The 57,671-nt window shown below is 64.7% G+C and carries 43 protein-coding genes, 1 tRNA gene, 6 rRNA genes and 2 pseudogenes (1 of these 52 running past the window's edge); 40 read left to right on the plus strand and 12 right to left on the minus strand.

Annotation, left to right across the window (positions count from 1 at the left end; genetic code table 11):
- Positions 1–2: 2 nt before the first annotated feature.
- The 5 genes and pseudogenes from LDO22_RS00005 to LDO22_RS00025 all read left to right on the plus strand — a co-directional run.
- Positions 3–848, plus strand: a pseudogene (locus LDO22_RS00005) (iron chelate uptake ABC transporter family permease subunit); the annotation flags it as partial.
- Positions 849–904: 56 nt separating this feature from the next.
- Positions 905–1,942: an iron ABC transporter permease gene (locus LDO22_RS00010; protein ID WP_224027234.1), complete on the plus strand. Its 1,038-nt coding sequence runs from the start codon at positions 905–907 to the stop codon at positions 1,940–1,942.
- Position 1,943: 1 nt separating this feature from the next.
- Positions 1,944–2,764 (plus strand): annotated as a pseudogene (locus LDO22_RS00015) (ABC transporter ATP-binding protein).
- Positions 2,761–3,813 carry a siderophore-interacting protein gene (locus LDO22_RS00020; RefSeq protein ID WP_224023639.1) on the plus strand — a complete coding sequence of 351 codons (1,053 nt, stop codon included), beginning with the start codon at positions 2,761–2,763 and terminating at the stop codon, positions 3,811–3,813. Before LDO22_RS00015 ends, LDO22_RS00020 begins: the two are co-directional and overlap by 4 nt.
- Positions 3,814–3,949: 136 nt before the next feature.
- Entirely contained in the window at positions 3,950–4,813 is an 864-nt protein-coding gene (locus LDO22_RS00025; RefSeq protein WP_224023638.1) for an SGNH/GDSL hydrolase family protein, read from the plus strand.
- Here the strand turns inward: LDO22_RS00025 and LDO22_RS00030 are convergent.
- A complete protein-coding gene (locus LDO22_RS00030; protein ID WP_159629763.1) occupies positions 4,810–5,115 on the minus strand; it encodes a YciI family protein in 306 nt (101 codons plus the stop codon). The genes LDO22_RS00025 and LDO22_RS00030 overlap by 4 nt on opposite strands.
- Before the next feature lie 59 nt (positions 5,116–5,174).
- On the opposite strand from LDO22_RS00030, the gene LDO22_RS00035 reads away from it, so the two are divergent.
- Both LDO22_RS00035 and LDO22_RS00040 read left to right on the plus strand, forming a co-directional pair.
- Positions 5,175–5,660 carry a MarR family transcriptional regulator gene (locus LDO22_RS00035; protein WP_159629765.1) on the plus strand — a complete coding sequence of 162 codons (486 nt, stop codon included), beginning with the start codon at positions 5,175–5,177 and terminating at the stop codon, positions 5,658–5,660.
- 56 nt (positions 5,661–5,716) lie between these two features.
- Positions 5,717–6,478 carry an SGNH/GDSL hydrolase family protein gene (locus tag LDO22_RS00040; RefSeq protein ID WP_224023636.1) on the plus strand — a complete coding sequence of 254 codons (762 nt, stop codon included), beginning with the start codon at positions 5,717–5,719 and terminating at the stop codon, positions 6,476–6,478.
- A 23-nt stretch (positions 6,479–6,501) separates the two neighbouring features.
- On the opposite strand, the gene LDO22_RS00045 is transcribed toward LDO22_RS00040, so the two are convergent.
- From LDO22_RS00045 to LDO22_RS00055, 3 genes are read right to left on the minus strand one after another with little or no spacing between them, the layout of a single operon-like run.
- A complete protein-coding gene (locus LDO22_RS00045; RefSeq protein WP_224023635.1) occupies positions 6,502–7,329 on the minus strand; it encodes an FAD:protein FMN transferase in 828 nt (275 codons plus the stop codon).
- The gene (locus LDO22_RS00050; RefSeq protein ID WP_224023633.1) at positions 7,313–7,858 is read right to left on the minus strand and encodes an FMN-binding protein; all 546 of its coding nucleotides are present in this window, start codon (positions 7,856–7,858) and stop codon (positions 7,313–7,315) included. The genes LDO22_RS00045 and LDO22_RS00050 overlap by 17 nt, the downstream gene beginning before the upstream one ends.
- Positions 7,855–9,321 carry a ferredoxin reductase family protein gene (locus LDO22_RS00055; RefSeq protein ID WP_224023631.1) on the minus strand — a complete coding sequence of 489 codons (1,467 nt, stop codon included), beginning with the start codon at positions 9,319–9,321 and terminating at the stop codon, positions 7,855–7,857. The genes LDO22_RS00050 and LDO22_RS00055 overlap by 4 nt, the downstream gene beginning before the upstream one ends.
- A gap of 314 nt (positions 9,322–9,635) precedes the next feature.
- On the opposite strand from LDO22_RS00055, the gene rpmB reads away from it, so the two are divergent.
- The 21 genes from rpmB (at position 9,636) to xerD (ending at position 37,590) form a co-directional block, all read left to right on the plus strand.
- On the plus strand, positions 9,636–9,872 hold the full coding sequence (gene rpmB / locus LDO22_RS00060) for a 50S ribosomal protein L28 (protein WP_018763944.1): 237 nt from the start codon (positions 9,636–9,638) through the stop codon (positions 9,870–9,872).
- A complete protein-coding gene (gene rpmG, locus LDO22_RS00065; protein WP_013602737.1) occupies positions 9,872–10,039 on the plus strand; it encodes a 50S ribosomal protein L33 in 168 nt (55 codons plus the stop codon). The genes rpmB and rpmG overlap by 1 nt, the downstream gene beginning before the upstream one ends.
- Positions 10,040–10,041: 2 nt before the next feature.
- Positions 10,042–10,347 (plus strand): 30S ribosomal protein S14, encoded by a 306-nt coding sequence (gene rpsN, locus LDO22_RS00070; protein WP_015938870.1) that lies wholly within the window; start codon positions 10,042–10,044, stop codon positions 10,345–10,347.
- A gap of 658 nt (positions 10,348–11,005) precedes the next feature.
- A 16S ribosomal RNA gene (locus LDO22_RS00075) occupies positions 11,006–12,527 on the plus strand.
- Positions 12,528–13,030: 503 nt separating this feature from the next.
- Positions 13,031–16,159 (plus strand): 23S ribosomal RNA (locus LDO22_RS00080).
- 157 nt (positions 16,160–16,316) lie between these two features.
- Positions 16,317–16,433: ribosomal RNA gene (gene rrf / locus LDO22_RS00085) — 5S ribosomal RNA — on the plus strand.
- Together the 16S, 23S and 5S rRNA genes form the textbook arrangement of a ribosomal RNA operon.
- Positions 16,434–16,592: 159 nt before the next feature.
- A complete protein-coding gene (locus LDO22_RS00090; protein WP_224023629.1) occupies positions 16,593–17,600 on the plus strand; it encodes a LacI family DNA-binding transcriptional regulator in 1,008 nt (335 codons plus the stop codon).
- Positions 17,601–17,690: 90 nt separating this feature from the next.
- Positions 17,691–20,741, plus strand: a complete 3,051-nt coding sequence (locus LDO22_RS00095) for a glycoside hydrolase family 2 TIM barrel-domain containing protein (RefSeq protein WP_224023627.1) — start codon at positions 17,691–17,693, stop codon at positions 20,739–20,741.
- Between the two features lie 536 nt (positions 20,742–21,277).
- Positions 21,278–22,799: ribosomal RNA gene (locus LDO22_RS00100) — 16S ribosomal RNA — on the plus strand.
- Between the two features lie 503 nt (positions 22,800–23,302).
- Positions 23,303–26,462: ribosomal RNA gene (locus LDO22_RS00105) — 23S ribosomal RNA — on the plus strand.
- 157 nt (positions 26,463–26,619) lie between these two features.
- Positions 26,620–26,736, plus strand: a 5S ribosomal RNA gene (rrf, locus tag LDO22_RS00110).
- Positions 26,737–27,066: 330 nt separating this feature from the next.
- Positions 27,067–28,206: a hypothetical protein gene (locus LDO22_RS00115; RefSeq protein WP_224025654.1), complete on the plus strand. Its 1,140-nt coding sequence runs from the start codon at positions 27,067–27,069 to the stop codon at positions 28,204–28,206.
- Positions 28,206–29,099: a hypothetical protein gene (locus tag LDO22_RS00120; protein WP_224027121.1), complete on the plus strand. Its 894-nt coding sequence runs from the start codon at positions 28,206–28,208 to the stop codon at positions 29,097–29,099. Before LDO22_RS00115 ends, LDO22_RS00120 begins: the two co-directional genes overlap by 1 nt.
- Positions 29,100–29,105: 6 nt before the next feature.
- On the plus strand, positions 29,106–30,095 hold the full coding sequence (locus LDO22_RS00125) for an HAD-IIA family hydrolase (RefSeq protein WP_159632287.1): 990 nt from the start codon (positions 29,106–29,108) through the stop codon (positions 30,093–30,095).
- Positions 30,096–30,104: 9 nt separating this feature from the next.
- The gene (locus tag LDO22_RS00130; protein WP_159632286.1) at positions 30,105–30,356 is read left to right on the plus strand and encodes a hypothetical protein; all 252 of its coding nucleotides are present in this window, start codon (positions 30,105–30,107) and stop codon (positions 30,354–30,356) included.
- On the plus strand, positions 30,356–31,171 hold the full coding sequence (locus LDO22_RS00135) for a TlyA family RNA methyltransferase (protein ID WP_224025643.1): 816 nt from the start codon (positions 30,356–30,358) through the stop codon (positions 31,169–31,171). Before LDO22_RS00130 ends, LDO22_RS00135 begins: the two co-directional genes overlap by 1 nt.
- 13 nt (positions 31,172–31,184) lie before the next feature.
- The gene (locus LDO22_RS00140; protein ID WP_159632284.1) at positions 31,185–32,210 is read left to right on the plus strand and encodes an NAD kinase; all 1,026 of its coding nucleotides are present in this window, start codon (positions 31,185–31,187) and stop codon (positions 32,208–32,210) included.
- 4 nt (positions 32,211–32,214) lie between these two features.
- Complete coding sequence (recN, locus tag LDO22_RS00145) at positions 32,215–33,954, plus strand: DNA repair protein RecN (RefSeq protein ID WP_224025644.1); 1,740 nt, start codon at positions 32,215–32,217, stop codon at positions 33,952–33,954.
- Between the two features lie 135 nt (positions 33,955–34,089).
- On the plus strand, positions 34,090–35,865 hold the full coding sequence (locus tag LDO22_RS00150; RefSeq protein WP_275182028.1) for a CTP synthase: 1,776 nt from the start codon (positions 34,090–34,092) through the stop codon (positions 35,863–35,865).
- Between the two features lie 25 nt (positions 35,866–35,890).
- A complete protein-coding gene (locus tag LDO22_RS00155; RefSeq protein ID WP_159632281.1) occupies positions 35,891–36,550 on the plus strand; it encodes an NUDIX hydrolase in 660 nt (219 codons plus the stop codon).
- Entirely contained in the window at positions 36,550–37,590 is a 1,041-nt protein-coding gene (gene xerD / locus LDO22_RS00160) for a site-specific tyrosine recombinase XerD (RefSeq protein WP_224025645.1), read from the plus strand. Before LDO22_RS00155 ends, xerD begins: the two co-directional genes overlap by 1 nt.
- Before the next feature lie 23 nt (positions 37,591–37,613).
- Here the strand turns inward: xerD and LDO22_RS00165 are convergent, their stop codons facing one another.
- Positions 37,614–38,315 carry a hypothetical protein gene (locus LDO22_RS00165; RefSeq protein WP_224025646.1) on the minus strand — a complete coding sequence of 234 codons (702 nt, stop codon included), beginning with the start codon at positions 38,313–38,315 and terminating at the stop codon, positions 37,614–37,616.
- 78 nt (positions 38,316–38,393) lie between these two features.
- On the opposite strand from LDO22_RS00165, the gene LDO22_RS00170 reads away from it, so the two are divergent.
- Positions 38,394–38,876: an NUDIX domain-containing protein gene (locus LDO22_RS00170; RefSeq protein WP_224025647.1), complete on the plus strand. Its 483-nt coding sequence runs from the start codon at positions 38,394–38,396 to the stop codon at positions 38,874–38,876.
- An 83-nt stretch (positions 38,877–38,959) separates the two neighbouring features.
- On the opposite strand, the gene LDO22_RS00175 is transcribed toward LDO22_RS00170, so the two are convergent.
- From LDO22_RS00175 to LDO22_RS00190, 4 genes are all read right to left on the minus strand, one after another.
- On the minus strand, positions 38,960–40,099 hold the full coding sequence (locus tag LDO22_RS00175) for a bifunctional 2-methylcitrate synthase/citrate synthase (protein ID WP_224025648.1): 1,140 nt from the start codon (positions 40,097–40,099) through the stop codon (positions 38,960–38,962).
- 61 nt (positions 40,100–40,160) lie between these two features.
- Positions 40,161–41,063, minus strand: a complete 903-nt coding sequence (gene prpB, locus LDO22_RS00180; protein ID WP_159632278.1) for a methylisocitrate lyase — start codon at positions 41,061–41,063, stop codon at positions 40,161–40,163.
- The gene (locus LDO22_RS00185; protein ID WP_224025649.1) at positions 41,063–42,583 is read right to left on the minus strand and encodes an MmgE/PrpD family protein; all 1,521 of its coding nucleotides are present in this window, start codon (positions 42,581–42,583) and stop codon (positions 41,063–41,065) included. The genes prpB and LDO22_RS00185 overlap by 1 nt, the downstream gene beginning before the upstream one ends.
- The gene (locus LDO22_RS00190) at positions 42,576–43,232 is read right to left on the minus strand and encodes a GntR family transcriptional regulator (protein ID WP_159632276.1); all 657 of its coding nucleotides are present in this window, start codon (positions 43,230–43,232) and stop codon (positions 42,576–42,578) included. The genes LDO22_RS00185 and LDO22_RS00190 overlap by 8 nt, the downstream gene beginning before the upstream one ends.
- 173 nt (positions 43,233–43,405) lie before the next feature.
- Between LDO22_RS00190 and LDO22_RS00195 the strand changes: the two genes are divergently transcribed.
- Positions 43,406–45,310, plus strand: coding sequence for a propionyl-CoA synthetase (locus LDO22_RS00195; protein WP_224027123.1), 1,905 nt, complete (start codon positions 43,406–43,408; stop codon positions 45,308–45,310).
- A gap of 60 nt (positions 45,311–45,370) precedes the next feature.
- On the opposite strand, the gene LDO22_RS00200 is transcribed toward LDO22_RS00195, so the two are convergent.
- Positions 45,371–46,084 (minus strand): response regulator, encoded by a 714-nt coding sequence (locus LDO22_RS00200; RefSeq protein ID WP_159632274.1) that lies wholly within the window; start codon positions 46,082–46,084, stop codon positions 45,371–45,373.
- The gene (locus LDO22_RS00205) at positions 46,081–47,715 is read right to left on the minus strand and encodes a sensor histidine kinase (protein ID WP_224025650.1); all 1,635 of its coding nucleotides are present in this window, start codon (positions 47,713–47,715) and stop codon (positions 46,081–46,083) included. The genes LDO22_RS00200 and LDO22_RS00205 overlap by 4 nt, the downstream gene beginning before the upstream one ends.
- 159 nt (positions 47,716–47,874) lie before the next feature.
- Here LDO22_RS00205 and LDO22_RS00210 point away from each other — a divergent pair, with 159 nt between their 5' ends.
- The 10 genes from LDO22_RS00210 (at position 47,875) to LDO22_RS00255 (ending at position 57,499) form a co-directional block, all read left to right on the plus strand.
- Entirely contained in the window at positions 47,875–49,218 is a 1,344-nt protein-coding gene (locus LDO22_RS00210; protein WP_159632272.1) for a cation:dicarboxylase symporter family transporter, read from the plus strand.
- A gap of 231 nt (positions 49,219–49,449) precedes the next feature.
- Complete coding sequence (locus LDO22_RS00215; RefSeq protein WP_079597205.1) at positions 49,450–50,349, plus strand: AAA family ATPase; 900 nt, start codon at positions 49,450–49,452, stop codon at positions 50,347–50,349.
- Positions 50,350–50,356: 7 nt separating this feature from the next.
- Positions 50,357–51,172 carry a ScpA family protein gene (locus LDO22_RS00220; protein ID WP_159632271.1) on the plus strand — a complete coding sequence of 272 codons (816 nt, stop codon included), beginning with the start codon at positions 50,357–50,359 and terminating at the stop codon, positions 51,170–51,172.
- Positions 51,169–51,855: an SMC-Scp complex subunit ScpB gene (locus tag LDO22_RS00225; protein ID WP_224025651.1), complete on the plus strand. Its 687-nt coding sequence runs from the start codon at positions 51,169–51,171 to the stop codon at positions 51,853–51,855. The genes LDO22_RS00220 and LDO22_RS00225 overlap by 4 nt, the downstream gene beginning before the upstream one ends.
- Positions 51,856–51,982: 127 nt before the next feature.
- Positions 51,983–53,191, plus strand: a complete 1,209-nt coding sequence (locus LDO22_RS00230; protein ID WP_159632269.1) for a pseudouridine synthase — start codon at positions 51,983–51,985, stop codon at positions 53,189–53,191.
- Positions 53,192–53,194: 3 nt separating this feature from the next.
- Positions 53,195–54,304, plus strand: a complete 1,110-nt coding sequence (locus tag LDO22_RS00235; protein ID WP_224025652.1) for a prephenate dehydrogenase — start codon at positions 53,195–53,197, stop codon at positions 54,302–54,304.
- Entirely contained in the window at positions 54,304–55,017 is a 714-nt protein-coding gene (gene cmk / locus LDO22_RS00240) for a (d)CMP kinase (protein WP_159632267.1), read from the plus strand. Before LDO22_RS00235 ends, cmk begins: the two co-directional genes overlap by 1 nt.
- 49 nt (positions 55,018–55,066) lie before the next feature.
- The gene (locus tag LDO22_RS00245; protein ID WP_159635576.1) at positions 55,067–55,720 is read left to right on the plus strand and encodes a lysophospholipid acyltransferase family protein; all 654 of its coding nucleotides are present in this window, start codon (positions 55,067–55,069) and stop codon (positions 55,718–55,720) included.
- Positions 55,721–55,737: 17 nt separating this feature from the next.
- Entirely contained in the window at positions 55,738–57,285 is a 1,548-nt protein-coding gene (der, locus tag LDO22_RS00250) for a ribosome biogenesis GTPase Der (RefSeq protein ID WP_159632266.1), read from the plus strand.
- Positions 57,286–57,422: 137 nt separating this feature from the next.
- Positions 57,423–57,499: transfer RNA gene (locus LDO22_RS00255), tRNA-Pro, on the plus strand.
- Positions 57,500–57,659: 160 nt separating this feature from the next.
- On the opposite strand, the gene LDO22_RS00260 is transcribed toward LDO22_RS00255, so the two are convergent.
- A protein-coding gene (locus LDO22_RS00260) for a polysaccharide deacetylase family protein (protein ID WP_224025655.1) crosses the window boundary here: on the minus strand, positions 57,660–57,671 show its end. The gene runs 1,758 nt beyond the window's last position; the window shows 12 of its 1,770 coding nt (coding positions 1,759–1,770); the start codon falls outside the window, past its right edge — the gene reads right to left on this strand; its stop codon occupies positions 57,660–57,662.

Here is a 57,671-nt window from a genome sequence, read left to right on the forward strand (position 1 = left end):
ACGCCGTGGTGCACGCCCGTATCCCGCGGACCGTCCTGGGCCTGCTGGCCGGCGGTGCGCTGGGCCTGGCCGGTGCGGCGATGCAGGGTGTTGCCCGCAATCCGCTGGCCGATCCCGGCATCATCGGTGTCAACGCCGGAGCTGCCCTGGGGGTGGTCACGGGAATCTACCTCTTCGGCGTCACCACCTTCACCGGCTACATCTGGTTCGCGTTCACCGGGGCCGCCGCGGCCGCCGTCGTGGTGTACCTCATCGCCTCGCTGGGCCGGGACGGCGCAACGCCGGTGAAGCTCGCGCTGGCGGGAGCAGCATTGAGCGCCGGGCTGTCATCGCTCATGAACGTCATCCTGGTCTCCAGCCAGGACACCCTCGACCGGTTCCGCTTCTGGCAGGTGGGCGGCATCGCGGGCCGTGACTGGCCGGTACTCCTGCCGGGTTTGCCGTTCCTGGCGGCGGGTGCGCTGGTCGTGCTGCTGGCCGGGCGGACCCTCAACAGCCTTGCCCTGGGGGACGACGTTGCCCGCGGGCTGGGCCAACGGGTGGGCCTGGCCCGCGCCGTGGTGGCCCTGGGGGTGGTCCTGCTGTGCGGCACGGCCACCGCGCTGGCGGGGCCCATCGGCTTCGTTGGCCTGGTGATCCCGCATGCTGTGCGCTTCCTCACCGGCCCGGACTACCGCTGGATCCTGCCGTTGTCCCTGGTGGCCGCCCCGGCGCTGCTGCTGGGCGCGGACATCGTTGGCCGGGTGGTGCTGCTTCCCGGTGAAATCCCGGCGGGCATCATGACCGCCCTGGTCGGCGCCCCCGTGTTCGTGTGGCTGGTCCGCCGCGGGAAAGGGGCAGGCCTGTGACCGGCGTTGCGCTATCAGATATGGCTGCCAAAACCGGTCCCAAGGGGCCAGAAGTGATGGAGCAGCGCGGGGGACGGGGGCGACTGCACCGGACCGCGATGCTGGCTGCCGCCGTCGTGATCCTGTTCTTCGCGTCCGTCCTGCTGGGCAGCTACACGGTGACCATTTCGGATTTCTTCACCATCGTCATCAACCACCTCACCGGCGGCGCGAAGATTCCGGGAGCCAGCTTCATCGTGATGGAGAACAAACTTCCCCGCGCGGTCATCGGCACCCTGATCGGGATCGCGTTCGGCCTGGCCGGCGCCCTGTTCCAGACCATGCTGCGGAACCCCCTCGCCAGCCCCGACGTTATTGGCATCAGCTCGGGGGCCAGTGCGGCGGCGGTTGTTGCGATCGTTGTTTTCGGCGTATCCGGTGCCGCTGTGTCCGCGGCGGCGCTGGCGGGTGCCCTGGCCGTGGCGGCCCTGATTTACGCGATCTCCCGAGGCGCCCGCCGAACCGGCAGGGGAACCGCTGCCGGAAACAGGCTGGTCCTGGCCGGTGTGGGGACCGCGGCAGCCCTCCAGGCCGTGGTCAGCTTCCTCATGACCCGGGCCGACATCCGCACCGCCGCCGACGCCCTGGTCTGGCTGAACGGATCCCTGAACTCCGCCAACTGGGACCGCGCCGGGATCCTCTTCCTTGCGCTCGCCGCCCTGCTTCCCGCCACCGGGCTTATCGCCGGGCCGCTGCGAATCCTGGAACTGGGGGATGACGCAGCGGCCGGGCTGGGCGTCCGGGTCAACACCGCGCGCCTGGCACTGGTGGTCGTCGCGGTATCGCTGGCAGCAGTGGCGACGGCGGCTGCCGGACCGGTCTCGTTCGTCGCCTTCCTGGCCGGTCCCATCGCCCGCCGCTTCACAGGCAAAGCCAGCCTGCCGGCGTCGGCCATGGTGGGCGCCCTGATTGTCCTGGCGGCCGACTACTTCGCCGCCAACCTGGCCCCCTTGTTTTTGGGCGGCACAGTGCTCCCGGTGGGCGTGGTCACCGGCGCGCTCGGCGCCCCGTTCCTGCTGTGGCTCCTGGTCACGGCCAACCGAAAGGATGCCTGACGTGGCAGTTCTCCAAGCCAAGGACCTGACCCTCAGCTACCACCAGCGCTGCGTGGTGGACGGGCTCAGCGTCCGGCTCCCCGAAGGCAGGGTGACCATGATCGTGGGCGCCAACGCCTGCGGAAAGTCGACCCTGCTGCGCGGCCTGTCCCGGCTCCTGAAACCCGCCAGCGGCGCCGTGACCCTGGACGGCAAGGACATCCATTCCCGCCCGGCACGCGAACTGGCCCGCACCCTGGGCCTGCTACCCCAGCACCCCAGCGCCCCGGACGGGATCACCGTCCGCGACCTGGTGGGGCGGGGACGCTACCCGCACCAGGGCTTCTTCCGCAACTGGAGTGTCAAGGACGACGCCGCGGTGCAGCGCGCGCTGGAAGCCACCGGAACGCTGGAGCTCGCCGGGCGGGACGTGGACGAACTGTCCGGCGGCCAGCGGCAGCGGGCCTGGATCGCCATGGCCCTTGCCCAGGAAACCGACGTCCTGCTGCTGGACGAACCCACCACCTACCTGGACCTGGCCCACCAGGTGGAGGTCCTGGACCTGGTGACGGACCTGAACCGCACGCGCGGCACCACCGTGGCCATCGTCCTGCACGACCTCAACCTGGCCGCCCGCTACGCTGACCACGTCATCGCCATGAAGGACGGCGCCGTGGCGGCCTTGGGGTCCCCGCACGACGTGGTGACGGAGGACCTGGTCAAAAACGTCTTCGGCCTGGAGAGCCGCGTCATCCCGGACCCCGTCTCCGGTACCCTGATCCGCTGATCCTTCCCATTGGTCGCCACCACGCCACAACCACCGAACTGGAGCTCGTTTCATGAAGACCCGGGAAAGCGCCGCCACCCAGCCGGCAACCCAGCCGATGAGCCTTGCCTTCGAGGTGACCGTCTCAGCTGTCCAGCAACTGAGCCCCACGTTCCGCAGGATCACCTTCGGCGGCTACTCCTTGCGTGACTTCGGCGTCCACGGCCACACCCTGGACCTGCGGGTGAAGCTCGTCATTCCATCGCAGGCCCCCGACGGGTCGGTCCTGCCGGTCCCCGCCTTCGACACCGCCCACGCCGGCTGGTACCGGGACTGGTTGGCCATGGACCCGGCCGTGCGCGGCTCCATGCGCACCTATACGGTCCGGGAGGCGCGGCTGGATGCGGTGTACCCCGAGATCGACGTCGACTTCGTGATGCACGCCGACGAGGATGGGCACGCCGGGCCGGCAGCGGACTGGGCATCCAAGGCCAAACCCGGCGACCCGCTCACCCTCATCGGCCCGAACAACCGCGCCGCGCACTGCGTCACCGCCGAAACCTATTCCGGTATCGAGTGGCGCCCCGGCATGGCCCAGCGCGTCCTGCTCGCCGGCGACGAAACCGCCGTCCCCGCCATCTCCGCGATCCTGGAAACGCTCCCGCCATACATGAGTGGCCACGCCCTCCTGGAAGTCCCGCAGGCAGGCGACTTCCTCGAACTCAGCTCCCCGGCGGACATCGAAATCACCTGGCTCGCCCGCGGCGCCGCCATCGGGCGGTCCCGGCCACACGGGCAGCTGCTGCATGAGGCCGTGCGCAAAGCCGTCCCCGTGCCGGGCTGGGTGGGCATCAAAGCCTCCGACGCCGGCGCAGGTCCCGAGCCCGAAGACGTCAACGTGGACGAGGACATCCTTTGGGAGACACCGTCCCGGATGGAAACCGCCGCCATCAGCGCCACCAAGAACCCGGACATGCCCGCCGGTGCCATGCCGTTCTACGCCTGGATCGCAGGTGAAGCAGCCGTCATCAAGGACATGCGCCGCTACCTGGTGCGGGACGTGGGCATCGACCGGAAACAGGTGGCGTTCATGGGGTACTGGCGGCAGGGCAAAGCCGAAGGCTAGCCAAACGCCCCATCAGATCCTGCCGGTATTTCTGGGACGCCCCATCAGATCCTGCCAGCATTTCCGGGACGCCCCATCACTTACTGTTCATCCCGGCGTCGTGATTCCTTTGACTTGTCCCGGTACTTTCGTGGCTGTGTCCTCTGATCCCTTGCTTCCTGACTCCGGGCGGCGGGTGTTTGTTGCCCTTGGGGATTCCTTTACCGAAGGGGTGGGGGATCGGGATGAGCGGCTGCCCAACGGGGTGCGGGGGTGGGCCGACCGGGTGGCCGAGAAACTCGCCAAGGCGCAGCCAGGGTGGAAATATGCCAACCTGGCCATCAGGAGCAAGCGGCTGCGGCACATCGTCGACGAGCAGCTGGAACCGGCGCTGCGGATGCGGCCAACGCTTGTCACGCTCTACGCCGGCGGCAACGACATCCTGGACCTGAAGACCGACATGCCGGCGCTCATGGCGGACTACGAACAGCTGGTGGCCCGGCTGGCCGGTACCGGGGCCACGCTGGTCCTCTTCACGGGGTTCGACGTCAAGGTGTCCGCCCTGCTGGAGCCACTGAAGAAGCGCAACACTTATTACAACCAGCGGGTCCGGGACATCGCGGATAAATACGGGGCCGTGCTGGTGGACTACTGGTGCCTGGACGCCTTCCACGACCGGCGGATGTGGGACTCGGACCGGCTTCACATGTCCAAAGCCGGGCACAAATACCTTGCCGGGCAGGTGCTGGACCAGCTGGGCGTGCCGCACAAGATCAAACCCAGGGACTGGGAACCACCCGCCCGGCCCGGCCTGCGCGAGTGGGAGCGGCGCCAGCGCCGCTGGGTCCACGACTGGGTCCTGCCGCTCTTCGGCCGCAAGCTCCGTGGGGTCACGCTGGGGGACACCCTCACCCCGCGCTGGCCCCAGCCGGTGAAGGTTCCGCGGAACGGCGGGTTGAAGAAGCTCGCCGCCGGAACGTCCGACGCCGGCAGCATACCTTCGGGAAGCAGCCCGCCTTAGGGTGCGGGCTGGGGAGGGGTGTCCAGCAGGATTTCGTAGCCCGGGGCCACCCGGCCTGCATGGAATTCCATGACTTCGAAGTCGGCAACCCCGTTGGTGTAGAACGGATCCTGCGCCAGGCTCGCGTCCAGGGTTTCCCGTTCGGCCTGCGACAGCAGCAACCCGCCGGTGCGCGGAATCTTGCGTCCGGCGGCGATGAACACGCCGTCGTCGAACGCCTTTTGCAGCCAGGCGATGTGGGCGTCGTTGTGGAAGTCGACGATCTCCTGGGGCACGCGGTAGGTGAGGGAGACAACATACATGGGGCAAGCCTACCGGCGCCGCACCAGCTACTTGAAGGATCAATCGTAGAATAGGGAACATGACCGAACCCCGCTGGCTCAACGCTGACGAACGCCGCGCCTGGCTGGCGCTGGTAAGCATCAATACGCTGCTGCCTGCCGCCCTGGACACCAAGCTGCACGCCGCGGGAAAACTGTCCCTGTTCGATTACACCGTCCTGGCCATGCTGTCCGAAGCCGAGGACCGGTTCCTGCCCATGAGCGAGCTCGCAGCCCGCACCAGCGCCTCCCTCTCCCGCCTCTCACACGTGGTGACCAAGCTGCAGAAGCGCGGCTGGGTGGAACGCCGCCCGCACCCCCACGACGCCAGGGTGACCACGGCCCACCTCACCGAGGAAGGCATGGCCACGATTGTCGGCCTGGCCCCGGCGCATGTTGAGGACGTCCGTGACCTGTTCCTCGATGCCCTGACTGAACAGGACGTGCTGGACCTGGCGCGGATCGGTGAAAAAGTGGTGGGACGCCTGGACTCGGACCACTGGATCCTGCGCGAAACCCAGGCCTGACCCGAGAGCATCCCGGGCGATTGGTTGCTTCCGGCAACGGGTGGCAAACTAACCGCATGGATTTCACTTCCCGGTTTGTGGCACTCGGCGACTCTTTCACCGAAGGCGTCGGTGACGACGACCCGGCACGTCCCAACGGTGTCCGCGGATGGGCCGACCGTGTGGCGGAACAGCTCTGCGCCGCGGACCCGGACTTCGGCTACGCCAACCTGGCCATCCGTGGCAGGAAGCTCCGCCAAATCCTGGCTGAACAGGTGGACGCCGCCGTCGAACTCAACCCCACCCTGGTGAGCATCTACGCCGGCGCCAATGACATCCTCCGCCCGCGCGTGGACATCGATGATCTCCTCGTGGAATACAACGACGCCGTGGCGAAGCTCGCTGCCACCGGCGCCACCGTGGTGATGTTCACGGGTTTCGACGCCCGGGGTTCGAAGGTATTCGGCACCATGCGGGGCCGCACTGCCATTTACAACGAACTGGTCCGCGGGATCGCCGGGGACCACGGCGCCCTGCTGGTGGACTACTGGCGCTTCAGCGAGTACTACGACTGGGGCATGTGGGCCCACGACCGGATGCACATGTCCGCCGCCGGCCACGCGAACATGGCCAAGCGCGTGCTTGAGGTCCTCAAATGTGACCACTCCATCGACGTCCCGCCCATGACTCCGGTGCCGGAACTGAGCGGGGCCGACGCCATCCGTGCCAACGCCCAGTGGTTCCGCGAATACGCGGCGCCGTGGGTGGTCCGCCGCGTCACCGGGAAATCCTCCGGGGACAACCTGCAGGCCAAGTACCCCCAGCTCACGCGGCTGTAGCGCGGGTCCTGGCTGCGCCTCTCCTACCCCGGCTGGAACGCCGGAGTCGCCAGGATCGAGCCGTCCGCGCGGATGGCCAGCACGGCAACGTCCCAGTTGTCCGCGGCACGGTCCAGCATCCGTGTCCCGCCGGCAACGATCGCCGTGGCCAGAACGTCGGCGGTGACAATATCCCCGGCGGCAACGGTGACCTGGACAAACCCGTCGTCACCGGCCCTGCTTCCCACCCGCCAGATGTGCTCGCCGCGTTCAGCGGAGCCGGAGGTGGCCATCGCGCTGTGCCGGCTGTTGCCGCCCAGCGGATATCCCGTGATGAGGGTCAGTCGGTCGGCAGGGTCCACCACGCCGGCTTTCCAGGGTTCGGCGCTGCCGGGGTGCGGCGAACCGCTGACCAGGACGTCGCCGCCGGCGTTCAAACACCAGTCCCGGCGGCCCAGGGCCACGAGCGACGTCCCGGCCGCGCGGATGGCATGGCCCTTGATGATCCCGGACAGATCCAGCACCCCGTCTGGCCTTTCAGGGGTGAAGGCCCCTTCCGTGCGCAGCCGCCACTCGTGGGCTTCGGCATAACGCTCGCGCATCTGCGCCGAGGCGCGGGGCAGCGTCAGTTCACCGCGCGCCAGCCTGCTGGCTTCCGAATCGGGGCGGTACAGGCTGAACGTTTCGTCCAGGTCCCGGAACAGGCGTTCGACGACGGCGGTGGCGGCTGCGAGCTCGTCGAGCCCCGGCTGCCCTTCCGCGGGGGAGTCCACCGGCAGTGTCAGGCCGATGACCGTTCCCATGCAGTCAAAGGTGCGGGCCTTCAGGGTGGTGCCTGCCGTGGCGGGCAGGGGGTTAGAGGTTTGCTGCATCGAGGGCTGCCTGGAGTGAGGTGAGGTAGGCGTCGCTGGTGATGGTGGCGCCGCTGACGGTCTGGACATTGGCAGACTGCGCCGCCAGGACCTTGCTGCGGAGCAGGGGTGCCGCGCGGTTGCTGATCTGGATGGATTTGCCGTCCGTATTGGTCAGCTGCAGCGCCGTGACATCGGTGATCTTCCCGTTCGCCACCGTGATCTGGACCTGCACGGGGCCAAACCGGGTCTGGACGGTGTTGCCCTTGTAGGTGCCGGACGCGGAGGAATTGGACGAACTGGACGAACCGGAGGACCCGGAGGAGCTTGCTGACCCGGAAGACCCTGCGGTGCCCGATGAGCTGGAGGACCCGGCCGACCCGGACGAACCCGTCCCCGTGGACCCGGTGCCTGTTGCACCCGTGGTGCCGGTCGCCGTCGTACTTGATGCGACGGTGCTGATGCCGCCGGCCTGCGTGCCTGTCTGCCAGCCCGCCAGGAGGATCCCGGCGGAGGCCAAAGCTGCTGCGACTGTTCCGCGAATTTTCACCAGTCAAACCTTTCGTGATGGATCTGTTCCTCGGGGACGCCGGCCTTCCCGGCGTCCGCAATGACATTGGCCGCCCACGCCGCCGGGCCGCAGACGTAGACGTCCGCATCCCTGATGTCCGGCACATAGGAGGTAAGGCTGTAGCCGTTGCGCACCGAGTCCTCGGGAAGCCAGGTGGACCGGCCAGGGCCCCGCGGCCCGGTGAGGTGGAAGAGCCGGGCCCCGCGCGCCTGGCAGAGGTCAAGGATTTCGGTGCCCAGGTAAAGCTCCTTGTCAGTGTGGCCGCGGAGCAGGACCGTGGCCTCGCCTGGAGCGAACGGGGTGGTCTCCAACAGCGCGCGCAGGGGAGTGATGCCGATGCCGGCGCCGATCATCACCACCTTGTTCTTCGTCCGGGCTGCCGTGCTGAGCAATCCGTAGGGACCCTCCAGGGCCACCTTGGTGCCCTTCCGCAGCCGGAGCAGCTGGGCGGAGCCGTCGCCGAGGTTCCGGACGGTGACCCGCAGCGTCCCCTGGCCGTCCCGGCCGTTGACCACGGGCTCCGCGGACAGGCTGAACGGGTGGGGGTGCCACCACATGCCCGGCGCCAGGAAGCGCCAGATGAAGAAGCGTCCGCCCGTCCCCGCCAGCTGGTCCAGCTTCCGTCCCCGCATGACGATGTTCACCACGCCCGGAGCCACGGCCTCCACGCGGGCCACCGTCAGTTGGTGGCGCGCGGTGGCCAGAACCGGCTCAAGGATGCGGAAGTACACCAGGGCACTGCCGGTGTAGATGCAGATGGCGAGCCAGTACCACCGCTGCCAGGTGCCGGCCGCAAAGAGGCCGCCCACGCTGAACTGGTGCGGGATTGACGTTGCCACCGCCGCGTAGGTCAGCAGGTGGACCACGTACCAGAACTCGTACGGGAAGCGCCGGCGCACAGCCACCAGGGAGGTCACCACGACGGCGATGAACAGGGCCATGGAGACGAACGCCAGCCACATGTCGGGGACCTGCACCCACAGGTTGATGGATTCGCTGACCGGGTCCAGTCCCTCGGCCATGCCGTACCCGATGACCAGCAGGAGGCCGTGTGCCAACAGGAGGTAGAGGGAGGGCTTGCCCAGTTTGCCGTGGAATTCCAGGGCCCGGTCGTGGCCGATGGTGCGGTCGATGAACGGGATCCTCGCGGCCAGGAGCAGCATCAGCAGGACCAGGTCCATACCCGCCAGGCCGGCCACGATTCCCGCCGCCGTGAACAGCGAGGCGGGCGAGGTGATGCTGGTGGCCCCGCCGTCTGCCAGCCATAAGGCGATGGCGGCAGCCACGGATGCCCAGGCAATGACGGTCAGGAAGTCCGTCCGCAGCAGGCGCCGGCGGTACTGGCGGGCGAACCAGCCGCGGGCGGGTATCTTCGGTGGTGAGAGCTCCGGGCGGCCGGAGCTGCTTGCGGCCGGTGATGCCGGCAGGAGCTGTGTGTTCATGCATCAAACATGCTTGGGGAAGCTATGTCCCTGCTGTGAAAAGGGGCCAGCGGCTGCTGTGACCTTTCAACAGGGGCAAGCCCTTATACACCCGATTGGTCTTTAATTGCGTCAACTCGTAGACTTGGTAGGCGCTAAGTGCGCGGAGCGTGCGCAATTGCTCCGGTTGCCCGGTAATTTTCTCCAGGGTGGCCGGTAGTTAGGGGCTCAAGTTGCGTAACTAACCGTTGCCCGTACATTCTGTGGGTCGCACTTGGCAGCATGGTCCAGCAGCAGATATGCGGATCATTACTTTCAATTCTTGAGGAGAAGTCATGGCAGCACACTGCCAAGTGACCGGGGCCGAGCCGGGCTTTGGGCACAGCATTTCGCACTCGCACCGCCGCAACAAGCGTCGGTTCGATCCGAACATCCAGAAGAAGCGCTACTGGGTTCCGTCCCTGCGCCGTAACGTCACGCTGCAGGTTTCTGCACGTGGCATCAAGACCATCGACGTGCGCGGTATCGACGCAGTCGTCGCCGACATTCTGGCTCGTGGGGTGAAGCTCTAGTGGCTAAGGACAAGGACGTACGTCCGATCATCAAGCTCAAGTCGACCGCGGGCACGGGTTACACCTACGTGACCCGCAAGAACCGTCGTAACGACCCGGACCGCATGGTCCTGAAGAAGTACGACCCCAAGATCCGCCAGCACGTCGAATTCCGAGAGGAGCGCTAAACATGGCTAAGAAGTCCAAGATTGCTCGCAACGAGCAGCGCAAGGTCATCGTTGAGCGTTACGCTGCCAAGCGCCTCGAACTGAAGAAGACCCTGGTTGACGAAAACGCAACCGACGAAGCACGCGAAGCAGCCCGCCTGGGCCTGCAGAAGCTGCCCCGCAACGCGTCCCCGATCCGTCTGCGCAACCGCGACATCATCGACGGCCGCCCCCGTGGCACCTTCCAGAAGTTCGGTATCTCCCGTGTTCGCTTCCGCGACATGGCTCACCGCGGTGAGCTCCCGGGCATCACCAAGTCTTCTTGGTAATCCAGCACCGCTGATTCCAGCTGCTTGAGAAGGGCCGGCAACCTTAGGGTTGCCGGCCCTTCTGCGTTTAACCCATTGCTTGTTCAGCGGCCGGCCCTGCCAGGAAACACCTGTGCGGCAGCACACAGCGGCAGAATGACGACGACGGCAGGTTGCGCAGGCGCTCCACCCCGGGTTTCGCGCGGAATACCGGGGATTTCCGGCCTCCGAAGGGCCGGTTTGCGATGGGACCGGTGTGCGTGTATTGTTTTCTAAGTCGCCGCGGGGGAGACAGTGAAGAACTGTTCACCGGGTGGCCAAAACCCCAAATCAAGGCCAGAATCTGGTTGCTCTTTAGGGCGCTGGAAATCGGTGTGGGGCGGTCTTCAATTCGATGTGAATCCTGAAAGATGGATTTGCTTCGGAGGTGGGGATCGGGTAACTTTGAAAAGTTGCTCCGGAGCGATCCTGAACGTTGGTTTGGGTGGTGCCGGGTGTGTCTGTTGTTTGAGAACTCAATAGTGTGCCAAGTTTGTTGATACCGATTATGTATGTAATTGGTTGAATTTGCCGAATCGTGCCGCCCCTGTGGTGTGGTTTGGTGTTTTTAGCTGGTTTCAAATTTTGTGCAGCCATTATGACCGTTATTTCCGGTGGTTTTGGTTGTGTCTGTTTGTTTTCAACGGAGAGTTTGATCCTGGCTCAGGATGAACGCTGGCGGCGTGCTTAACACATGCAAGTCGAACGATGATGCCCACTTGTGGGTGGATTAGTGGCGAACGGGTGAGTAACACGTGAGTAACCTGCCCTTGACTCTGGGATAAGCCTGGGAAACTGGGTCTAATACCGGATATGACCGACTATCGCATGGTGGTTGGTGGAAAGCTTTTGTGGTTTTGGATGGACTCGCGGCCTATCAGCTTGTTGGTGGGGTAATGGCCTACCAAGGCGACGACGGGTAGCCGGCCTGAGAGGGTGACCGGCCACACTGGGACTGAGACACGGCCCAGACTCCTACGGGAGGCAGCAGTGGGGAATATTGCACAATGGGCGCAAGCCTGATGCAGCGACGCCGCGTGAGGGATGACGGCCTTCGGGTTGTAAACCTCTTTCAGTAGGGAAGAAGCGTAAGTGACGGTACCTGCAGAAGAAGCGCCGGCTAACTACGTGCCAGCAGCCGCGGTAATACGTAGGGCGCAAGCGTTATCCGGAATTATTGGGCGTAAAGAGCTCGTAGGCGGTTTGTCGCGTCTGCCGTGAAAGTCCGGGGCTCAACTCCGGATCTGCGGTGGGTACGGGCAGACTAGAGTGATGTAGGGGAGACTGGAATTCCTGGTGTAGCGGTGAAATGCGCAGATATCAGGAGGAACACCGATGGCGAAGGCAGGTCTCTGGGCATTAACTGACGCTGAGGAGCGAAAGCATGGGGAGCGAACAGGATTAGATACCCTGGTAGTCCATGCCGTAAACGTTGGGCACTAGGTGTGGGGGACATTCCACGTTTTCCGCGCCGTAGCTAACGCATTAAGTGCCCCGCCTGGGGAGTACGGCCGCAAGGCTAAAACTCAAAGGAATTGACGGGGGCCCGCACAAGCGGCGGAGCATGCGGATTAATTCGATGCAACGCGAAGAACCTTACCAAGGCTTGACATGAACCGGAAAGACCTGGAAACAGGTCCCCCACTTGTGGTCGGTTTACAGGTGGTGCATGGTTGTCGTCAGCTCGTGTCGTGAGATGTTGGGTTAAGTCCCGCAACGAGCGCAACCCTCGTTCTATGTTGCCAGCACGTGATGGTGGGGACTCATAGGAGACTGCCGGGGTCAACTCGGAGGAAGGTGGGGACGACGTCAAATCATCATGCCCCTTATGTCTTGGGCTTCACGCATGCTACAATGGCCGGTACAAAGGGTTGCGATACTGTGAGGTGGAGCTAATCCCAAAAAGCCGGTCTCAGTTCGGATTGGGGTCTGCAACTCGACCCCATGAAGTCGGAGTCGCTAGTAATCGCAGATCAGCAACGCTGCGGTGAATACGTTCCCGGGCCTTGTACACACCGCCCGTCAAGTCACGAAAGTTGGTAACACCCGAAGCCGGTGGCCTAACCCCTTGTGGGAGGGAGCTGTCGAAGGTGGGACTGGCGATTGGGACTAAGTCGTAACAAGGTAGCCGTACCGGAAGGTGCGGCTGGATCACCTCCTTTCTAAGGAGCACCTACAACAACCGGCCTGGATGTATGTCCGGGTGTGGGGGTTGTCAGGAAGCAAGCCCGTTGCGCAGGCGATTGTCCTGCGGCGGGTGCTCATGGGTGGAATATCAACAAATAGCGGCCGTTGTGTTGTCGTGTCTTTTCCTAGTACGAACCCTGGTGGTTCTGGAACGGTGGGCGTGGTGATGTGGTGGTTTTCGTGTTTGGCACACTGTTGGGTCCTGAGGCAACAGGACCACGGGTTCGCTGTCTTCGCCTTTCGGGGTGTGGGTGGTGTTCTGGTGGGTTTGTTTGTTTCTGGTTTCCCTGCCATGACGGTCCACGCACGTGTGTGTGGGGTGTGTGGTGTGGGGTTGTTGTTTGAGAACTACATAGTGGACGCGAGCATCTTGTATAAGAAGCAATTTCCAAGATAAATGAACCTGGATCTGGTTCGTGTGCCTTTGGGTGCGCGGGACAGTTTTCGTGGTTCTCTCGAAAATGTTTTTGATCTTTGTGGTCAAGTTTTTAAGAGCACACGGTGGATGCCTTGGCATTAGGAGCCGAAGAAGGACGTAGGAATCTGCGATAAGCCTGGGGGAGTCGATAACCGGACTGTGATCCCAGGGTGTCCGAATGGGGAAACCCCGCCAAGCGCGCGAGTGACTTGGTGACCCGTACCTGAACACATAGGGTGCGTGGGGGGAACGCGGGGAAGTGAAACATCTCAGTACCCGCAGGAAGAGAAAACAATAGTGATTCCGTTAGTAGTGGCGAGCGAACGCGGATCAGGCTAAACCGTTCCATGTGTGATAGCCGGCGGGCGTTGCATGGTCGGGGTTGTGGGACTTTCCATACCAGTTCTGCCGGGCTGGTGGGGTGTGATGTGCGCGCATAGGTGAACGGTTTTGAAAGGCCGGCCAGAGAGGGTGTTAGTCCCGTAACCGTAATGTGTTTGTACCGCCTGTGAGAGTATCCCAAGTAGTACGGGGCCCGAGAAATCCCGTGCGAATCTGTCAGGACCACCTGATAAGCCTAAATACTCCCTAATGACCGATAGCGGACCAGTACCGTGAGGGAAAGGTGAAAAGTACCCCGGGAGGGGAGTGAAACAGTACCTGAAACCGTGTGCTTACAATCCGTCGGAGCCAGTCTGATTCTGGTGACGGCGTGCCTTTTGAAGAATGAGCCTGCGAGTTAGTGTTACGTCGCGAGGTTAACCCGTGTGGGGCAGCCGTAGCGAAAGCGAGTCTGAATAGGGCGTGTGAGTGGCGTGATCTAGACCCGAAGCGAAGTGATCTACCCATGGCCAGGTTGAAGCGACGGTAAGACGTCGTGGAGGACCGAACCCACTTCAGTTGAAAATGGAGGGGATGAGCTGTGGGTAGGGGTGAAAGGCCAATCAAACTTCGTGATAGCTGGTTCTCCCCGAAATGCATTTAGGTGCAGCGTTGCGTGTTTCTTGCTGGAGGTAGAGCTACTGGATGGCTAATGGGCCCTACAAGGTTACTGACGTCAGCCAAACTCCGAATGCCGGTAAGTGAGAGCGCAGCAGTGAGACTGTGGGGGATAAGCTTCATAGTCGAGAGGGAAACAGCCCAGACCACCAACTAAGGCCCCTAAGCGTGTGCTAAGTGGGAAAGGATGTGGAGTTGCCCAGACAACCAGGAGGTTGGCTTAGAAGCAGCCACCCTTAAAAGAGTGCGTAATAGCTCACTGGTCAAGTGATTCCGCGCCGACAATGTAGCGGGGCTCAAGTACACCGCCGAAGTTGTGGCATTCAGATATTTAGCTAAGCCCTTGTGGTTCAGGCGTCTGGATGGGTAGGGGAGCGTCGTGTGGGCAGTGAAGTCGCGGTGTAAACCAGCGGTGGAGCCTACACGAGTGAGAATGCAGGCATGAGTAGCGAAAGACGGGTGAGAAACCCGTCCGCCGAATGATCAAGGGTTCCAGGGTCAAGCTAATCTGCCCTGGGTAAGTCGGGACCTAAGGCGAGGCCGACAGGCGTAGTCGATGGACAACGGGTTGATATTCCCGTACCGGCGAAAAACCGTCCATGTTGAACAGGGGATACTAACCGCCCGAGACCTGCCTGACACCCCTTGTGGGTGAAGGGTTTTGGTGGAGCGCGGGACCTGATCCTGGGAGGCAAGCGTATTAACAGGTGTGACGCAGGAAGGTAGCCGAGCCGGGCGATGGTTGTCCCGGTCTAAGGATGTAGGGCGAGTGGTAGGCAAATCCGCCACTCATATAGCCTGAGATCTGATGGGACCCCCGTTTGGGGGGATTTGGTGATCCTATGCTGCCGAGAAAAGCATCGACGCGAGGTTTTAGCCGCCCGTACCCCAAACCGACACAGGTGATCAGGTAGAGAATACTAAGGCGATCGAGAGAATTATGGTTAAGGAACTCGGCAAAATGCCCCCGTAACTTCGGGAGAAGGGGGGCCCCAACCTTGAACGGACTTCGCGTCCGGGAGGGGATCGGGGCCGCAGAGACCAGGGGGAAGCGACTGTTTACTAAAAACACAGGTCCGTGCGAAGTCGCAAGACGATGTATACGGACTGACTCCTGCCCGGTGCTGGAAGGTTAAGAGGACCGGTTAGCCTCACGGCGAAGCTGAGAATTTAAGCCCCAGTAAACGGCGGTGGTAACTATAACCATCCTAAGGTAGCGAAATTCCTTGTCGGGTAAGTTCCGACCTGCACGAATGGAGTAACGACTTCCCCGCTGTCTCAACCATAAACTCGGCGAAATTGCAGTACGAGTAAAGATGCTCGTTACGCGCAGCAGGACGGAAAGACCCCGAGACCTTTACTATAGTTTGGTATTGGTGTTCGGAGTGGCTTGTGTAGGATAGGTGGGAGACGTTGAAGCCCGGACGCCAGTTCGGGTGGAGTCATCGTTGAAATACCACTCTGGTCACTTTGGACATCTAACTTCGGCCCGTAATCCGGGTCAGGGACAGTGCCTGATGGGTAGTTTAACTGGGGCGGTTGCCTCCTAAAAAGTAACGGAGGCGCCCAAAGGTTCCCTCAGCCTGGTTGGCAATCAGGTGTCGAGTGTAAGTGCACAAGGGAGCTTGACTGTGAGAGAGACATCTCGAGCAGGGACGAAAGTCGGGACTAGTGATCCGGCGGTACATTGTGGAATGGCCGTCGCTCAACGGATAAAAGGTACCTCGGGGATAACAGGCTGATCTTGCCCAAGAGTCCATATCGACGGCATGGTTTGGCACCTCGATGTCGGCTCGTCGCATCCTGGGGCTGGAGTAGGTCCCAAGGGTTGGGCTGTTCGCCCATTAAAGCGGTACGCGAGCTGGGTTTAGAACGTCGTGAGACAGTTCGGTCCCTATCCGCTGCGCGCGCAGGAAATTTGAGAAGGGCTGTCCTTAGTACGAGAGGACCGGGACGGACGAACCTCTGGTGTGTCAGTTGTACTGCCAAGTGCACCGCTGATTAGCTACGTTCGGATGGGATAACCGCTGAAAGCATCTAAGCGGGAAGCTCGCTTCAAGATGAGATTTCCATACACATTATGTGTGAGAGGCCCCCAGCCAGACCACTGGGTTGATAGGCCGGATGTGGAAGCGAGGACTAACGACTCGTGAAGCTGACCGGTACTAATAGGCCAATAACTTACACCACACAGAAAAACATTCTGCTTGCGTCCACTATGTGGTTCCCAACCAACAACCCTGTTGGCGGAACCTAACAATTGAATACAACACCACCCCCTGCCCGCGGGCAGGGATGTTGTAACCACAAGACTTCCCAACCCCCTGCGGGGTTCGGGTACAAGGGTTACGGCGGTCATAGCGTGGGGGAAACGCCCGGTCCCATTCCGAACCCGGAAGCTAAGACCCACAGCGCCGATGGTACTGCACCCGGGAGGGTGTGGGAGAGTAGGTCACCGCCGGAACAACTATTAATGGTCGAGGCCCCAACCACACGGTTGGGGCCTCCCACATTTAACAAACAAAACATTCTTGGGCTGCTCCATCAGGTACGGTCCCCAAAACCCGCGCTCACCAGCCACATTTACTGGCGCATGTGGCTCAGCCGCCTAGACTTACCGTCTATGACCCCCCAGATCCAAGGACCCAGGGGCAAGCGGGCCACCATCCTGGATGTGGCAGCTGCAGCCGGTGTATCACGCCAGACCGTGACCCGCGCCATGAATGACATGGCCGGCATCAGCCAGGAAACCAGGGAACGGGTCCAGGGACTTGCGGCGGAAATGGGGTACATCCCCAGCCGCTTTGCGAAGGGCCTGGTGCAGGGCGCCCGGACTTCCGTAGGACTCGCCATCCCGGACCTGACAAACCCGTATTTTCCGGCCTTCGCCTCCAGCGTGGTGGAGGCTGCCACCGAGCGTGGCTGGAACGTGGTGATGGACGATTACGGCCATGGCACCGGCAGCGCCGTAACTGCCGCTGCCCGGCTTGCGCCCCAGGTGGATGCGCTGATCGGCTACCTTGCGCCGCACCCCGATGAAGCGCAGGCGCTGATGGGCCGGCGCCCCGTCGTCGCCATCGACTACCCGGGCACGGACACCGCCGGAGGAATCGCCTTCGACTACCGTCACGCTGCCCGGCTCGCCCTCAGGCACCTGTCGTCCCGGGGCTGCCGGAACATCATCTTCCTGGACTCGGACCAAGGCACTAACGCCAGCAGCCGCAGCGCGGCAGCAGCGGCCGAGGCCGAAGAGGCAGGCGTGCACCTCACCCGCCTGCCGGCGGAGCCGTCCGCGGCCGCTGCCAAATCGGCGATCGCCCTGCTCTTGACGAGCGGGGGGCGCGTCGACGGCATTCTCGCCTTCAACGACCTGATGGCAGCAGGCGCACTGAAGGCGCTCCAGGGAACTGGCAGGTCTGCCCCGGACGATTGTCCGGTCATCGGCATGGACGGGATACCACTCGGGGAGCTGCTCACCCCTGAGCTGACCACCCTCTCGCTGGACCTTCACGCGGTGGGCCGCGCCGCCGTCGGACTCGTGGACAGCTTGCTTTCCGGCGCAGTCCAGGACCGCAGCCCCGAGGCCTTCCTGACCCTCCGGCATCAGCTTGTCCTCCGGCAGTCCGCCTGACCCCTACTCAAATGGAAATCGAACGGTTAGGCTTCTTCTGCAGCACCGTGAACGTTCACGTACCGTACTCCTCCCCGCCAAGGAAGACACATGCCATTGCACAACCGAGCCGGAACTGCCGGTTACGGCTCCGCCGCCACAGCCACGGCCCCCTCCCGCTTCCTGGAGCTTGGTGCCGCGGAGGCCAGGGAATTGGCCTCGCCGGCACCGGGGCGGGGAAGCCTTCCAGCGCGGGCGCACCTCGAATCCGACGCACCCAGGCTCTCACTGAACGGGGAATGGCAGTTCCGGCTGAGCCCCGGCATCCGGACCGCACCCAACGACGGGTGGCAGCGCGGCAACGGGCTGTCCGGGTTCACTGCCCTTCCCGTCCCCTCGAGCTGGAACATGCATGGCCACGGCTCTCCGGCCTACACCAACGTCCAGTTCCCCTTCCCGGTGGAACCCCCGCACGTGCCGGATGCCAATCCCATCGGCGACCACCTGGTGGCCTTTGAGGCAGGCCCGGAGTTCCTCCCGCACGCCGTGCTCCGGTTCGATGGCATCGATTCGGCCGGGACCGTGTGGCTGAACGGGGTGGAACTGGGGTCTACCCGCGGGAGCAGGCTGGCCCACGAATTCGATGTCTCCGGCGTCCTGGTGGAAGGAACCAACACCCTGGCGGTCCGGGTGGCCCAGTTCTCCGCCTCAAGCTACGTGGAGGACCAGGACATGTGGTGGCTCCCGGGCATCTTCCGGGACGTAACGCTTCAGGGCCGGCCGGCGCAGGGGATCGACGATGTCTTTGTCCACGCGGGCTACCACCCGGGAACGGGCGCCGGCTCACTCCGCGTTGAGGTGACCCGCTCGGGGCAGGCGATTGACGCCGTCGTCCGCGTTCCGGAACTTGGCCTCGAGCTGGCCGCCGGGGTGGAGCAGCAAATCCCCGGCGTGGAGCCCTGGTCCGCTGAAATCCCACGCCTCTACGACGCCACTGTCAGCACCCCCGGCGAGACTGTCTCGCTGCAGCTGGGCTTCCGGAGCATCACCATCGAGGACGCCCAGTTCAAAGTGAACGGCCGGCGGATCCTGCTTCGCGGCGTAAACCGCCACGAGCACCACCCCCGGCTTGGCCGCGTGGTGCCGCGGGATGTGGTGGAGGCCGAGCTGCGGTTGATGAAGCAGCACAACATCAATGCCATCAGGACCTCGCATTACCCGCCGCACCCCGAGTTCCTTGCGCTGGCGGACCGGCTGGGCTTTTACGTCGTCCTTGAATGCGACCTGGAAACGCACGGCTTCCACAGCGCCGGCTGGGCACAAAACCCCAGCGATGATCCGCGGTGGGAGGCTGCGCTGGTGGACCGGATGCAGCGGACGGTGGAGCGCGACAAAAACCATCCTTCGGTGATCATGTGGTCGCTGGGCAACGAGGCGGGCACCGGCAGGAACCTGGCGGCCATGTCGCGCTGGACCAAGGACCGTGATCCGTCGCGTCCCATCCACTACGAAGGTGACTGGTCCTCGCCAGACGTGGACGTCTACTCACGGATGTACGCCAGCCAGGCCGAGACGGAGCTCATCGGGCGGGGCATTGAACCGGCCCTGGAGGATGCCGCACTCGATGCGCGGCGCCGCGCCATGCCGTTCATGCTGTGCGAATACGTCCACGCCATGGGCAACGGGCCTGGCGGCATGAGCGAGTACCAGGAGCTGTTCGAACGGTATCCCCGGCTTATGGGCGGCTTCGTCTGGGAGTGGCTTGAGCACGGGATCACCGTCCCCTCCCCTGGCGGCGGCCACCACTTCGCCTATGGCGGGGACTTCGGTGAGGAGATCCACGACGGGAACTTCGTCACGGACGGGCTGGTGGATGCCGACCGCAACCCCCGCCCCGGCCTGCTGGATTTCAAGAAGGTGATTGAACCGCTGCACATCGGGGTGGCAGACTCCTGGGCCGGCTTCACCGTGCGGAACGGCCAGGACTTTGCCGACACATCCGCCTTGCGGTTCCAATACAAGGTGGAGGACGACGGCGGCACGCAGCTGGAGGGATCGGTGGCAGTTCCGCCGCTCGCACCGCAGTCCCAGGCCGTCGTGGAGCTGCCGGCAGAGGTGGCCCGGTATGTGGCGGGCCTGCCGGAGAGCCAGCCGGCCGTACTCACGGTCAGTGCCGTACTTGCCTCGGACACTGCCTGGGCTGCTGCCGGCCATGAGGTGGCGTGGGGGCAGGCAGTCAGGGCGGTGCAGCCACCCGCCATGCCGCCGGCCGAAGAACCGGTTGACGTCACCGACCAGGAACTCCGGCTGGGTCCTGCCGTATTCGACCGGGCCACCGGCATGCCCACCTGCATCGGGGGCCTGCCCGTGGAAAAGCTGGGCCTGGTCCTGTGGTGGGCACCCACGGACAACGACCTTGGCCGGGAGTGGGGAAGCGCGGACGAGCGGCCCCTTGCCACCCAGTGGAAGGAGGCGGGACTCGACCGGCTGCACACCCGCCTGCTGGGCATCAGCGCCGAAACAACGCCCGACGGCGGCGAGCACCTTCGCGTCAGCACGCGCATGGGGGCGGCGGACAAGCAGTTCGGAGTGTTGGTCGACTATGAGTGGACCAGCGGGGCCGGCTCCCTGGCATTGCGGACCCATGTCACGCCGGTAGGGGAGTGGGTCAACGCCGGCTTTGAGGTGGAGTGGGCTCGGATCGGGCTGGAGCTTGTGCTGGGCGCCGGGACAACCACCGTGGGCTGGTTCGGCCAGGGCCCGCACCAGAGTTACCCGGACACCGGGCAGGGCACCCGGACAGGATGGTTCGAGCTGCCCCTTGCCGGCCTGGACGTGGAGTACGTCCGCCCCCAGGAGTCGGGGGCCCGGTCCGGAGTGCGGTCCGCGGTGTTGAGCGCGGGTGGCAGGGAGCTGCACGTTTGCGGCGCGCCCTTTGCGCTGACAGTCCGGCCATACAGCATGCAGGCCCTGGCAGCAGCCACCCACAGGCCCGATCTCATTCCGGACGGGCGCACCTACATCTACCTTGACCATGCCATGAGGGGTGTGGGGACGGCAGCGTGCGGGCCTGGCGTGCTGGAGCCATACCGGTTGAAGCCCCGGACGGCGGCCTTCGACGTGGTCCTCCGGGTAACTGGGAACGGCCTGCAGCAGATGTGAGCCACTCCATAAAGCCGGCAAACTGGCGCCGGAGCCCCGCCTAAGCAACCAAAAACCGCGGTATTCCGGGGTTTAGGAGGCCCCTGGGGTACGGTTTGGTTCGATTTGCGGTGGGGGTTGTGTGCGGGTATTGTTTTCTGAGTCGCCGCCGCTGAAGCGGAAAAATAGCGGCCAACCCCCCTTTTTGAACGGCCTGGAAAATGGTTCGCTTTTTGTGCGTGCTGTTGGTGGGTGGGGGCTGATCCTGGAGGTTTTGGGTCACGGAAACGTGGTTTGCAAAGCCGGGTGGGATCGGGTAAGTTTGAAAAGTTGCTCCGGAGCGATCCTGAACGTTGGTTTGGGTGGTGCCGGGTGTGTCTGTTGTTTGAGAACTCAATAGTGTGCCAAGTTTGTTGATACCGATTATGTATGTAATTGGTTGAATTTGCCGAATCGTGCCGCCCCTGTGGTGTGGTTTGGTGTTTTTAGCTGGTTTCAAATTTTGTGCAGCCATTATGACCGTTATTTCCGGTGGTTTTGGTTGTGTCTGTTTGTTTTCAACGGAGAGTTTGATCCTGGCTCAGGATGAACGCTGGCGGCGTGCTTAACACATGCAAGTCGAACGATGATGCCCACTTGTGGGTGGATTAGTGGCGAACGGGTGAGTAACACGTGAGTAACCTGCCCTTGACTCTGGGATAAGCCTGGGAAACTGGGTCTAATACCGGATATGACCTTCCATCGCATGGTGGTTGGTGGAAAGCTTTTGTGGTTTTGGATGGACTCGCGGCCTATCAGCTTGTTGGTGGGGTAATGGCCTACCAAGGCGACGACGGGTAGCCGGCCTGAGAGGGTGACCGGCCACACTGGGACTGAGACACGGCCCAGACTCCTACGGGAGGCAGCAGTGGGGAATATTGCACAATGGGCGCAAGCCTGATGCAGCGACGCCGCGTGAGGGATGACGGCCTTCGGGTTGTAAACCTCTTTCAGTAGGGAAGAAGCGTAAGTGACGGTACCTGCAGAAGAAGCGCCGGCTAACTACGTGCCAGCAGCCGCGGTAATACGTAGGGCGCAAGCGTTATCCGGAATTATTGGGCGTAAAGAGCTCGTAGGCGGTTTGTCGCGTCTGCCGTGAAAGTCCGGGGCTCAACTCCGGATCTGCGGTGGGTACGGGCAGACTAGAGTGATGTAGGGGAGACTGGAATTCCTGGTGTAGCGGTGAAATGCGCAGATATCAGGAGGAACACCGATGGCGAAGGCAGGTCTCTGGGCATTAACTGACGCTGAGGAGCGAAAGCATGGGGAGCGAACAGGATTAGATACCCTGGTAGTCCATGCCGTAAACGTTGGGCACTAGGTGTGGGGGACATTCCACGTTTTCCGCGCCGTAGCTAACGCATTAAGTGCCCCGCCTGGGGAGTACGGCCGCAAGGCTAAAACTCAAAGGAATTGACGGGGGCCCGCACAAGCGGCGGAGCATGCGGATTAATTCGATGCAACGCGAAGAACCTTACCAAGGCTTGACATGAACCGGAAAGACCTGGAAACAGGTCCCCCACTTGTGGTCGGTTTACAGGTGGTGCATGGTTGTCGTCAGCTCGTGTCGTGAGATGTTGGGTTAAGTCCCGCAACGAGCGCAACCCTCGTTCTATGTTGCCAGCACGTGATGGTGGGGACTCATAGGAGACTGCCGGGGTCAACTCGGAGGAAGGTGGGGACGACGTCAAATCATCATGCCCCTTATGTCTTGGGCTTCACGCATGCTACAATGGCCGGTACAAAGGGTTGCGATACTGTGAGGTGGAGCTAATCCCAAAAAGCCGGTCTCAGTTCGGATTGGGGTCTGCAACTCGACCCCATGAAGTCGGAGTCGCTAGTAATCGCAGATCAGCAACGCTGCGGTGAATACGTTCCCGGGCCTTGTACACACCGCCCGTCAAGTCACGAAAGTTGGTAACACCCGAAGCCGGTGGCCTAACCCCTTGTGGGAGGGAGCTGTCGAAGGTGGGACTGGCGATTGGGACTAAGTCGTAACAAGGTAGCCGTACCGGAAGGTGCGGCTGGATCACCTCCTTTCTAAGGAGCACCTACAACAACCGGCCTGGATGTATGTCCGGGTGTGGGGGTTGTCAGGAAGCAAGCCCGTTGCGCAGGCGATTGTCCTGCGGCGGGTGCTCATGGGTGGAATATCAACAAATAGCGGCCGTTGTGTTGTCGTGTCTTTTCCTAGTACGAACCCTGGTGGTTCTGGAACGGTGGGCGTGGTGATGTGGTGGTTTTCGTGTTTGGCACACTGTTGGGTCCTGAGGCAACAGGACCACGGGTTCGCTGTCTTCGCCTTTCGGGGTGTGGGTGGTGTTCTGGTGGGTTTGTTTGTTTCTGGTTTCCCTGCCATGACGGTCCACGCACGTGTGTGTGGGGTGTGTGGTGTGGGGTTGTTGTTTGAGAACTACATAGTGGACGCGAGCATCTTGTATAAGAAGCAATTTCCAAGATAAATGAACCTGGATCTGGTTCGTGTGCCTTTGGGTGCGCGGGACAGTTTTCGTGGTTCTCTCGAAAATGTTTTTGATCTTTGTGGTCAAGTTTTTAAGAGCACACGGTGGATGCCTTGGCATTAGGAGCCGAAGAAGGACGTAGGAATCTGCGATAAGCCTGGGGGAGTCGATAACCGGACTGTGATCCCAGGGTGTCCGAATGGGGAAACCCCGCCAAGCGCGCGAGTGACTTGGTGACCCGTACCTGAACACATAGGGTGCGTGGGGGGAACGCGGGGAAGTGAAACATCTCAGTACCCGCAGGAAGAGAAAACAATAGTGATTCCGTTAGTAGTGGCGAGCGAACGCGGATCAGGCTAAACCGTTCCATGTGTGATAGCCGGCGGGCGTTGCATGGTCGGGGTTGTGGGACTTTCCATACCAGTTCTGCCGGGCTGGTGGGGTGTGATGTGCGCGCATAGGTGAACGGTTTTGAAAGGCCGGCCAGAGAGGGTGTTAGTCCCGTAACCGTAATGTGTTTGTACCGCCTGTGAGAGTATCCCAAGTAGTACGGGGCCCGAGAAATCCCGTGCGAATCTGTCAGGACCACCTGATAAGCCTAAATACTCCCTAATGACCGATAGCGGACCAGTACCGTGAGGGAAAGGTGAAAAGTACCCCGGGAGGGGAGTGAAACAGTACCTGAAACCGTGTGCTTACAATCCGTCGGAGCCAGTCTGATTCTGGTGACGGCGTGCCTTTTGAAGAATGAGCCTGCGAGTTAGTGTTACGTCGCGAGGTTAACCCGTGTGGGGCAGCCGTAGCGAAAGCGAGTCTGAATAGGGCGTGTGAGTGGCGTGATCTAGACCCGAAGCGAAGTGATCTACCCATGGCCAGGTTGAAGCGACGGTAAGACGTCGTGGAGGACCGAACCCACTTCAGTTGAAAATGGAGGGGATGAGCTGTGGGTAGGGGTGAAAGGCCAATCAAACTTCGTGATAGCTGGTTCTCCCCGAAATGCATTTAGGTGCAGCGTTGCGTGTTTCTTGCTGGAGGTAGAGCTACTGGATGGCTAATGGGCCCTACAAGGTTACTGACGTCAGCCAAACTCCGAATGCCGGTAAGTGAGAGCGCAGCAGTGAGACTGTGGGGGATAAGCTTCATAGTCGAGAGGGAAACAGCCCAGACCACCAACTAAGGCCCCTAAGCGTGTGCTAAGTGGGAAAGGATGTGGAGTTGCCCAGACAACCAGGAGGTTGGCTTAGAAGCAGCCACCCTTAAAAGAGTGCGTAATAGCTCACTGGTCAAGTGATTCCGCGCCGACAATGTAGCGGGGCTCAAGTACACCGCCGAAGTTGTGGCATTCAGATATTTAGCTAAGCCCTTGTGGTTCAGGCGTCTGGATGGGTAGGGGAGCGTCGTGTGGGCAGTGAAGTCGCGGTGTAAACCAGCGGTGGAGCCTACACGAGTGAGAATGCAGGCATGAGTAGCGAAAGACGGGTGAGAAACCCGTCCGCCGAATGATCAAGGGTTCCAGGGTCAAGCTAATCTGCCCTGGGTAAGTCGGGACCTAAGGCGAGGCCGACAGGCGTAGTCGATGGACAACGGGTTGATATTCCCGTACCGGCGAAAAACCGTCCATGTTGAACAGGGGATACTAACCGCCCGAGACCTGCCTGACACCCCTTGTGGGTGAAGGGTTTTGGTGGAGCGCGGGACCTGATCCTGGGAGGCAAGCGTATTAACAGGTGTGACGCAGGAAGGTAGCCGAGCCGGGCGATGGTTGTCCCGGTCTAAGGATGTAGGGCGAGTGGTAGGCAAATCCGCCACTCATATAGCCTGAGATCTGATGGGACCCCCGTTTGGGGGGATTTGGTGATCCTATGCTGCCGAGAAAAGCATCGACGCGAGGTTTTAGCCGCCCGTACCCCAAACCGACACAGGTGATCAGGTAGAGAATACTAAGGCGATCGAGAGAATTATGGTTAAGGAACTCGGCAAAATGCCCCCGTAACTTCGGGAGAAGGGGGGCCCCAACCTTGAACGGACTTCGCGTCCGGGAGGGGATCGGGGCCGCAGAGACCAGGGGGAAGCGACTGTTTACTAAAAACACAGGTCCGTGCGAAGTCGCAAGACGATGTATACGGACTGACTCCTGCCCGAGTACGATGTATACGGACTGACTCCTGCCCGGTGCTGGAAGGTTAAGAGGACCGGTTAGCCTCACGGCGAAGCTGAGAATTTAAGCCCCAGTAAACGGCGGTGGTAACTATAACCATCCTAAGGTAGCGAAATTCCTTGTCGGGTAAGTTCCGACCTGCACGAATGGAGTAACGACTTCCCCGCTGTCTCAACCATAAACTCGGCGAAATTGCAGTACGAGTAAAGATGCTCGTTACGCGCAGCAGGACGGAAAGACCCCGAGACCTTTACTATAGTTTGGTATTGGTGTTCGGAGTGGCTTGTGTAGGATAGGTGGGAGACGTTGAAGCCCGGACGCCAGTTCGGGTGGAGTCATCGTTGAAATACCACTCTGGTCACTTTGGACATCTAACTTCGGCCCGTAATCCGGGTCAGGGACAGTGCCTGATGGGTAGTTTAACTGGGGCGGTTGCCTCCTAAAAAGTAACGGAGGCGCCCAAAGGTTCCCTCAGCCTGGTTGGCAATCAGGTGTCGAGTGTAAGTGCACAAGGGAGCTTGACTGTGAGAGAGACATCTCGAGCAGGGACGAAAGTCGGGACTAGTGATCCGGCGGTACATTGTGGAATGGCCGTCGCTCAACGGATAAAAGGTACCTCGGGGATAACAGGCTGATCTTGCCCAAGAGTCCATATCGACGGCATGGTTTGGCACCTCGATGTCGGCTCGTCGCATCCTGGGGCTGGAGTAGGTCCCAAGGGTTGGGCTGTTCGCCCATTAAAGCGGTACGCGAGCTGGGTTTAGAACGTCGTGAGACAGTTCGGTCCCTATCCGCTGCGCGCGCAGGAAATTTGAGAAGGGCTGTCCTTAGTACGAGAGGACCGGGACGGACGAACCTCTGGTGTGTCAGTTGTACTGCCAAGTGCACCGCTGATTAGCTACGTTCGGATGGGATAACCGCTGAAAGCATCTAAGCGGGAAGCTCGCTTCAAGATGAGATTTCCATACACATTATGTGTGAGAGGCCCCCAGCCAGACCACTGGGTTGATAGGCCGGATGTGGAAGCGAGGACTAACGACTCGTGAAGCTGACCGGTACTAATAGGCCAATAACTTACACCACACAGAAAAACATTCTGCTTGCGTCCACTATGTGGTTCCCAACCAACAACCCTGTTGGCGGAACCTAACAATTGAATACAACACCACCCCCTGCCCACGGGCAGGGATGTTGTAACCACAAGACTTCCCAACCCCCTGCGGGGTTCGGGTACAAGGGTTACGGCGGTCATAGCGTGGGGGAAACGCCCGGTCCCATTCCGAACCCGGAAGCTAAGACCCACAGCGCCGATGGTACTGCACCCGGGAGGGTGTGGGAGAGTAGGTCACCGCCGGAACAACTATTAATGGTCGAGGCCCCAACCACACGGTTGGGGCCTCCCACATTTAACACACAAAACACGCGGGAGCTGCCAGCGGCGTCCGGCGGGCAGAGTTCATGTCCGGCTGCCTGGTTACAGCGGGCAGCGGCTGCCGCAGGGCTGTCCCGTTGTGAAGATGGCCACGATACCCGGTCCCAGGGCCCGCACTGTCCGGGGGGATTTGGTCGCTCCACTAGAATTGATGAAGATGTACGGACTTCGAAGCGCTTGATTTCGGGTTGCGTAGGAAACGAAACGAGCGGCTGCAGTTGCGCCAGTGGTCGGCTCACAACAGGAGGAATCCACATGGCCGAGCATAACGGTGGCAACCGAGGCAACGACCGGGGCGCGTTCCGCGGCAACAACAACTCCGGCGGTGAGCCCCGCGGATTCCGGTCCCGGTCCGACCGCGACGGCAACAACTTCTCCCGCGGCGGCTCTGCGGCGGCGGTGGCGAGCGGAAGCCGTTCGGTGACCGTGACCGTAAGCCGTTTGGTGACCGCCCCCGTCGCGATGGCGAGGGTGACCGTCGCGGTTTTGGCGGCGGTGCCGGCGGTGGCGAGCGGAAGCCGTTCGGTGACCGTGACCGCAAGCCCTTTGGCGACCGTCCGCGCCGCGATGGCGAGGGCGACCGTCGCCAGTTCAACGACCGTGACCGTAAGCCGTTTGGTGACCGTCCGCGCCGCGATGGCGAGGGTGAGCGTCGTGGTTTTGGCGGCGGTGCCGGCGGTGGCGACCGTAAGCCCTTTGGCGACCGTCCGCGCCGCGATGGCGAGGGCGACCGCCGTGGTTTTGGCGGCGGTGCCGGCGGTGGCGACCGTAAGCCCTTTGGCGACCGTCCGCGCCGCGATGGCGAGGGTGACCGCCGCGGTTTTGGCGGCGGTGCGGGCGGTGGCGAGCGGAAGCCGTTCGGTGATCGTGACCGTAAGCCGTTTGGTGACCGTCCCCGTCGCGATGGCGAGGGTGATCGCCGAGGTTTTGGCGGCGGTGACCGTGACCGTAAGCCGTTTGGTGACCGTCCCCGCCGCGATGGCGAGGGTGATCGCCGAGGTTTCGCTGGCGGTGACCGTGACCGTGACCGCAAGCCGTTTGGTGACCGTCCGCGCCGCGACGGCGAAGGCGATCGCCGTGGTTTTGGCGGCGGCGATAACCGCAAGCCGTTCGGAGACCGGCAGGACCGGGCTCCCCGCAGCTTCGACCGCGGTGACTCCCGCGCCGAGTCCGGCCGTGGCGCCGGCCCCCGCAGCTTTGGCCGCGATCGCCAGGAAGACCGTCCTGTCCGCGTGCCCAACGCCGCTGACCTCCGCAGTGCCAACCGCCCGGACCGGGAACGCTCACCCGAAATCGATGAAGACGTCACGGGTAAAGAACTGGACCGCGCCACCCAGCACCAGATCAAGACCCTCGAAGCCAAGAGCTCGGAATGGGTGGCCCGCCACCTGGTGATGGCCGGCCGCCTCATCGATGACGAGCCGGAGCTTGCCTTCCAGCACGCCCTGGCAGCCAGCCGCCGCGGCGGCCGGCTCGCCGCTGTCCGGGAAGCCGTTGGCCTGACAGCCTACGCCGCCGGGCACTACGGTGAGGCGCTCCGCGAGTTCCGCACCTTCCGCCGTATCAGTGGTTCAAACGTCCACCTCCCCATCATGGCGGACTGCGAGCGTGGCCTGGGACGCCCCGACCGTGCCCTGGATGTGGCGCGCTCTGAGGAAGCCCAGGACCTGGATGCCCCCGGCAAGGTGGAACTGGCAATCGTCGCCGCCGGTGCGCGCACCGACCTGGGCCAGCTTGACGCGGCAGTAGCCGAACTTGAAATCCCGCAGCTGGACATGAACCGCGCGTTCTCCTACAGCCCGCGCCTCTTCCGCGCCTACGCCGATGCGCTGGCTGCGGTGGGACGCGAAGACGAGTCGCAGAAGTGGAGCCGTCAGGCCGTCGTGGCAGAATATGCCCTGGGCGTGGGCGCTGACGAAGAACCCGAAATCATCGACCTCGGCTGGGACGAGGAAGAGGAAGCCCGGGAAGAGGCAGAACGCCGGCGGATGCTGGACCGCGCCTCCAAGGGCGCTGGGCCCGAAACGCCCGCAGCAGGTTCCACGGAGGCAGCTTCCGGGAGCGCCCGCGCAGCCGAGGCGAAGTCCTCACAGGACAGCAGCATCGACGACCAGGATGCCGACTACTTCGTTTCCGACGACGCAGAATCGGACCAGGACTCGGTGGAACACGACGAGCTCCACTCCGTGCCCGCGGACGACGCCGGTGCTGATGATGCCAGCGCAGACGACACCGCTGCCCAGGACAACGCTGGCACTGAGCACGACGAAGACCGCCGGGAAGACTGAACACCGATGAGCGATGTTTCCCTGGTTTCCCGCTTCGACGCACTCCTCGCCGACCTGGACGGCGTGGTCTACGCCGGGCCCCACGCCATTCCCGGAGCTGTTGAGTCGCTGAAGCAGCTTTCCGGGCTGGGCATTGGCCTGGGCTATGTCACCAACAACGCCTCCCGGTCACCGGCGGAAGTGGCCGCGCATCTCCGTGAGTTGGGTGCACCGGCTGAGGACAATCAGGTGGTCAGTTCATCCCAGGCGGCGGCCGAGCTGCTCGCCTCGATGCTGGCTCCGGGGTCAAGGATCCTCATCACCGGCAGTCCGGCCCTCGCCCGCGAAATTGAGCTGGCGGGCCTGGTGCCGGTGGCCGGCCAGGATGAGGACCCGGTCGCCGTGGTCCAGGGTTTCAGCCCCGCCATTGGCTGGAAGGACCTGGCGGAAGCCACCTATGTGGTGAACGCCGGTGCCCTCTGGGTGGCCACCAACACGGACATGTCCATTCCCCAGGCGCGCGGCATCGCTCCTGGAAACGGCACCCTGGTGGCGGCGGTCGCTGCGGCCACCGGGCAGCAGCCGAAAGTCGCGGGTAAGCCGGAAGCGCCGCTTTTCCATTCGGCCGCCAAGCGGCTTGGCGCCGGGCGCCCCCTGGTGGTGGGCGACCGGCTGGACACGGACATCCTGGGCGGCAACAACGCCGGCTTCGCCACCGTGGCCGTGCTGACCGGCGTCGACACGCGCGAGACCATCCTGGCGGCCCGCGCCGCGGAACGTCCCGCGTACATCATCGAAAACCTTACGGACCTGCACCGGCCATACCCGGAGATAACGCACGACGACGGCACTTACACGTGCGGGCAGTCGACGGCGCGCGTGGCCAACGGAGCAGTGGGCATCATTGGCAGCCAGGACGACCTCAACTCGTGGCGCGCGGCGTGTGCCGCATGGTGGGCCGGGACGCCTGACGCGTCAACCCCGCAGGCGCCCAAGCTGGTGTGGCTGGATCACTAGACTGGTTCTATGACCGAGCTGACCGAACCGGACCATCCGACAGACCAGCCGGCCCCGGAGTGGCCCCAGGCCCCCGGGCAGGACATCAGGGATCCGCAGGTGGCACAGGCCACCGCCAGGCTTCTGGACCTGCCCGGCCTTCCGGCAGCGGAGCACGAAGCCGTTTACAACGTGCTGCACGATGAACTGCTGGCCGCCCTCAACAGCGAACCCGCAGACAGCGGTCCCACAGGCAGCGAAAAGACCGGCGGGGCCGCCTGATGCCGGTACGCCTCGACCAGGCATTGGTGGCCCGCGGACTGGCCAGGTCCCGGACGCACGCAGCCTCGCTGATTGCCGAGGGCAAGGTCCGTTCCGGCGGCCAGGTCCTTGCCAAGGCCTCCCTGCAGGTTGACGACAGCCGGGACCTGGCCGTCGAACATGATGACCAAGACACCTACGCCAGCCGTGCCGGGCACAAGCTGGCCGGCGCCCTGGACGCATTCCCGGACGTTTCGGCCCAAGGCAAAAGGTGCCTCGACGCCGGTGCCTCCACCGGCGGCTTCACGGACGTCCTGCTGAGGCGCGGGGCCGCACACGTGGTGGCGGTCGACGTCGGGCACGGCCAGCTGGTGCCGCACCTCCGGGACGACCCCCGCGTGGAGGTCCACGAGGGCATGAACGTCCGGTACATGGCGCCCGCGGACATCGGCGGGCCGGCCGCCCTGACCGTCGCCGACCTCTCCTTCATCTCCCTCACCCTCGTGGTGCAGCCGCTGGCTGACTGCACGGAGCCCGGCGGCGACCTGGTGCTGATGGTCAAGCCACAGTTCGAGATCGGCAAGGACCGCCTGGGCCGCACCGGCGTGGTGACGTCGGAGCGCGAGCGGCGGATGGCCGTGGAGAAGGTGGCCAGGGCGGCGCTCGACGCCGGCCTGGACCTGTGCGGCCTTGCGGCCAGTCCGCTGCCCGGACAGGACGGAAACGTCGAATACTTCCTGTGGATAAAACGCAGGATCACCCAAGACTTGCCTAAGATCGAAGAGCGTGAGGCAGCAGCTGCTGCTTTGCTCGGACAAATCTGGCCGAACCACTAGAGAGCGGAACCTGATGAGCAGGCGTGTACTGGTCCTTGCCCACACCGGCCGCGAGGAGTCACTGAAAGCCGCCTGGGAGGCCTGCGCCCTGCTGCATGCTTCAGGCATGGTCCCCGTGATGCAGGAGTCCGAACTGGGCGACATGGAACGGTTCTTCGGGCACCTGGCCCAGCCGGTGGAGGTGCTCCACGACCACGTCCAGCTGCCCGATGTGGAACTGGTCATGGTCCTTGGCGGCGATGGAACCATCCTCCGGGCCGCTGAGCTGGTCCGCGAGGTGGACGTGCCGCTGCTGGGCGTGAACCTGGGCCATGTGGGCTTCCTGGCTGAAAGCGAGCGGGCGGACCTTGCCCAGACCGTGGAGTGGATTGCCAGCCGCGAGTACACCGTTGAAGAGCGGATGACCATCGATGTCCAGGTCTGGGTCCGCGGCCAGAAGATTTGGCACACCTGGGCTTTAAACGAGGCCGCCATCGAGAAAGCCAACAGGGAACGGATGCTCGAGGTGGTGACCGAGGTGGACGAGCGACCGCTGACGTCCTTCGGCTCCGACGGCATCGTGCTGGCCACCCCCACGGGCTCCACGGCCTACGCGTTCTCCGCCGGTGGTCCCGTGGTGTGGCCGGAGGTGGAGGCGCTGGTGATCGTGCCCATCAGCGCACATGCGCTCTTCGCCAAGCCCCTGGTCGTATCGCCCCGGTCCAGGCTCGCTGTTGAGGTGCTGGGACGCACCGACGCCCAGGGTGTCCTGTGGTGCGATGGCCGGCGCTCGGTGGACCTGCCGCCGGGCGCCCGCGTGGAAGTGACCAAATCGGCCACCCCGGTCCGGCTGGCCCGCACCCACCAGACCCCCTTCTCGGCCCGCCTGGTCCGCAAGTTCGAGCTGCCCATCCATGGCTGGCGCGGTCCGGTGCCCAAGTCCGATGCCGTGCACACCGGCCCCATTCCCATTGTGCGGACGCCACGGCCCATGCCGCCGCTGCCGGTACCGCATGCGGAGAACCCGGGCAGCGATCCCGATCCGTCGACTGCGAAGTGAAGCCATGCTTGAAGAACTGAGAATCCGCGACCTCGGCGTCATCACCGACGCAACGCTTCCGCTCGGCCCTGGACTGAGCGTGGTGACCGGCGAAACCGGTGCGGGCAAGACCATGGTGGTCACCGCCGTCGGACTGCTCCTGGGGGCGCGTTCCGATGCCGGCGCCGTCCGGAGCGGCGCAAAAAGTGCCACCGCGGAAGCGGTGCTCAAGCTCGACGCCGGACATCCGGCCATCGCCCGTGCGCTTGATGCCGGTGCCGAAGCCGAGGAGTTCGACGGCGGCGCCGAGCTCATCCTGGCGCGCCGCCTGGGTGCGGACGGCCGCAGCCGTGCGTTCCTCGGTGGGCGGGCTGCGCCGGTGGGCGTCCTGGCCGAGATCGGCGAATCGCTGGTGGTGGTGCACGGCCAGTCGGACCAGATCAGGCTCAAGAGCGCCACGGCCCAGCGGGAAGCCCTGGACAAGTTCGCCGGGGACAGCCTGGCCGGCCCGCTGTCCGCGTACCAGGAGCTGTACAGCAGGTGGAAGGCCAGCCAGGCAGAACTGGACAGCCTGCGGAGCGCCGCACGGGACAGGCTCCGCGAAGCCGAATCCCTGGAGGCCGCCCTGGCCGAAATCGACGAGGTGGATCCGCAGCCGGGGGAGGACGAGCTCCTGAAGGCCGAGGCCGTCAAGCTCGCCAACGTTGAGGAACTGCGGATTGCCGCCAGCACGGCACACCAGGCCCTCATCGCCGAGGACTTCGGCGAGACCGGTGACGCCACCACCCTGGTGGATTCCGCCAAACGTACCCTGGAACATGTGGCCGAGCACGACGCCGAACTCGGTTCCGCCGCGGCGCGGCTGGCGGAAGTGGGCTTCCTGCTCAACGACATCGCCACCGAACTGGCCAGCTACCAGGCCGGCCTGGACTCGGAGGGCCCGGAACGGCTCGCCGAGATTGAGGACCGGCGGGCAGCCCTGGCCAAGCTGGTCCGCAAATACGCCCCAACCATCGACGAACTGCTGGAGTGGGCCGAAAAGGCCCGCGTCCGGTACGACGAGCTGCAGGACGACTCCTCCCGCATCGAAGCCCTGGACGCGGAGGTGGTCCGCGCCGAAGCAGAACTCACCAAGCAGTCGGCAGCCATCAGCAAGATCCGGGCCAAGGCCGCCAAGGACCTCTCTGCCCGGGTCAGTGCCGAGCTGAAGGCCCTGGCCATGGCCGACGCCACCCTGGTGATCAATCTTGAGCCCTCCGGGCAGCTGGGCCCCCACGGCGCGGACGAGATCACCTTCCTGCTGCAGCCGCACTCCGGAGCCCCGGCCCGGCCCCTGGGCAAAGGCGCCTCCGGTGGTGAACTGTCCCGGGTGATGCTTGCCATCGAGGTGGTGCTCGCCGCCGTCGACCCCGTCCCCACGTTTGTGTTCGACGAGGTCGACGCCGGTGTGGGCGGACGCGCCGCCGTCGAGATCGGCCGCCGGCTGGCCATGCTGGCACGCCACGTCCAGGTGCTGGTGGTCACGCACCTTCCCCAGGTGGCCGCCTTTGCCGACCAGCACATCACCGTGACCAAAACGTCCGTCAGGGGAGCCGACGGCGGCACCGCCACCGGCTTCACCTCCAGTGACGTCCGCCTCCTTGACGGGCCGGAACGGGTGCGTGAACTCGCCCGCATGCTGGCCGGGCAGGAAGACTCCGAGTCCGCCCAGGCCCACGCCCAGGAACTGCTGGACGACGCCAAACTCCTGCCACAGCGGGCCTGACGCGGCAAAAAGCGGGGGGAGCGGGCCGGTTGGCCGTCGACTATCCGGATGGAGGCCTCTTGATTCAGCGGCCCCATCCCAGCAGACTGGAACGCTTGGGTGCAGGTTCGGCCCGATCCGTGGAAGGCTCAATTGATGATAGGCTCGAATTCCGTGGTGCAGCGATCAAATTCCCGTGTAAATTCCCGGTTCCCGGGCTCCTCCAAGATGACCAAGCACATCTTCGTCACCGGCGGTGTGGCGTCCTCACTCGGTAAGGGACTGACGGCCTCCAGCCTCGGTCACCTGCTCCGGGCACGCGGCCTGTCCGTCACGATGCAGAAGCTCGATCCCTACCTGAATGTGGATCCGGGCACGATGAACCCCTTCCAGCACGGTGAGGTCTTCGTCACTGACGATGGCGCCGAAACGGACCTGGACATCGGGCACTACGAGCGCTTCCTCGATGAGAACCTTGAAGGTTCCGCGAACGTGACCACCGGCCAGGTCTACTCCACCGTGATCGCCAAGGAACGGCGTGGCGAATACCTCGGCGACACCGTCCAGGTCATCCCGCACATCACGGACGAGATCAAGCGCCGCATGCGGCTGCCTGCTGAAGGCAAGAACGCCCCCGACGTCATCATCACCGAAATCGGCGGCACCGTTGGCGACATCGAGTCCCAGCCGTTCCTCGAATCGGCCCGACAGGTCCGCCAGGACGTGGGACGCGGCAACGTCTTCTTCGTGCACGTGTCACTGGTCCCGTACATCGGACCGTCGCAGGAACTGAAGACCAAGCCCACCCAGCACTCGGTGGCGGCCCTGCGCTCCATCGGTATCCAGCCCGAAGCCATCGTCATCCGCTCCGACCGCGAGATCCCCGAAGCCATGCGCGCCAAGATCGGCCGCATGTGCGACGTCGACCTCGAAGCCGTCATCGGCTGCCCGGACGCCCCCAGCATCTACGACATCCCCAAGACCCTGCACGCCCAGGGCCTGGACTCCTACATCGTCCGTGCCCTGGACCTGCCGTTCAAGGACGTGGACTGGACCAGCTGGGACCGCCTCCTGGAGGCCGTCCACAACCCCAAGCACCAGGTCGAAATCGCCCTGGTGGGCAAGTACATCGACCTTCCGGACGCCTACCTCTCGGTGACTGAAGCCCTGCGTGCCGGCGGCTTCGCCAATGAGGCCAAGGTCAAGATCCGTTGGGTCCCTTCGGACGAGTGCGAGACCCGTGAGGGTGCCATCAAGGCGCTCGACGGCGTGGACGCCATCTGCGTGCCGGGCGGTTTCGGTATCCGTGGCCTCGAAGGCAAGCTGGGCGCCCTCAAGTTCGCCCGCGAGACCAAGCTGCCTGTGCTGGGCCTGTGCCTTGGCCTGCAGTGCATGGTCATCGAGTACGCCCGCAACGTGGTGGGCATGGAAGGTGCTTCCTCCAGCGAGTTCGAGCCGGATTCCAAGTACCCGGTCATCGCCACCATGGAGGAGCAGCTGGAGTTCGTGGAAGGCGGTGGCGACCTGGGCGGCACCATGCGCCTTGGCCTCTACGAAGCCAAGCTGGACGAGGGCTCGGTCATCGCCGGTACCTACGGCAAGACCACGGTCAGCGAACGCCACCGGCACCGCTACGAGGTCAACAACAAGTACCGCCAGCAGATTGCCGAGAAGGGCCTGGTCTTCTCCGGCACCTCCCCGGACGGCAGGCTCGTCGAATTCGTTGAGCTGCCGGCCGACGTCCACCCGTACTACGTGGCGACGCAGGCGCACCCCGAACTGAGTTCGCGGCCCACCCGCCCGCACCCGCTGTTCACCGGACTGGTCAAGGCGGCCCTGGATCACCAGAACGCGAACCACCAGGGTGCCGCCGACACGGACGCTGCCGCGGCAGGGGAGCCTGCAGCATCGGGTAGCGTTACCGCTAAGTAGTCAATAGAACAAAAAGGACGGCGCGATGCCTGGTACACCTGAAGCCACCCCTGCAAAACAGGTTTCGGATGCACCAAGCCCGCGCCGTCTTTTGTCTACGGAGAAGGTCTACCAGGGCCGGATCTGGGACGTCGTCAGTGACACCTTCCAGCTCTCCGAGTCCGGGGACGCCCTGACCCGTGACTACATCGACCACCCGGGTGCTGTCGCCGTCCTGCCCATGAACGGCGAAGGTCAGATCCTGCTGCTGAAGCAGTACCGGCATCCCGTCGGCATGGACCTTTGGGAAGTCCCCGCGGGACTGCTGGACGTCGAAGGCGAAGACTTCGTGGTGGGGGCGGCGCGGGAACTCGCTGAGGAAGCGGACCTGGCGGCCGGAACATGGAACGTCCTGGCCGATGTCTTCAATTCCCCCGGATCCTCGAGCGAAGCCATCCGGATCTATCTGGCCCGTGACCTCACCGAGGTGCCGCACCACGAGCGCCACGAGCGGACGGACGAGGAAGCGGAGATCGAGTTCCACTGGATCAGCCTGGACGATGCCGTGGCTTCTGTCCTGGCAGGCCGCCTGCACAACCCGTCCGCCGTCGTCGGGATCCTTGCCGCTGCTGCGGCCCGGGCCGGCAACTATGAAGGGCTTCGTCCCGCCGACGCCCCTTGGCCCGCACACCCCAGCCAGCGCTGATGGTTCCGGGTCCCTCGGCTGAAGCGGCTCCGGAGGTCGAACAGGCTCCGAACCCCGGCGCTGCAAACGGTGCCGCCTTGGCCGGTGCTGCCCCGCCCGGAATACCGGCCGCGATCGAACGCGGAATCACCGATTACCTCCAGCATGTTGGCGTGGAGCGGGGGCTTGCCGCGAACACGCTGGCAGCCTACCGGCGGGACCTCGCCCGCTACGCCCGCTACCTCGCCGCCGCAGGCTGCACACGTCCAGGCGACATCACCCGGCACCACGTCACCGGCTACGTCCGCGCCCTTTCGGACGGTTCCGACGGCGGGTCCACCCTTGGGGTGCGGTCCGCCGCCAGGACCGCGGTGGCTGTCCGGGGGCTGCACAAGTTCTGGGCCCTGGAGGGCCACACAACGGCGGATCCGGCCAGCGAGGTACACCCGCCGATGGCCGGCAAGCGGCTCCCCAAAGCCATCAGCGTCGATGAGGTGACCCGCATCCTCGAAGCGGCCGGAACCGATACCGCCACCGGGCTGAGGGACCGCGCCCTGCTCGAATTCCTCTATTCCACGGGGGCCAGGATCAGCGAAGCGGTGGGACTGGACGTTGACGATATCTCCCTTGCCGAACCGGGAGCGGGGCCCGCGATCGTCCGCCTGTTCGGCAAGGGATCGAAGGAACGCCTGGTGCCGCTGGGCTCCTACGGGGCCCGGGCGCTCGATGCCTACCTGGTCCGCGGGCGCCCGCTGCTGGCCGCCAAGGGAAAGGGCACGCCCGCGCTGTTCCTTAATGCCCGCGGCGGGCGGATCAGCCGCCAGAGTGCCTGGACCATCCTGAAGGCGGCGGCGGAGAAGGCCAACATCACCCGCGATGTTTCGCCGCACACGCTTCGGCATTCATTCGCCACCCACCTGCTCGAAGGCGGCGCCGACGTCCGTGTGGTGCAGGAGCTGCTTGGCCATGCGTCGGTGACCACCACCCAGGTGTACACACTGGTCACTGCGGATACACTCCGCGAGATCTACGCCGCGGCACACCCGCGGGCACTGGGCTAGCCCGCGGGCGGGCGGGCGGGGGATCATTCCATCACGTTGAGCGTCAGTTCCAGTCCGCTGAGGACCAGGGCCAGGAGAGTAGTGCCGAGCCCGGCCACCAGGAGCAGGCCCGGGTGGGCGAGGCCAATGACCACCCTCCGGAGTTCCGGGGAACGTCGCAGGAACCTTGCCGGGACGCGCGAATTCCCAGGCGCCTGGTGCCAGCCGCGGAGGCGGGCAAGGAACCAGGCGCAACGCACGATCAGGGCCATCCACAGCACAGACACAACCAACGGCACGGCGGCCACGAGGAGATTCAGGCCGAGCGAGGTGACTGCCCGCTCCGATTCACCTGCAAGCGCCTGGACCGTGGTTGAAACCGAGGCGCTGGCCACCACCGAGATGCCCCAGACCAGGAAAGCGGCCGTCAACGCCAGGAACCGCACGAAGAAGTGTGCCAGCACGGACTCTCCCGCGGGCCGCAGGTATGTGCGTGGAGTGGCATGCAGGACGGCCACCGTGCAGCCCAGGGTGGGCAGTGCGGCCATCCCCACGCACGCGTACCAGGCCCAGCCGGCCAGGTCCAGGTATTCGTCGGCGAGGATCAGCAACGCCCACGCTCCGGTCCACAGCCATCCGGCATACAGCGGACTCTTTACCAGCCAGCCAGGCAACCGGACGGTGCTGCGTCCCGGAGGCCGGACTCCCGGAGCGGGCGTGGACTGTTCCCCGCCTTCCGTGTTCATGGGGCTCACTGTAGCAACGGGCACCGGAGCGCGGCACCGCACCGCTGTACGGGGCCGGCGCCACGTTAAGCTGGAGCAATGACCGCAGCCGCTGTGACCCTATGCTTCCTTCTCCGTGACGGGGAAGACGGGGCCGAAGTCCTCCTGGGACTCAAGCAAACCGGGTTCGGCAAAGGCAAGATCGTAGGCATCGGCGGCCACGTTGAGCCGGGGGAGACCGACGCGGAGGCCGTGATCAGGGAAGTCCTTGAAGAGACCGGGGTGGTGCTGCAGGCGGAGGACTTGGCGGATGCCGGATCGGTCCACTTCCTTTTTCCCGCCCGCCCGGAATGGAACATGAAGACCACGCTGTTCACCGCCCGTACCTGGGAGGGCGAACCGGAACCCAGCGACGAGATCCTGCCCGAGTGGTTCCCGGTGGACACCCTCCCGGTGGACCGCATGTGGCAGGACGCGGACCACTGGCTGCCCGTGGTGCTGGAGGGCCGCAGGGTGAACGTAGTGGTCACCATGCACACTGACAACGAGACCGTCGCGTCATCCCGCAGCCTCCTGGGCTGACGCGGCAAACTCCAGGTTGTTAAAAGCCGACGGCGGGCCAGGCACCGCAGTGCCCGCCCGCCGTCGGACGTTCCAACCAAACCCTAGGCCAGGTGCCGTTCCTCCACCCCGTTGTACTCGCTCAACGGGCGGATCAGCGAGTTGGCGTCCAACTGCTCCATGATGTGCGCGGTCCAGCCGGTGATCCGGCTGGCCACGAACAGGGGGGTGAACGTGGGGGTGTCGAAGCCCATCAGGTGGTAGGTGGGCCCCGCCGGGTAGTCAAGGTTCGGCTTGATGGCCTTGGCTTCGTCCATCGCCGTTTCCAGGCCGTTGTACAGCCCCAGCAGTTCGGGGCGGCCGTAGTGGGCAATCATTTTGTCCAGGGCGGCCTTCATGGTGGGGACCCGGGAGTCGCCGTGCTTGTAGACGCGGTGGCCGAAGCCCATGACCTTCTTCTTCTGGGCCAGGGCATCCTCCATCCAGGCCTTCGCCCGCGCCGCAGCCTCCTCGAGGGACTCCTCCTGCCGGATGCCGATCTCGTCGAAGGTATGCATTACGGCTTCGTTCGCCCCGCCGTGCAGCGGACCCTTCAGGGCCCCGATGGCTCCGGTTACCGCTGAGTGCAGGTCCGAGAGCGTCGAGGTGATGACGCGTGCGGTGAACGTGGACGCGTTGAAGGAGTGCTCGGCGTAGAGGATCATCGAGACGTTGAAGGCATCCACCACCTCGGGCACCTGTTCCTCGCCGAAGGCCATCCACAGGAAGTTCGCCGAATAGCCCAGGTCATCGCGCGGCTCCACGAGCTCCTGGCCGTGGCGGCGGCGCTGGTCGTAGGCCACCACTGCGGGCATGGCGGCGAACAGGTCCACCGCTTTGGCCATGTTGGCCTCCCGCGACGAGTCCTCCGCCTGCGGGTGCCGGGCACCCATCACCGAGGCCGCGGTCCGGCAGACATCCATCGGGTGCGAGGTCACCGGCAAGGCGTCGATGACCTGCTTGACCACGGGGTCAAGGGCACGTCCGGCACGTTCCCGCGCGGTGAACTCCGCGAGCTGCTCTTTTGTGGGCAGTTCGCCGTTCCACAGCAGGTAGGCCACTTCCTCGAAGCTGCAGCGGGCGGCCAGCTCCTGGACCGGGTAGCCGCGGTAGAGCAGCGAGTTGGTGTCCGGGTTGACCTTCGAAACCGCGGTGTAATCCACCACGACGCCGGCGAGGCCCTTTTTGATCTCATTTTCAGCCATGCTGAAACTCCTTTGTTCCTAACGCCTGTTGACCGGCCGGGGCCGGCAGTCCGGTGGGGTGTCAGACTCCGGGGATCCGGAAGTTGAACACCCCGGTGTCAAAGTGGTTGTAGGCCTCATAGTCAACGAGGTCGTAGAGCCGGGCACGGGTCAGCATGTTTGGAACCTGTGCCTCCTGGGTGCCGTCGGATTTGATCGATTCCAGAGTACGCTCAGCAGCGCCCATGGCACTACGGAGCAGCGTTACCGGGTAGATGACCATGTTGACGCCCACGCCCGCCAGTTCATCCACGGTGAAGAGCGCGCTCTTGCCGAACTCGGTCATGTTGGCCAGGATCGGCACGTCCACCGCGTCCCGGATGGCCTTGAACTCGCTCAGGTCCTTCATGGCCTCGGGGAAGATTGCATCCGCGCCGGCTTCAACCAGGGCCTTGGCTCGCTGCTGCGCCGCCTCCAGTCCATCGGTGGCCCGGATGTCGGTACGGGCCATGATGAGGAAGTTCGGGTCCCGGCGGGCGTCGGCGGCGGCCCGGATCCGCTTGGTGGCAGTATCCAGGTCCACCACGTTCTTGCCGTCCAGGTGGCCGCAGCGCTTGGGGTTGAACTGGTCTTCGATGTGGCAGCCGGCCAGGCCGGCGTTTTCCAGTTCCTGCACGGTGCGGGCCACGTTCATCGGTTCACCGAACCCGGTGTCGGCGTCGACGATCGAGGGAAGGTCCGTCATGCGGGCAATCTGGCCCGCACGGGTGGCCACCTCTGTCAGCGTGGTCAGGCCGATGTCCGGCAGGCCCAGGTCGTTGGCCAGGACGGCGCCGGAGATGTAGACGCCGGCGAAGCCCTTCTCCTCGATCAGGCGGGCGGAGAGCGGGTTGAAGGCGCCGGGGAACTGCTGGATGGTCCCGGAGGCCAGCAGTTCCCGGAACCGGATCCGCTTCTGTTCCGGGGTTGTCTTTGAGTACAGCATCAGAAGAGTCCCTTCGGTGCCGCCGCGAGGTCGATCACGCCGGGGGCGGCGGTGATGTTCAGCTGGTCCAGCTCGCCGGCGGCGAGTTCGGGGAGGCGTTCGACGGCGGCGAGGAACCTTTCGATTTCAGCCTCTTCCACCAGGCCGGCGGCCAGCGTGCGGAACTTGTTCACGTACTGTTCCCGGGCGAACGGCCGGGCGCCCAGCGGGTGCGCGTCGGCCACGGCGATCTGGTCCGTGATGACGGTGCCGTCCTTGAGCGTGATCTCCACGGAACCGCCGAAGGCCTTCTCGGCGATGTCCAGGGAGTGGTAGCGGCGGGTCCATTCCGCGTCTTCCACCGTGGTGACCTTGTGCCACAGCTCCACGGTGTCCGGACGCGCGGCGCGCTCCGGGGCGTAGGAGTCCACGTGGTGCCAGGCGCCGTCCTGCAGCGCCACCGTGAAGATGTAGGGGATGGAGTGGTCCAGGGTCTCGCGGCTGGCGGTGGGGCTGTACTTCTGCGGATCGTTCGCGCCCGAGCCGATCACGTAGTGCGTGTGGTGGCTGGTCTTGATCAGCACGGACTCGACGTTGGCCGGGTCGGTGACCTCCGGGTGCTCACCGTGGAGCTTGCGGGCCAGGTCGATCCAGGCCTGCGCCTGGTACTCGGCGGAGTGCTCCTTGGTGTAGGTGTCCAGGATGGCACGCTTGGCTTCGCCCGGAGTGGGGAGCGGGACCATGTAGGAGGCGTCCGGGCCGTCGAGCATCCAGGCGATGACGCCGTCCTCGCCCTCGTAAATCGGCACGGGTGAGGTCTGGCCCCGCATGGCCCGGTCCGCGGACTCGACGGCCATTTTGCCGGCAAACGCCGGGGCGTGCGCCTTCCAGGTGGAGATCTCGCCCTTGCGGGACTGCCGGGTTGCGGTGGTGGTGTGCAGCGCCTGGCCCACCGACTGGAAGATCGTCTCGACGTCGAGGCCCAGCAGGGTGCCGATGCCGGCGGCGGCGGAGGGGCCGAGGTGGGCGACGTGGTCGATCTTGTGCTTGTGCAGGCAGATGGCCTTGACCAGGTTGACCTGGATTTCGTAGCCGGTGGCGATGCCGCGGATGAGGTCGTGCCCGCTGGACCCAACGTGTTGGGCCACGGCGAGGATCGGGGGAATGTTGTCACCGGGGTGGGAGTAGTCGGCGGCGAGGAAGGTGTCGTGGTAGTCGAGTTCCCGTACGGCCACGCCGTTGGCCCAGGCAGCCCATTCCGGTGCAACCCGTTCCTCGATGCCGAAGACCTTGGAGCCCTTGCCTCCGGTGCTGGGACCATGGGTGAGCGCCTGGGCCCGGGCAGCGACGATCGGGGCGCGGTTCAGGGAAGCAATGGCCACCGAGGCGTTGTCGATGACGCGGTTGATGACCATGTCGGTGACTTCGTCGGAGACGGCGACGGGATCGGCCGCGACCTGGGCGATCTTGTAGGCGAGCTGGTCCTCGCGGGGCAGGTTCTCTTCGCTCTTGTAGACGCGGACGTGGTGTTCCTTAACCATGGTGCTCCTTCGGGTGGGATGCGTGGGTTGCTTTGACGTGGGAGAGGCTTCGGTGCAGGTGGACGATCGTCGCCGCCTCAGCGAGCTTCGGGTTGCCGGCTGCGATGGCCTCCGCGATGGCGGCGTGTTCGGCCGCTGCGGCGGTGAGGCGGCGGGCGTCGTCCGCTGCAAGCCGGCGGATCCGGACCAGGTGCACGCGCAGGCTTCGCATGGCCTGGGCCAGGTAGGAGTTGGAGATGGCGGCGTCGATGGCGGCGTCCAGCCGGCCCACCAGTTCGTAATAGTCATGCAGGGCGGGGTCCCCGCCGCTGATCAGCGCGGGGGCATTGAGCAGTTCGCGCTGCAGCTGCTCGAACGTGGCAGCGTCCCCTCGCCGGGCAGCCAGGGCGGCGGCCTTGCCCTCAAGGGTTTCGCGCAGTTCGAACAGTTCGTCGATGTCCTCGAGGGAGATGTCGGTGACCACGACGCCGCGGCCGCCTGCCGTCGTCAGCCCCTCTGCCGTCAGGCGGCCCAGTGCTTCACGGAGCGGTGTGCGCGACACACCAAGGCGTTCGGACTGTTCCACCTCGGCCAGGACAGTACCGGGAGCGAGGCGCCATTCGATGATGTCGTCCCGCAGGGCCGCGTAGGCCTTGTCGCTGGCGCGCATGCAGTTCTCCTTCCTCGGTGACAGCATCAGTGTATACACAAGAGGCGTCGGATTACAGCAAAAGGGGAAAATATTCGGATTCCATCCAATTTCTGTATACATAACCCTTGTGGCGGGCGCACTCTGCCCGCTACCATGAGCTGCATCACAACGTCGTGGACGGGATACCCCTCATGGTCACCAAAAGCTACCGGGACAGCTACCAGCGCAGCCTCGAACAGCCCGAAGATTTTTGGCTGGAGGCAGCGCAGAAGATTTCCTGGACCTCTCCGCCGGGCCGGGCCCTGGACTCCAGCCGGGCACCGCTTTACAGCTGGTTCCCCGACGGCGCCCTGAACACCTGCTACAACGCGCTGGACCGGCACGTCGCCGAGGGCCGCGGAGGGCAGGATGCCCTGATCCATGACTCCGCGATGCTGGGTACACAGCAGCGCTACACCTACGCGGAACTGACGGACCTCGTGGCCCGCTTTGCCGGCGTGCTGCGGCGCCACGGCGTCGGCAAGGGCGACCGCGTGGTGATCTACATGCCCATGATCCCGGAAGCCGCCATCGCCATTCTGGCCACTGCCCGGCTGGGCGCGGTCCACTCGGTGGTCTTTGGCGGCTTCGCGCCCAAGGAGCTCGCCGCGCGCATCCGCGATGCCGCCCCCGCCGCCGTGGTCACGGCCTCCGGCGGGATCGAACCGGCCAGGCGCATCGAATACCTGCCTGCCGTCGCGGAGGCCCTCGGGCTGGCCGGCACGGCCGGCATTCCCGTGGTGGTCAAAGCGCGCGACGGCTTCGCATCGGCGGCCGGGGACCATGCTGGATGGCTGGACTGGGATTCGGCCATGGCTTCGGCCGAAGCCGTGGCCCCTGTCGCCGTGCAGGCCACGGACCCGCTGTATATCCTCTACACCTCCGGAACAACGGGCGCGCCCAAGGGCGTGGTGCGGGACAACGGAGGGCACGCCGTCGCCCTGCGCTGGACCCTGGAAAACATTTACGGCATCGGCCCCGGCGACGTGATGTGGACGGCGTCCGACGTTGGCTGGGTGGTGGGGCACTCCTACATCGTTTATGGTCCGTTGCTGGCCGGAGCCACCACCGTGATGTACGAGGGCAAACCGGTGGGCACTCCTGACGCCGGGGCGTTCTGGCGCGTGGTCCAGGACCACAAGGTCAACGTGCTGTTCACCGCTCCCACGGCGCTGCGGGCCATCCGCAAGGCCGATCCGGAGGCATCGCTGCTGGGGAACTACGACGTCTCCAGCCTGCGGACGCTGTTCGCCGCCGGCGAGCGGCTGGACACGGACACGTTCCACTGGGCATCCAGGGTTTTAGGCGTGCCCGTGGTGGACCACTGGTGGCAGACCGAGACAGGTTGGGCCATTTGCGCCAATCCGCGTGGACTGGAGCCATTGCCCATCAAGGCCGGCTCCCCGAGCGTTCCGATGCCCGGGTTCCGGCTGCGGATCCTCGACGGCGCGGGCGGGGAAGTGGAGCCCGGCACCGAAGGCAACATCGTCCTGGAGCTGCCGTTGCCGCCGGGCACCCTCACCACCCTGTGGAGAAACGATGAACGCTTCATCTCGTCCTACCTGCAGGCCTTCGAGGGCTGCTACGCCACGGGCGATTCCGGCTACCGCGACGAGGACGGGTACCTGTTCGTCATGGGCCGCACCGACGACATCATCAATGTTGCCGGACACCGGCTGTCCACCGGCGCCATGGAACAGGTGATCGGCCAGCATCCGGCGGTTGCCGAGTGTGCCGTGATCGGCCTCGCCGACCCCCTCAAGGGCCAGCGCCCCAGCGGCTACGTGGTGCTCAAATCCGGCGTCGACATCCCCGAAGACGTCCTGGCCAAGGACCTGGTGGCCCTGGTCCGGCGGGACATTGGTGCGGTTGCGGACTTCAAGCATGTGACGGTGGTGGACGCGCTGCCCAAGACCCGGTCCGGGAAAATCCTCCGCAAGACCATGCGCCAGATCGCAGACGGCGAGGAGTACACCGTACCCTCAACCATCGAGGATCCCGGGGTCATCGACCAGTTGATCGGCACCCTCCGGGTGGGCGGGGCGGAAGCCCGCTGACGGTCAGGGCGGGGCGTCGAACCTTCGCACGTGGACCCCCGCATGTTTAGCCTCGGCGCGTCAGCGCGCGTTCCAGCGGTACTCGTTCTCCGGCCTTCCCGGGGTGCCGTAGCGCGCGGTCCGGGAAACGGTGCCCGCGTCGGCAAGGTATTCCAGATAGCGCCGCGCGGTTACCCGGGACATACCCAGGGCATCCATGACCTCGGTGGCGGACACTGCTTCGGGCTGGCCGCGCAGGAACTCCTGGACCGAGCCGAGGGTCGAGGTGGACAGGCCTTTGGGAAGGGGAAGTTCGGACGGCGCACGGAGGCTCGCAAAAGCCTGGTCCACCTCGCTTTGCGAGGCACCTCCCTTGCCGGGACCGCCGTTGGAACCCGCCAGCTGCTGCCGGAACTGGCGGTAGTTTTCCAGCTTGTCCGAGAAGGTGGCGAACGTGAAGGGCTTGATCAGGTACTGGACCACGCCGATGGCGACGGCGCTGCGGACGATTGCCAGCTCGCGCACGGCGGTGATGGCGATGATATCCGCGAGGATCCCGGCGGAGCGCATCCGCCGGGCGATGTCCAGGCCGTGCAGGTCGGGCAGGTTCATATCCAGCAGGACAAGTTCCACCGGCTCTCCCGCCGCCACGAATTCATTGAGGAGCCGCAGGGCGGACTGGCCATCGGGTGCAGTCCCCGCGAGCTCAAACCCTTCCAGCCGCCCCACGTACGCGGCATGGGCCGCGGAAGCGATGGCCTCGTCTTCGACGACGAGGACCCGGATGTTGCTCACTGTCTGTGCTCCTTATCCGCGGAGACCGCCGCAGGCAGGAATACTTCGAACTTGGCGCCGCGCCGGCCATTAATGGCCAGCGTACCGCCCAAACGCTGCACGGCCTGCCGGACCAGCGCCAGTCCAATGCCCCGGCCCCCCATCCCGGCGGGCTTGGTGCTGAACCCGTGCCGGAAGATCTTTTCCGAATCCGCGGGGTCGATGGCCGCCCCGGAATCGTTGACGGCGATGTCCAGTCCTTCCTCGTCCGCCTCCAGCGTCAGCACCACCCGCCGCGGGGGAGGGGCGTCGGCAGCAGCATCAATCGCGTTGTCCAGCAGGTTGCCCAGGATCGTCACCAGGTCCTGGACGGCCACCCCGGGTGCGGCGCCCGAGCCGAGGGTGGAAACATCCAGCTGGACGCCGCGCTCGTGGGCCTCGGCCACCTTGCCCATGACCAGGGCTCCCACCACCGGTTCATCAATCGAGCTCACCATGTCGTCCGTCAGCTGCTGGCTCAGGGCCAGGTCCTGGGTGGCGAAATCGAGGGCTTCGCCCGTCCGGCCAAGCTCCAGGAGCGAGACCATGGTGTGGAGCCGGTTGGCGTGTTCATGGGTCTGGGCCCGCAGCGCATCCGAAAGGGTCCGCATGGTCTGCAGCTCGTTGCCCAGTGCCTCGATTTCCGTCCGGTCCCGGAGCGTGGCCACTGTTCCATACACGGGGACCTTCCCCCGCGCCCCAGGGGACTCGGGCCCCCTGGCCGGGCCCTGGTTGACCACCAGCACGCGGGAACCGGTCAGCACCATCTCGTCCTTGGTGGTGCGCCCCGAATCGAACAGGCTGCGCAGCTCGCTGTCCAGGGGGAGGTCTGCCAGGGATGGGGGCCGCGTGGGATCGTTGCTGCCCGTTTCGGCGAGGCCCAGCAGTTCGGCAGCCTGGTCGTTGTACATCACCACGCGCTTCTTGGCATCGATGAGGATCAGCCCTTCGCGCACCGAGTGCAGCACTGATTCGTAGTAGGTGAACAACTGCGCCAGCTGTTCGGGCCCCCAGCCGCGCGTCACTCGCCGCAGATACCTGCCCAGCAGCCACGACGCCAGGGATCCGCCCACCAGCAGGGCGATGCCGACGGCCAGCAGGACCGGCAGGCGGCCGGTGAAGGCCACGTCGACGCTGCGGACGGTGACACCCGCCGCCACCAGCGCCTTCACGGTCCCTTGGGCGTCCTTGACCGGAACGATGGTCCGGACCGAGGGGCCCAGGGTGCCGGCGGTGACTTCGGTGAAGGCCCGGCCCTGCAATGCAGCGTCGATGGAGCCGATGTACGGGTGGCCCAGTTCCTCGTCCCGCGGGTGTGTCCAGCGGGTCCGGTCAGGAGCCATGATGGTGATGAAGTCGATGTGGGCGGCGCTGGTGACGTCCTTGGCGTAAGGCTGCAGCAGGGCGGACGGGTCCGGCGTGGCGGCGGCCTGGAGCACCAGGGGATTGGCGGCGATGGAGGCAGCCACTCCTTCCATGCGGCGCCCCGCCTCGTCATACGTACGGTCCCGGGCGTCCACGTAGGCCGCAGTCCCCACAATGGCGATGAAGGATACGACGATCAGCAGGTTCGCCAGGAAGAGCCGGCGGGCGATACTCCAGCGGTGGATCATGCCTGCCTCCTTCAGAACCCCGGGGGTGCCGCGACCAATATGAACGCAACGGTGAGCTGGATCACGGGGTGCCCAATGATGGATATCACATTGCACGGACGTGTTGAGCCCAGAGACTGCGCCGCAGCGTCTATCAGAATATCCACAAGGAGACACATCATGGCTTCTCAACGAGGAGAGTCGCTCGAGACCGCGACGCCGCGGCGCAAGGGACTGGACAAGTCCCACTACCTTTACATTGCCGTTATCGCCGCCGTCGTCCTCGGCGCGGTTGTCGGCCTGCTCTTCCCGGAGGTGGGCAAGTCCCTCAAGCCCCTGGGAGACGGGTTCGTCAAGCTCATCAAGATGATGATTGCCCCGGTCATCTTCTGCACGATTGTCCTGGGCATCGGATCCATTGCCAAGGCAGCCACCGTCGGCAAGGTGGGCGGCCTCGCACTGGGCTACTTCATCATCATGTCCACCTTCGCGCTGGCCATCGGCCTCGTGGTGGGCAACCTGATCCACCCCGGCGAAGGCCTGAAGCTGACGCCCTACGACCCCAACAAGAAGGCCGCCACTGACAGCACCGTGGACTTCCTGATGGGCATCATCCCGGGTGACATCCCCGTCCTGCCCACCCTGCTGGCCGCCATCCTGGTGGGCTTCGCCCTGCAGAAGATGGGCACGCAGGGGACCCCCATCCTCAAGGCCATCGGCCACGCCCAGGGCCTCGTTTTCCGCATCCTCATCATGATCATGTGGCTGGCTCCGATTGGTGCCTTCGGTGCCATCGCCGCCGTCGTCGGCGCAACCGGCGTCCAGGCCATCGTGAGCATGTTCACGCTGATGATCGCCTTCTACATCACCTGCGCACTGTTCATCGTGGTCATCCTGGGCGGCCTCCTCCAGGTCGTTGCCGGAGTGAACATCTTCAAGCTGATGAAGTACCTGGCCCGCGAGTACCTCATCATCTTCTCCACCTCCTCCTCCGAAGCGGCGCTGCCCCGCCTGATCGCCAAGATGGAACACCTCGGCGTCTCCAAGCCCGTCGTGGGCGTCACCGTTCCCACGGGCTACTCCTTCAACCTGGACGGAACCGCCATCTACCTGACCATGGCGTCCCTCTTCGTTGCCAACGCCATGGGAACCCCGCTGGACCTCGGCGCCCAGATCTCCCTGCTGGTCTTCATGATCATCGCCTCCAAGGGTGCCGCCGGCGTCACCGGCGCCGGCCTGGCCACCCTCGCAGCAGGCCTGCAGGCACACCGTCCCGAGCTGCTGGGCGGCGTGGGCATGATCGTGGGAATCGACCGCTTCATGTCCGAGGCCCGCGCCCTGACCAACTTCACCGGCAACGCAGTGGCCACGGTCCTGGTGGGCACCTGGGTCAAGGAGATCGACGGCGGCCAGGTTGCCCGCGTCCTCTCCGGCGAAGTCCCCTTCGACGAGCAGACCATGATCGCCGGCCACGGCGAGATGGCACCGAAGGAAGAAGGCGCCCGCGAGGCCGCCAAGGCCTAGCCTCTGTCCCATAAGAGACGTGAAACCGCCCCTGCAGCCCTGCTGCGGGGGCGGTTTTTCGTTGCCCTGCAGTGCAACCTTCGACCTCAGCTAGAGGGTCAAGGCTCAACATTCGCGGAAAGTCAAGTTCCGTCGAATACCGTGTCGGGCGCTGTAACCTAGGGAGCAGAACGAACGGCGCTGGTCAGCCAGCGGCAGGAAATCACCGTCATCGAAAGTGTGGACAGATACGTGAGCAGCGAACAGGGTTCAGCAACTCTGGAGGGCACGGAATTCGACCTGGAAAACGCGGTGATGGGCCCCACGGGTCGCCCATACCGCGAGTTCCCGGAACCCGCGCCGCTGTCCTCCCACGGTCCGGCCCGCGTCATCGCCATGGTCAACCAGAAGGGCGGCGTCGGGAAGACCACCTCCACCATCAACCTGGCCGCGGCACTCGCCGAATACGGCCGGCGTGTCCTGCTGGTGGACTTCGACCCCCAGGGTGCGCTGTCGGCGGGCCTGGGCGTCAACCCGCACGAACTCGACCTCACCGTGTACAACGTCCTGATGGACCGCAAGGTGGACATCCGCGACGCCATCCACCAGACCGGTGTCGAGAACGTCGACCTGCTGCCGGCCAACATCGACCTCTCCGCGGCGGAAGTGCAGCTGGTGAACGAGGTGGCGCGCGAACAGGTCCTGGACCGTGCGCTGAAGAAGGTCGAAGACGACTACGACGTCGTCCTCATCGACTGCCAGCCGTCCCTGGGCCTCCTGACCGTCAACGCCCTCACCGCGGCCCACGGCGTCATCATCCCGCTCATTTGCGAGTTCTTCGCGCTCCGCGCCGTGGCCCTCCTCGTTGAGACCATCGACAAGGTCCAGGACAGGCTGAACCCGCGGCTGCAGGTGGACGGCGTGCTGGCCACCATGTACGACGCACGCACGCTGCACAGCCGCGAAGTGATCACCCGGCTGGTGGAGGCGTTCGGTGACAAAGTCTTTGAAACCGTCATCAAGCGCTCCATCAAGTTCGCGGATGCCACCGTGGCTGCGGAGCCCATCACCAGCTACGCCGGAAACCACGTGGGTGCTGACGCCTACCGCCGGCTGGCCAAGGAGCTGATCTCCCGCGGCGGCGCACCCTAAGCACGCCGTGGCCGAGACCAAACCCGGCTTCGAGGTGCGGCTGGCCAACTTCACGGGTCCGTTCGACCTCCTCCTGGGACTGATCGCCAAGCACCAGCTGGACATCACCGAAGTTGCCATCGCCACGGTCACCGATGAGTTCATCAAGTACATCCGCAAGCTGCAGGAGCTCGGTGAAGAATGGGCCCTGGACGAGGCCAGCGAGTTCCTGGTGATTGCCGCCACCCTGCTTGACCTCAAGGCAGCACGGCTCCTCCCGGCCGGAGAAGTCGAGGACGACGAGGACATCGCCCTGCTGGAAGCGCGGGACCTCCTGTTTGCCCGGCTGCTCCAGTACAAGGCCTTCAAGCAGGTGGCAGGCATCATGGGCGAAACCCTGCACCAGGAAGGCCGCCGCTTTCCACGGCAGGTGGCACTCGAGGAACATTTCGCAGCCATGCTCCCCGAGCTCGTCTGGAAACATACGCCCCGGCAGTTCGCTGCACTGGCAGAAGCCGCGCTTCGGCCCAAGGCGCCGGCGCAGCCACCACAGGTTGCCCTCGGCCACCTGCACGGCGGCAATGTCAGCGTCAAGGAGCAGGCCGAAGTGCTGGGCCTCAGGCTCCAGCAGGAGTCACCCCTGACATTCCGTTCCCTGATTGCCGACGCCGAGTCCACCCTGGTGGTGGTGGCCCGGTTCCTGGCCCTGCTGGAGTTGTTCCGGGACCGGGCTGTCTCGTTCGACCAGCTCTCCCCGCTGGCGGACCTTGCCATCCACTGGACGGCCGACCGCCGGGACTGGTCGGCGGAAAACCTAAGCGAAGAATTCGAGGAGCAACTGTGAACCCGCAGGAGGATACGCAGCCGCAGCAGACGCGGTGGCAGGACGACGCCGGCCACGGCCCCGCCTTCGCCGACCTTCCCGGCGGCGCCAAGGCTGCCCTGGAAGCCGTCCTCATGGTTTTGGACGAACCGGCCACGGAGGAGGAGCTGGCGGCAGGGGTGGGGCTAACGGTGGACTCGGTCCGCTCTCTGCTGGCAGAACTGCAGCGCGATTATAACGGCTATACTGTTAAAGCCCCGGAGGTGGAGAGTGCCAGCAGCGCTGGTATCGGTTCCAGTCCCCGGGGTTTTGAATTGCGGAACATCGCCGGTGGCTGGCGCATCTACTCCCGCACGGAATTTGCCGACATTGTGGGCAAGTACGTGCTTGAGGGGCAGACTGCCAGGCTCACCCAGGCGGCGTTGGAAACACTGGCGGTCATCGCGTACCGCCAGCCCGTTTCCCGGGCGCGCGTGTCTGCAATTCGCGGGGTCAATGTTGACTCTGTCGTACGGACGCTGGCCCAGCGCGGGCTGATCGAGGACGCGGGAACAGATCCCGAGTCCGGCGCAATCCTCTACCGGACTACCTCGTATTTCCTCGAACGGATGGGAATCAGTTCAGTGGAGGACCTGCCCCAACTGTCGCCGCACCTTCCGGGGCTCGACGGGATCGCAGAGTTCTACGACGCCGGGACGATGTAGGCAGGACACCCCTGCCCGCAACAGTCCATCCAGCACGGTTATTTATCAGGGCAGACGAAGTCTGCGCGGCTGGCTAAGGTTGTCCTTGGACATCTCAGCCGGCCAATACACATTTGAAGGACGGGTCATGACACAGGCGGGACGCCAGGGTTCACCACGTAACGGTTCGGGACGCGGCGGGAACGAACGCAACAGTTCACAGCGCAACCCGGCACAGGGCGGCAGCTTCAGCGGGGGCTCCCGCGGCGGAGCAGGCAAGCGATCCTCCGGATTCGGCGGGGACCGCCCGCACCGCGCGCCCAAGCCGCGCGAAGAGCGCTTCATCGACCCCGACCTCGCGGGGGACCAGCAGGGACGCGGAGCCGAGCCCGCCAGGGGTGCCAAGCCGTCGTCGCGCAAGCCCGCGGCCCGCAAGCCCGGTGCCGGGAAAGCCCCCGGAACCCCCGGTGCGCTCAAGCCCAAGCCGCGAACGGGCGCTCCCGGAGCAGCCGCTTCCCGTGCTTTCGGCAGCGAACGCTTTGGCCAGAACCTGGGGCCGGTCCGCAAGCCTGCACGGAAGAAGGGTCCCCGGGGCAACGTTCCCCAGTCCGAACTCCACGATGCCGACGGCGTGCGCCTCCAGAAGGTGATGGCCTCCGCAGGAGTCGCCTCCCGGCGCGTCTGCGAAGAGATGATCGCCGAGGGCCGTGTCGAAGTTGACGGCCAGGTAGTCACCGAACTCGGTGTCCGCGTAGACCCCAAGACTGCCGTAATCCACGTTGACGGCCTGCGGATCCAGCTGGACGAAAACCTGGTCTACATGGTCTTCAACAAGCCCAAGGGCGTGGTGTCCACCATGGAGGACCCCGAGGGCCGGCCCTGCATCAGCGACTTCCTGAAGAACAACAAGAACACCGGCGAACGCCTCTTCCACGTTGGCCGGCTCGACGTCGCCACCGAAGGCCTGCTGCTGCTGACCAACGACGGCGAACTCGCCAACCGGCTCACTCACCCCTCCTACGAGGTTCCCAAGACCTACCTGGTGCAGGTGCGCGGACCGTTCCCGCAGGGCGTTGGCGCCCAGTTGAAGGCCGGCGTCGAGCTGGAGGACGGCTTCGCTTCCGTTGACTCCTTCCGCCTGGTGGACTCAACCCCGGGCCATGTGCTGATCGAGGTTGTACTCCACTCCGGCAAGAACCGCATTGTCCGGCGCCTCTTCGACGCCGTTGGCTTCCCGGTCCAGCGGCTGGTCCGCGTCAAGGTGGGCCCCATCGGGCTCGGCGACCAGCGCCAGGGCAGCATCCGCAACCTGGGCAAGCAGGAAGTCGGCCACCTGCTGGCATCCGTAGGGCTCTGAGGCATGTCCGCGTTCAAAAGCCAGGGCCGCGGCCACCTGGATGGCCCGGTGGTGGTCATCGGCACCGGGCTGCTGGGCACCAGCATTGGGCTGGGCCTGCGGGGGCGCGGCGTACCCGTGTTCCTCTCGGACCCGTCGCCCACCAACCAGGCGGTGGCCGTGGACATCGGTGCCGGCCGCCCGCTGCCGGAACTGGGCGATGCAGCGCCGCAGCTGGTGGTGGTGGCCGCCCCGCCGGACGTCACGGCCGACGTCGTCCTTGCCGCGCTGTCCAACTACCCGGACGCTGTGGTCATCGACATCGCCAGCGTGAAGGCGGGCATCCTGGCCCGGCTGCGGGAATCGGGCGTCGACCTTTCCCGCTACGTGGGGACCCACCCCATGGCGGGCCGCGAAAAGTCCGGCCCCGTAGCGGCGCGCGGTGAGCTCTTCACGTCCATGCCCTGGGTGCTCTGCCCCTCCGAGGAAACGTCCGGTGGCGCCCTGCAGGTGGCCCGCTCGCTCGCCTCGGACCTGGGGGCCGTCGTCTCGCAGTTCACGGCGGACGAACACGACGAAGCCGTGGCACTGGTCTCGCACCTGCCCCAGGTGATGTCCTCACTGCTGGCCAGCCGGCTGCAGGGAACTCCTCTGCACGCGTTGTCCCTGGCAGGCAACGGACTGCGTGACGTCACCAGGATCGCGGCCAGCGACCCCACCCTGTGGGTCCAGATCCTCGGCGGCAACGCGGACAAGGTGGTGGAGATCCTCTACGGTGTCCGGGACGACCTGAACCGGTTGATTGGAACCCTGGAGAACCCCACCGCACCCGGGGCCCGGCTGGACCTCGCGCAGCTGATCAGCGAGGGCAACGCCGGCCAGGCGCGGATCCCCGGGAAACACGGTGGTCCGCCGCAGGCTTATGCATGGCTTACCGTCCTGGTGGATGACAAGCCTGGCCAGATCGCCCGGCTGCTCACCGAGATCGGGGAGATCGGCGTCAACCTGGAGGACATGCGGCTTGACCACTCGTCAGGCCAAAACGTGGGTATGGTGGAAATCTCCGTGTTGCCGAACAAGCACGACCACTTGATCGAAGCTCTCAACGACCGCGGATGGCGGGTACTTCAGTAATGACACAGGAACTCCTCGAATCCATGCGCGCCCTGCGCATCGGCCGGCCGCTGGTGGTTGCCATCGATGGGCCTTCAGGCTCCGGAAAATCCAGCGTGAGCAAGGAAGTTGCGCGCAGGCTCCGGCTGGCCTACCTGGACACCGGCGCCATGTACCGTGCCCTGACCTGGTACTGCGTGACCGAAGGCATCGACCTTGAGGACGGCGCGGCGGTGGAACAGGCATCCAGGGACTTCGTCCTGGAACTGAGCACCAGTCCCATGGAGGAATATGTCCGGGTGGGCGGCGTGGACGTCACGGACGCCATCCGTGAGCCGGCCATCTCCTCCGCCGTCAGTGCCGTCGCCACCACCCTGGGCGCCCGGACCGAACTGATCCGGCGGCAGCGGGACCTGATCGAAAAGCACCACCGCCGGATGGTGGTGGAAGGCAGGGACATCACCACCGTCGTCGCGCCCGGGGCCGAGGTGCGCATGCTCCTCACCGCCAGCGAGGAAGCCCGCCTGCGCCGGCGGGGCATCCAGCTGGGCGGTACTCAGAACGCCGAGCAACTGGCAGCCCAGGTCACGCACCGCGATGCCAAGGACTCCACCGTGGTGAACTTCACGCAAGCCGCTTCCGGGGTGGTGACGCTGGACTCCTCGGACCTCGACTTCGAACAGACCGTGGATGCCGCCCTCGTCATCGTCACCAAGGTCCTGAACCGTGACTGACGCCGGGCCCGGCCTGCCGTCCGGGCTGACCACGGCATGGAGCAGGCCGGTGGGCTGGATCCTTGACCACCTGGTCTACCGGACCACCGTGACCGGCAGGACCAATGTCCCCACCGGCGGACCGGTGATCTTCGCAGGCAACCACATCAGCTTCCTTGACGGGCCGGTGATGTTTGGCGCCGCGCCGCGTCCGATGCACATCCTGGTGAAGCAGGAGATGTTCAAAGGTTTCCTGGGCCGCGTGCTCACCGCGTCCGGGCAGCTGCCCGTGGACCGCCGCGGTGACCGAGCAGCGCTGCAGCGCTGCAAGGACGTGCTCGACGCCGGGCGCTGCGTAGGGATTCTTCCGGAAGGGACCCGGGGGAGCGGCGCAGCCGCGGACATCAACGGGGGCGTGGCCTGGCTGGCGCTGAATTCCGGAGCCCCCGTGGTGCCGGTAGCCATCCTGGGCACCCGCCAGGGCGATGAGCACCTGGACTTCGTCCCACGGCCCGGTCGGCGCTTCCACGTCAGCTTCGGGTCAGCCCTGACCCTGGCCCGCAGGGCCGGGGAAACCGGCCGTGCTTCAATGGACAGGGCCGCGCAGGACATCCGTGCAGCGCTGGCAGGGCACGTCCAGGACACCATCCAACTCAGCGGGCAGACCCTGCCCTTCGCTGACCACAAAGACTTGACAGCAGTAGCCGGGGACGCCGGCAGATGACCACTAAGGACAGTGCAATGAGCGACACCACCCAGGCTTCCGGGCACTCCGGCGCCGACGACGAATACACCCCCACCGGCACCGACCAGGTTGCAGAGCGCCTGGCGGCGATTGGGGACGACGAGGCCGAGCTCCGCGCCGCCTCCCTCCGGGCCGGCCTGGAGGACTACGAGCTGGACGAGGACGACGCCGCCCTGCTGAGCGGCGAGTACGGGGACGAGGACCTCGAAGGTCCCCTCAAGCTGGACCCCGTCCTGGCCATTATCGGACGTCCGAACGTGGGCAAGTCCACCCTGGTGAACCGTATCCTGGGCCGCCGCGAAGCGGTCGTGGAGGATACTCCCGGCGTAACCCGCGACCGCGTGATGTACTCCGCGAACTGGAACGGACGCAACTTCACCCTGGTGGACACCGGGGGATGGGAACACGACGCCCGCGGCATCCACGCCAGGGTCGCGGAGCAGGCCGAGATGGCCGTGGAACTCGCTGACGCCGTCCTGTTCGTGGTGGACTCCGCCGTCGGCGCCACCGCCACGGACGAGGGCGTCATGAAGATGCTGCGCCGCAGCAAGAAGCCGGTCATCATGGTGGCCAACAAAGTGGACGACTTTGCCCAGGAAGCGGACAGCGCAGCACTCTGGGGCCTTGGCTTCGGCGAGCCCTACCCGGTGTCGGCCCTGCATGGCCGCGGGGTGGCCGACCTCCTGGACCACGTCATGGATGTCCTGCCCGAGTTTTCCACCGTTGAAGGCGTGGAACGCTCCGGCGGTCCGCGGCGTATCGCCCTGATCGGCCGCCCGAACGTGGGCAAGTCCTCGCTGCTGAACAAGCTCGCCGGATCCGAACGCGTGGTGGTGGACAACACCGCCGGCACCACCCGTGATCCGGTGGACGAATTCATCGAACTCGGCGGCCGCACCTGGCGCTTCGTGGACACCGCCGGCATCCGCCGCCGCCAGCACATGGCACAGGGCGCGGACTACTATGCCTCGCTCCGGACGCAGGCCGCGCTCGAGAAGGCGGAGGTCGCCGTCGTGCTCCTCGCCGTGGACGAGGTCCTCAGCGAACAGGACGTCCGCATCCTCCAGCTGGCCATCGAGTCCGGCCGCGCCCTTGTCCTGGCCTTCAACAAGTGGGACCTGCTCGACGACGAACGCCGCCGCTACCTGGAGCGCGAAATCGAACAGGACCTGGCACACGTTGACTGGGCGCCGCGGGTCAACATCTCGGCAAAGACCGGCTGGCACAAGGACCGCTTGGTCCCGGCCCTGGACCTTGCACTGGAGAACTGGGACCGGCGTATCCCCACCGGGCGCCTCAACGCCTTCCTGGGTGAACTCGTTGCCGCACATCCGCACCCGGTCCGCGGCGGCAAGCAGCCCCGCATCCTCTTCGGCACCCAGGCCTCCAGCCGTCCGCCGAAGTTCGTGCTGTTCACCACCGGGTTCCTGGATCCCGGGTACCGCCGCTTCATCACGCGGCGCCTGCGCGAGACCTTCGGATTCGAGGGCACGCCCATCGAGGTGAGCATGCGCGTCCGCGAGAAGCGTGGCCGGAAGCGTTAATTGCGACACACCTTGGGGCTGATCACCGGAAAGTGTCACTGGCACCCCTCCGGATCGTGTAAGCTCTTCTAGGTGGTTCGGCCGGACTGCTGATGAAGATCTTCGGATTTGAGTTCAGCGGAGAACGGCGGAACCAGCGGGCTGTAGCGCAGCTTGGTAGCGCACTTGACTGGGGGTCAAGGGGTCGCAGGTTCAAATCCTGTCAGCCCGACCAAAAAGCGGAAAGCGCCGGAGAATTTCTCCGGCGCTTTCCGCTTTTTTGGGTTTCATGGTCATTCCCGGCTGCGCACCGTCATGTGGACAAATCACCCCGGGAGCCGGGGGTGAAATGTCCGGTTGGGGGTGTCCTGGGTGGTGCAGGGCATGGTGGACAGTCAGCCGAGGGC

The sequence above is a fragment of the Arthrobacter sp. NicSoilC5 genome (assembly GCF_019977395.1).
Taxonomy (GTDB): domain Bacteria; phylum Actinomycetota; class Actinomycetes; order Actinomycetales; family Micrococcaceae; genus Arthrobacter.

Coding starts and splice junctions, on each gene's coding strand:
- rpmB (WP_018763944.1), top strand. CDS start 9,636: ATGGCAGCACACTGCCAAGTGACCGGGGCCGAGCCGGGCTTTGGGCAC.
- LDO22_RS00020 (WP_224023639.1), top strand. CDS start 2,761: ATGAAGACCCGGGAAAGCGCCGCCACCCAGCCGGCAACCCAGCCGATG.
- cmk (WP_159632267.1), top strand. CDS start 54,304: ATGACACAGGAACTCCTCGAATCCATGCGCGCCCTGCGCATCGGCCGG.
- rpsN (WP_015938870.1), top strand. CDS start 10,042: ATGGCTAAGAAGTCCAAGATTGCTCGCAACGAGCAGCGCAAGGTCATC.
- LDO22_RS00090 (WP_224023629.1), top strand. CDS start 16,593: ATGACCCCCCAGATCCAAGGACCCAGGGGCAAGCGGGCCACCATCCTG.
- recN (WP_224025644.1), top strand. CDS start 32,215: ATGCTTGAAGAACTGAGAATCCGCGACCTCGGCGTCATCACCGACGCA.
- LDO22_RS00165 (WP_224025646.1), bottom strand. CDS start 38,315: ATGAACACGGAAGGCGGGGAACAGTCCACGCCCGCTCCGGGAGTCCGG.
- LDO22_RS00230 (WP_159632269.1), top strand. CDS start 51,983: ATGACACAGGCGGGACGCCAGGGTTCACCACGTAACGGTTCGGGACGC.
- prpB (WP_159632278.1), bottom strand. CDS start 41,063: ATGCTGTACTCAAAGACAACCCCGGAACAGAAGCGGATCCGGTTCCGG.
- LDO22_RS00190 (WP_159632276.1), bottom strand. CDS start 43,232: ATGCGCGCCAGCGACAAGGCCTACGCGGCCCTGCGGGACGACATCATC.
- LDO22_RS00115 (WP_224025654.1), top strand. CDS start 27,067: ATGGCCGAGCATAACGGTGGCAACCGAGGCAACGACCGGGGCGCGTTC.
- LDO22_RS00195 (WP_224027123.1), top strand. CDS start 43,406: ATGGTCACCAAAAGCTACCGGGACAGCTACCAGCGCAGCCTCGAACAG.
- LDO22_RS00185 (WP_224025649.1), bottom strand. CDS start 42,583: ATGGTTAAGGAACACCACGTCCGCGTCTACAAGAGCGAAGAGAACCTG.
- LDO22_RS00150 (WP_275182028.1), top strand. CDS start 34,090: ATGATAGGCTCGAATTCCGTGGTGCAGCGATCAAATTCCCGTGTAAAT.
- LDO22_RS00125 (WP_159632287.1), top strand. CDS start 29,106: ATGAGCGATGTTTCCCTGGTTTCCCGCTTCGACGCACTCCTCGCCGAC.
- LDO22_RS00130 (WP_159632286.1), top strand. CDS start 30,105: ATGACCGAGCTGACCGAACCGGACCATCCGACAGACCAGCCGGCCCCG.
- LDO22_RS00120 (WP_224027121.1), top strand. CDS start 28,206: ATGGCCGGCCGCCTCATCGATGACGAGCCGGAGCTTGCCTTCCAGCAC.
- der (WP_159632266.1), top strand. CDS start 55,738: ATGAGCGACACCACCCAGGCTTCCGGGCACTCCGGCGCCGACGACGAA.
- LDO22_RS00055 (WP_224023631.1), bottom strand. CDS start 9,321: ATGAACACACAGCTCCTGCCGGCATCACCGGCCGCAAGCAGCTCCGGC.
- LDO22_RS00140 (WP_159632284.1), top strand. CDS start 31,185: ATGAGCAGGCGTGTACTGGTCCTTGCCCACACCGGCCGCGAGGAGTCA.
- LDO22_RS00205 (WP_224025650.1), bottom strand. CDS start 47,715: ATGATCCACCGCTGGAGTATCGCCCGCCGGCTCTTCCTGGCGAACCTG.
- LDO22_RS00155 (WP_159632281.1), top strand. CDS start 35,891: ATGCCTGGTACACCTGAAGCCACCCCTGCAAAACAGGTTTCGGATGCA.
- LDO22_RS00235 (WP_224025652.1), top strand. CDS start 53,195: ATGTCCGCGTTCAAAAGCCAGGGCCGCGGCCACCTGGATGGCCCGGTG.
- LDO22_RS00175 (WP_224025648.1), bottom strand. CDS start 40,099: ATGGCTGAAAATGAGATCAAAAAGGGCCTCGCCGGCGTCGTGGTGGAT.
- LDO22_RS00010 (WP_224027234.1), top strand. CDS start 905: ATGGAGCAGCGCGGGGGACGGGGGCGACTGCACCGGACCGCGATGCTG.
- LDO22_RS00045 (WP_224023635.1), bottom strand. CDS start 7,329: ATGCAGCAAACCTCTAACCCCCTGCCCGCCACGGCAGGCACCACCCTG.
- LDO22_RS00170 (WP_224025647.1), top strand. CDS start 38,394: ATGACCGCAGCCGCTGTGACCCTATGCTTCCTTCTCCGTGACGGGGAA.
- LDO22_RS00135 (WP_224025643.1), top strand. CDS start 30,356: ATGCCGGTACGCCTCGACCAGGCATTGGTGGCCCGCGGACTGGCCAGG.
- xerD (WP_224025645.1), top strand. CDS start 36,550: ATGGTTCCGGGTCCCTCGGCTGAAGCGGCTCCGGAGGTCGAACAGGCT.
- LDO22_RS00030 (WP_159629763.1), bottom strand. CDS start 5,115: ATGTATGTTGTCTCCCTCACCTACCGCGTGCCCCAGGAGATCGTCGAC.
- LDO22_RS00040 (WP_224023636.1), top strand. CDS start 5,717: ATGGATTTCACTTCCCGGTTTGTGGCACTCGGCGACTCTTTCACCGAA.
- LDO22_RS00035 (WP_159629765.1), top strand. CDS start 5,175: ATGACCGAACCCCGCTGGCTCAACGCTGACGAACGCCGCGCCTGGCTG.
- LDO22_RS00210 (WP_159632272.1), top strand. CDS start 47,875: ATGGCTTCTCAACGAGGAGAGTCGCTCGAGACCGCGACGCCGCGGCGC.
- LDO22_RS00095 (WP_224023627.1), top strand. CDS start 17,691: ATGCCATTGCACAACCGAGCCGGAACTGCCGGTTACGGCTCCGCCGCC.